54 protein-coding genes, 1 tRNA gene and 1 riboswitch (1 of these 56 running past the window's edge) are annotated in these 57,671 nt (G+C 42.3%); of the genes, 24 read left to right on the top strand and 31 right to left on the bottom strand.

Annotated elements, in window-relative coordinates; translation table 11 throughout:
* On the bottom strand, position 1 holds a 1-nt sliver of the coding sequence (gene udk / locus QQK21_RS07025) for a uridine kinase (RefSeq protein WP_284191491.1). 641 nt of this gene lie to the left of the window's left edge; a 1-nt sliver of its 642-nt coding sequence is all that appears in the window; the start codon is cut by the window's left edge — 1 of its three bases falls inside, at position 1; its stop codon lies beyond the left edge, outside the window.
* 277 nt (positions 2–278) lie between these two features.
* Positions 279–1,352, bottom strand: a complete 1,074-nt coding sequence (gene apbC / locus QQK21_RS07020) for an iron-sulfur cluster carrier protein ApbC (protein ID WP_284191490.1) — start codon at positions 1,350–1,352, stop codon at positions 279–281.
* Between the two features lie 158 nt (positions 1,353–1,510).
* Here apbC and metG point away from each other — a divergent pair, with 158 nt between their 5' ends.
* The 3 genes from metG (at position 1,511) to QQK21_RS07005 (ending at position 5,903) form a co-directional block, all read left to right on the top strand.
* Positions 1,511–3,586, top strand: a complete 2,076-nt coding sequence (gene metG, locus QQK21_RS07015) for a methionine--tRNA ligase (protein ID WP_284191662.1) — start codon at positions 1,511–1,513, stop codon at positions 3,584–3,586.
* A gap of 266 nt (positions 3,587–3,852) precedes the next feature.
* Positions 3,853–4,701 carry a 2OG-Fe(II) oxygenase family protein gene (locus QQK21_RS07010; protein ID WP_284191489.1) on the top strand — a complete coding sequence of 283 codons (849 nt, stop codon included), beginning with the start codon at positions 3,853–3,855 and terminating at the stop codon, positions 4,699–4,701.
* A gap of 5 nt (positions 4,702–4,706) precedes the next feature.
* On the top strand, positions 4,707–5,903 hold the full coding sequence (locus QQK21_RS07005) for an MFS transporter (RefSeq protein ID WP_284191488.1): 1,197 nt from the start codon (positions 4,707–4,709) through the stop codon (positions 5,901–5,903).
* Between the two features lie 135 nt (positions 5,904–6,038).
* Here the strand turns inward: QQK21_RS07005 and udp are convergent, their stop codons facing one another.
* Entirely contained in the window at positions 6,039–6,797 is a 759-nt protein-coding gene (gene udp, locus QQK21_RS07000) for a uridine phosphorylase (protein WP_284191487.1), read from the bottom strand.
* 515 nt (positions 6,798–7,312) lie between these two features.
* Between udp and QQK21_RS06995 the strand changes: the two genes are divergently transcribed.
* Positions 7,313–8,512 carry a type III PLP-dependent enzyme gene (locus QQK21_RS06995; protein ID WP_284191486.1) on the top strand — a complete coding sequence of 400 codons (1,200 nt, stop codon included), beginning with the start codon at positions 7,313–7,315 and terminating at the stop codon, positions 8,510–8,512.
* Positions 8,513–8,613: 101 nt separating this feature from the next.
* On the opposite strand, the gene QQK21_RS06990 is transcribed toward QQK21_RS06995, so the two are convergent.
* The 9 genes from QQK21_RS06990 to moaA all read right to left on the bottom strand — a co-directional run bounded on the left by QQK21_RS06990 (position 8,614) and on the right by moaA (position 19,389).
* Complete coding sequence (locus tag QQK21_RS06990) at positions 8,614–10,914, bottom strand: zinc/cadmium/mercury/lead-transporting ATPase (RefSeq protein WP_284191485.1); 2,301 nt, start codon at positions 10,912–10,914, stop codon at positions 8,614–8,616.
* A gap of 61 nt (positions 10,915–10,975) precedes the next feature.
* Positions 10,976–12,439: an MATE family efflux transporter gene (locus QQK21_RS06985; RefSeq protein ID WP_284191484.1), complete on the bottom strand. Its 1,464-nt coding sequence runs from the start codon at positions 12,437–12,439 to the stop codon at positions 10,976–10,978.
* Positions 12,440–12,517: 78 nt separating this feature from the next.
* Positions 12,518–12,934, bottom strand: coding sequence for a CBS domain-containing protein (locus QQK21_RS06980; RefSeq protein WP_284191483.1), 417 nt, complete (start codon positions 12,932–12,934; stop codon positions 12,518–12,520).
* Between the two features lie 152 nt (positions 12,935–13,086).
* Positions 13,087–15,798 carry a hypothetical protein gene (locus QQK21_RS06975; RefSeq protein ID WP_284191482.1) on the bottom strand — a complete coding sequence of 904 codons (2,712 nt, stop codon included), beginning with the start codon at positions 15,796–15,798 and terminating at the stop codon, positions 13,087–13,089.
* A gap of 804 nt (positions 15,799–16,602) precedes the next feature.
* Positions 16,603–17,052, bottom strand: coding sequence for a molybdopterin synthase catalytic subunit MoaE (gene moaE / locus QQK21_RS06970; RefSeq protein ID WP_284191481.1), 450 nt, complete (start codon positions 17,050–17,052; stop codon positions 16,603–16,605).
* 5 nt (positions 17,053–17,057) lie between these two features.
* Positions 17,058–17,303: a molybdopterin synthase sulfur carrier subunit gene (gene moaD, locus QQK21_RS06965; RefSeq protein ID WP_284191480.1), complete on the bottom strand. Its 246-nt coding sequence runs from the start codon at positions 17,301–17,303 to the stop codon at positions 17,058–17,060.
* Positions 17,300–17,779: a cyclic pyranopterin monophosphate synthase MoaC gene (gene moaC / locus QQK21_RS06960; RefSeq protein ID WP_284191479.1), complete on the bottom strand. Its 480-nt coding sequence runs from the start codon at positions 17,777–17,779 to the stop codon at positions 17,300–17,302. The genes moaD and moaC overlap by 4 nt, the downstream gene beginning before the upstream one ends.
* Entirely contained in the window at positions 17,776–18,297 is a 522-nt protein-coding gene (gene moaB, locus QQK21_RS06955; protein ID WP_284191478.1) for a molybdenum cofactor biosynthesis protein B, read from the bottom strand. Before moaB ends, moaC begins: the two co-directional genes overlap by 4 nt.
* 72 nt (positions 18,298–18,369) lie before the next feature.
* Positions 18,370–19,389, bottom strand: a complete 1,020-nt coding sequence (gene moaA, locus QQK21_RS06950) for a GTP 3',8-cyclase MoaA (RefSeq protein WP_284191477.1) — start codon at positions 19,387–19,389, stop codon at positions 18,370–18,372.
* A riboswitch (molybdenum cofactor riboswitch) is annotated at positions 19,363–19,496 on the bottom strand. (Overlaps the previous gene by 27 nt.)
* A 178-nt stretch (positions 19,497–19,674) precedes the next feature.
* On the opposite strand from moaA, the gene yvcK reads away from it, so the two are divergent.
* Positions 19,675–20,562 carry a uridine diphosphate-N-acetylglucosamine-binding protein YvcK gene (yvcK, locus tag QQK21_RS06945; RefSeq protein WP_284191476.1) on the top strand — a complete coding sequence of 296 codons (888 nt, stop codon included), beginning with the start codon at positions 19,675–19,677 and terminating at the stop codon, positions 20,560–20,562.
* Here the strand turns inward: yvcK and luxU are convergent.
* The 3 genes from luxU to uvrB all read right to left on the bottom strand — a co-directional run bounded on the left by luxU (position 20,548) and on the right by uvrB (position 24,619).
* The gene (luxU, locus tag QQK21_RS06940) at positions 20,548–20,886 is read right to left on the bottom strand and encodes a quorum-sensing phosphorelay protein LuxU (protein WP_284191475.1); all 339 of its coding nucleotides are present in this window, start codon (positions 20,884–20,886) and stop codon (positions 20,548–20,550) included. The genes yvcK and luxU overlap by 15 nt on opposite strands.
* A gap of 4 nt (positions 20,887–20,890) precedes the next feature.
* Positions 20,891–22,285: a quorum-sensing sigma-54 dependent transcriptional regulator LuxO gene (gene luxO / locus QQK21_RS06935; protein ID WP_284191474.1), complete on the bottom strand. Its 1,395-nt coding sequence runs from the start codon at positions 22,283–22,285 to the stop codon at positions 20,891–20,893.
* Between the two features lie 303 nt (positions 22,286–22,588).
* Positions 22,589–24,619, bottom strand: coding sequence for an excinuclease ABC subunit UvrB (gene uvrB / locus QQK21_RS06930; RefSeq protein WP_284191473.1), 2,031 nt, complete (start codon positions 24,617–24,619; stop codon positions 22,589–22,591).
* 558 nt (positions 24,620–25,177) lie between these two features.
* Between uvrB and QQK21_RS06925 the strand changes: the two genes are divergently transcribed.
* From QQK21_RS06925 to QQK21_RS06900, 6 genes are all read left to right on the top strand, one after another.
* A tRNA-Asn gene (locus tag QQK21_RS06925) sits at positions 25,178–25,253 on the top strand.
* A gap of 524 nt (positions 25,254–25,777) precedes the next feature.
* Entirely contained in the window at positions 25,778–26,356 is a 579-nt protein-coding gene (locus tag QQK21_RS06920; protein WP_284191472.1) for an outer membrane beta-barrel protein, read from the top strand.
* Between the two features lie 343 nt (positions 26,357–26,699).
* Positions 26,700–27,398 carry a substrate-binding periplasmic protein gene (locus tag QQK21_RS06915; RefSeq protein WP_284191471.1) on the top strand — a complete coding sequence of 233 codons (699 nt, stop codon included), beginning with the start codon at positions 26,700–26,702 and terminating at the stop codon, positions 27,396–27,398.
* A 386-nt stretch (positions 27,399–27,784) separates the two neighbouring features.
* Positions 27,785–28,405 carry an outer membrane beta-barrel protein gene (locus QQK21_RS06910; RefSeq protein WP_284191470.1) on the top strand — a complete coding sequence of 207 codons (621 nt, stop codon included), beginning with the start codon at positions 27,785–27,787 and terminating at the stop codon, positions 28,403–28,405.
* 98 nt (positions 28,406–28,503) lie between these two features.
* Positions 28,504–29,124 carry an outer membrane beta-barrel protein gene (locus tag QQK21_RS06905; protein WP_284191469.1) on the top strand — a complete coding sequence of 207 codons (621 nt, stop codon included), beginning with the start codon at positions 28,504–28,506 and terminating at the stop codon, positions 29,122–29,124.
* Between the two features lie 813 nt (positions 29,125–29,937).
* Positions 29,938–30,540: an outer membrane beta-barrel protein gene (locus QQK21_RS06900; protein WP_284191468.1), complete on the top strand. Its 603-nt coding sequence runs from the start codon at positions 29,938–29,940 to the stop codon at positions 30,538–30,540.
* Between the two features lie 53 nt (positions 30,541–30,593).
* Here the strand turns inward: QQK21_RS06900 and QQK21_RS06895 are convergent, their stop codons facing one another.
* The 12 genes from QQK21_RS06895 to QQK21_RS06840 all read right to left on the bottom strand — a co-directional run bounded on the left by QQK21_RS06895 (position 30,594) and on the right by QQK21_RS06840 (position 41,414).
* A complete protein-coding gene (locus QQK21_RS06895; protein WP_284191467.1) occupies positions 30,594–31,067 on the bottom strand; it encodes a hypothetical protein in 474 nt (157 codons plus the stop codon).
* Entirely contained in the window at positions 31,064–31,780 is a 717-nt protein-coding gene (locus tag QQK21_RS06890) for a winged helix-turn-helix domain-containing protein (RefSeq protein ID WP_284191466.1), read from the bottom strand. Before QQK21_RS06890 ends, QQK21_RS06895 begins: the two co-directional genes overlap by 4 nt.
* A gap of 255 nt (positions 31,781–32,035) precedes the next feature.
* On the bottom strand, positions 32,036–32,476 hold the full coding sequence (locus QQK21_RS06885; protein ID WP_284191465.1) for a bactofilin family protein: 441 nt from the start codon (positions 32,474–32,476) through the stop codon (positions 32,036–32,038).
* Entirely contained in the window at positions 32,362–33,330 is a 969-nt protein-coding gene (locus QQK21_RS06880; RefSeq protein WP_284191464.1) for a M23 family metallopeptidase, read from the bottom strand. The genes QQK21_RS06885 and QQK21_RS06880 overlap by 115 nt, the downstream gene beginning before the upstream one ends.
* A 190-nt stretch (positions 33,331–33,520) precedes the next feature.
* The gene (locus QQK21_RS06875; RefSeq protein WP_284191463.1) at positions 33,521–33,961 is read right to left on the bottom strand and encodes a flagellar export protein FliJ; all 441 of its coding nucleotides are present in this window, start codon (positions 33,959–33,961) and stop codon (positions 33,521–33,523) included.
* A 9-nt stretch (positions 33,962–33,970) separates the two neighbouring features.
* Positions 33,971–35,317: a FliI/YscN family ATPase gene (locus QQK21_RS06870; RefSeq protein ID WP_284191462.1), complete on the bottom strand. Its 1,347-nt coding sequence runs from the start codon at positions 35,315–35,317 to the stop codon at positions 33,971–33,973.
* Positions 35,310–36,059: a flagellar assembly protein FliH gene (gene fliH, locus QQK21_RS06865; RefSeq protein WP_284191461.1), complete on the bottom strand. Its 750-nt coding sequence runs from the start codon at positions 36,057–36,059 to the stop codon at positions 35,310–35,312. Before fliH ends, QQK21_RS06870 begins: the two co-directional genes overlap by 8 nt.
* 3 nt (positions 36,060–36,062) lie before the next feature.
* A complete protein-coding gene (locus QQK21_RS06860; RefSeq protein ID WP_284191460.1) occupies positions 36,063–37,082 on the bottom strand; it encodes a flagellar motor switch protein FliG in 1,020 nt (339 codons plus the stop codon).
* Positions 37,045–38,793, bottom strand: coding sequence for a flagellar basal-body MS-ring/collar protein FliF (fliF, locus tag QQK21_RS06855; protein WP_284191459.1), 1,749 nt, complete (start codon positions 38,791–38,793; stop codon positions 37,045–37,047). The genes QQK21_RS06860 and fliF overlap by 38 nt, the downstream gene beginning before the upstream one ends.
* A 3-nt stretch (positions 38,794–38,796) precedes the next feature.
* Positions 38,797–39,153 carry a flagellar hook-basal body complex protein FliE gene (gene fliE / locus QQK21_RS06850; RefSeq protein WP_284191458.1) on the bottom strand — a complete coding sequence of 119 codons (357 nt, stop codon included), beginning with the start codon at positions 39,151–39,153 and terminating at the stop codon, positions 38,797–38,799.
* Between the two features lie 13 nt (positions 39,154–39,166).
* A complete protein-coding gene (locus QQK21_RS06845) occupies positions 39,167–40,498 on the bottom strand; it encodes a sigma-54-dependent transcriptional regulator (RefSeq protein ID WP_284191457.1) in 1,332 nt (443 codons plus the stop codon).
* A gap of 1 nt (position 40,499) precedes the next feature.
* Positions 40,500–41,414 carry a MotY family protein gene (locus tag QQK21_RS06840; protein WP_284191456.1) on the bottom strand — a complete coding sequence of 305 codons (915 nt, stop codon included), beginning with the start codon at positions 41,412–41,414 and terminating at the stop codon, positions 40,500–40,502.
* A gap of 420 nt (positions 41,415–41,834) precedes the next feature.
* Here QQK21_RS06840 and QQK21_RS06835 point away from each other — a divergent pair, with 420 nt between their 5' ends.
* From QQK21_RS06835 to lafA, 8 genes are all read left to right on the top strand, one after another.
* Positions 41,835–42,653 (top strand): FliM/FliN family flagellar motor switch protein, encoded by an 819-nt coding sequence (locus QQK21_RS06835; protein WP_284191455.1) that lies wholly within the window; start codon positions 41,835–41,837, stop codon positions 42,651–42,653.
* Entirely contained in the window at positions 42,650–43,018 is a 369-nt protein-coding gene (gene fliN / locus QQK21_RS06830) for a flagellar motor switch protein FliN (RefSeq protein WP_284191454.1), read from the top strand. Before QQK21_RS06835 ends, fliN begins: the two co-directional genes overlap by 4 nt.
* A gap of 15 nt (positions 43,019–43,033) precedes the next feature.
* A complete protein-coding gene (gene fliP, locus QQK21_RS06825; RefSeq protein ID WP_284191453.1) occupies positions 43,034–43,792 on the top strand; it encodes a flagellar type III secretion system pore protein FliP in 759 nt (252 codons plus the stop codon).
* Positions 43,793–43,804: 12 nt separating this feature from the next.
* Positions 43,805–44,074, top strand: a complete 270-nt coding sequence (gene fliQ / locus QQK21_RS06820; RefSeq protein WP_284191452.1) for a flagellar biosynthesis protein FliQ — start codon at positions 43,805–43,807, stop codon at positions 44,072–44,074.
* Positions 44,074–44,850 (top strand): flagellar biosynthetic protein FliR, encoded by a 777-nt coding sequence (gene fliR, locus QQK21_RS06815; protein WP_284191451.1) that lies wholly within the window; start codon positions 44,074–44,076, stop codon positions 44,848–44,850. Before fliQ ends, fliR begins: the two co-directional genes overlap by 1 nt.
* On the top strand, positions 44,847–45,974 hold the full coding sequence (gene flhB / locus QQK21_RS06810; RefSeq protein WP_284191450.1) for a flagellar biosynthesis protein FlhB: 1,128 nt from the start codon (positions 44,847–44,849) through the stop codon (positions 45,972–45,974). The genes fliR and flhB overlap by 4 nt, the downstream gene beginning before the upstream one ends.
* 30 nt (positions 45,975–46,004) lie before the next feature.
* Positions 46,005–48,095, top strand: a complete 2,091-nt coding sequence (gene flhA / locus QQK21_RS06805; protein WP_284191449.1) for a flagellar biosynthesis protein FlhA — start codon at positions 46,005–46,007, stop codon at positions 48,093–48,095.
* A gap of 214 nt (positions 48,096–48,309) precedes the next feature.
* Positions 48,310–49,137 (top strand): lateral flagellin LafA, encoded by an 828-nt coding sequence (gene lafA / locus QQK21_RS06800; RefSeq protein WP_284191448.1) that lies wholly within the window; start codon positions 48,310–48,312, stop codon positions 49,135–49,137.
* A 152-nt stretch (positions 49,138–49,289) separates the two neighbouring features.
* Here lafA and QQK21_RS06795 read toward each other — a convergent pair whose 3' ends face one another.
* Entirely contained in the window at positions 49,290–50,162 is an 873-nt protein-coding gene (locus tag QQK21_RS06795; RefSeq protein WP_284191447.1) for a hypothetical protein, read from the bottom strand.
* A 457-nt stretch (positions 50,163–50,619) separates the two neighbouring features.
* Between QQK21_RS06795 and QQK21_RS06790 the strand changes: the two genes are divergently transcribed.
* Positions 50,620–51,252: an alternative oxidase gene (locus QQK21_RS06790; RefSeq protein WP_284191446.1), complete on the top strand. Its 633-nt coding sequence runs from the start codon at positions 50,620–50,622 to the stop codon at positions 51,250–51,252.
* Between the two features lie 19 nt (positions 51,253–51,271).
* Positions 51,272–51,448: a hypothetical protein gene (locus tag QQK21_RS06785; RefSeq protein ID WP_284191445.1), complete on the top strand. Its 177-nt coding sequence runs from the start codon at positions 51,272–51,274 to the stop codon at positions 51,446–51,448.
* Positions 51,449–51,557: 109 nt separating this feature from the next.
* Here the strand turns inward: QQK21_RS06785 and QQK21_RS06780 are convergent, their stop codons facing one another.
* Positions 51,558–51,809: a hypothetical protein gene (locus QQK21_RS06780; RefSeq protein ID WP_284191444.1), complete on the bottom strand. Its 252-nt coding sequence runs from the start codon at positions 51,807–51,809 to the stop codon at positions 51,558–51,560.
* Positions 51,810–52,170: 361 nt separating this feature from the next.
* On the opposite strand from QQK21_RS06780, the gene katE2 reads away from it, so the two are divergent.
* Complete coding sequence (gene katE2, locus QQK21_RS06775; RefSeq protein WP_488803717.1) at positions 52,171–53,607, top strand: catalase KatE2; 1,437 nt, start codon at positions 52,171–52,173, stop codon at positions 53,605–53,607.
* A gap of 103 nt (positions 53,608–53,710) precedes the next feature.
* Here katE2 and QQK21_RS06770 read toward each other — a convergent pair whose 3' ends face one another.
* Entirely contained in the window at positions 53,711–54,205 is a 495-nt protein-coding gene (locus QQK21_RS06770; protein WP_284191442.1) for a Spy/CpxP family protein refolding chaperone, read from the bottom strand.
* 434 nt (positions 54,206–54,639) lie between these two features.
* Here QQK21_RS06770 and QQK21_RS06765 point away from each other — a divergent pair, with 434 nt between their 5' ends.
* Complete coding sequence (locus QQK21_RS06765; RefSeq protein WP_284191441.1) at positions 54,640–55,665, top strand: bifunctional glycosyltransferase family 2/GtrA family protein; 1,026 nt, start codon at positions 54,640–54,642, stop codon at positions 55,663–55,665.
* 78 nt (positions 55,666–55,743) lie between these two features.
* On the opposite strand, the gene QQK21_RS06760 is transcribed toward QQK21_RS06765, so the two are convergent.
* Complete coding sequence (locus QQK21_RS06760) at positions 55,744–56,229, bottom strand: outer membrane beta-barrel protein (RefSeq protein WP_284191440.1); 486 nt, start codon at positions 56,227–56,229, stop codon at positions 55,744–55,746.
* A 540-nt stretch (positions 56,230–56,769) separates the two neighbouring features.
* On the opposite strand from QQK21_RS06760, the gene QQK21_RS06755 reads away from it, so the two are divergent.
* Positions 56,770–57,288: a hypothetical protein gene (locus tag QQK21_RS06755; RefSeq protein WP_284191439.1), complete on the top strand. Its 519-nt coding sequence runs from the start codon at positions 56,770–56,772 to the stop codon at positions 57,286–57,288.
* Positions 57,289–57,671: the final 383 nt, after the last annotated feature.

The following is a 57,671-nucleotide window of genomic DNA, read 5'->3' as shown; positions in this document are numbered from 1 at the left end:
TTATTCTTGCACCCGATGAATTGAATTGGTGTCATGTTCTAATACTCATGTCAGGCAGAATATGCCCGCGAAGTATTAGTGTGTAATATATAAACCGCATGATTATAAGGAGTTCGCCTTTGACATGCTAGTGAGGATTTGCCCCAAATAGCCAATAACGGTAACGCAAACGATTACCGCACAGACACCAAATTGAGTAATAGGATAAAAGTGATCGCGCTTTGTACGAGAGTGTTGTCAGAGACGACCACTCAGATGGATTTACCTAAGGCTAACCATTATTCAAGCATTTGAAATTGGATAGATTGAGGTTTTTCCTTTCCATGCCAATACAGCCGTGCACAAACGGATTCTGCTAGTTGAATGTAATCCGCCGCCTGTTCCGAATTGGGCCGAGCGACAACACTTGGGCAACCATTATCTATATCTTCTCGCAAGGATATGTGCAAAGGAATCTGAGCGAGCAAGTCAAGACCAAATTCACCGGACATTTTTTGCGCCCCGCCAATACCAAATATCGCTTCTTTTTCGCCACAATGGCTGCATATGTGGTAACTCATGTTTTCGACCAAACCGATGACTGGTACCTGTACTTTGTTAAACATCGCTGCCCCTTTTCTTGCATCAGCAAGCGCAAGATCTTGCGGCGTGGTGACAATAACAGCACCCGTTACCGGTATTTGCTGAGCTAAGGTTAATTGAATATCACCAGTACCTGGCGGCATATCAACAATAAGATAATCAAGTTGCGGCCAATCCGTCTCGTCAAGCAATTGAGTAAGCGCTTTCGATGCCATTGGCCCTCGCCAAATGGCTGCATCATCTTTTGACACCAGATAGCCAATGGAATGTGTGTGTATACCGTGAGCCAATATAGGCTGCATCCATTTGTTGTCTCTGACTTGAGGAGAAGCGCCCTGCTGACCAAGCATGATAGGAACGGAAGGACCATAAATGTCGGCATCCAATAACCCGACTTTTGCACCAGAGTTCGCGATCGCGAGCGCGAGATTCACCGCTGTCGTTGACTTACCCACTCCACCTTTGGCTGAAGTAATAGCAATAATATTTTTGACACCTTTTACCTCGCGAGTAATTTGCGTATGCATAGCTTTAGGCACGACATTGATTTGATACTCGATAGGTGCGATTTGCCCACTTTGCATTTGAGACTGAATCCAACTCGATAGCGTCTCAACCACAGACGTAGCGGCAAATGGTATTGAGATATTGAGTGTGTCAGGCTCAACAGCCACTATCCCCGTCACAAACGCCCACTGCGGTACAAGATTTGGGTGCTCAAATTGGTTGAGCCAATGACAACATTCTTCTTTACTAGACAATTGACGCATAAGTCCTCCTGATGCTTGTCATCTTAACACCGCTCCTTAATCGACTGAACCCTGAAAAAACTCAGGCAATCGAGCAGATGATACCTTGGAGTCGCAATGTGGATAAGGTAGTATTAGGGACAATTTTTTATCTCTATCAGAATAAGCGAATATTAAGTATGGCAAACGATCCAAGAAACCTTGATCCAAGGAAACTGCTGGTAACTTGTGCCCTTCCGTATGCTAACGGTTCGATCCACTTAGGTCACATGCTCGAACACATTCAAGCTGACATCTGGGTTCGCTACCAACGCTTGCGTGGCAACATGGTAAATTTCATCTGTGCTGACGATGCTCATGGCACGCCGATTATGCTAAAGGCACAGCAGATGGGCATGACACCAGAAGAAATGATTGCTGCCGTCAGTGAAGAGCACCAAAAAGACTTTGCTGGCTTCGATATTAGCTTTGACAACTATCACAGTACTCATTCAGAAGAAAATAAGCAGCTGGCATCGCATATCTATCTTGAGCTCAAGAAAAATGGTTTTATTTCCAGCCGCACAATTTCTCAGCTGTTTGATCCGGAGAAAGAAATGTTTCTTCCAGATCGTTTTGTTAAAGGTACTTGTCCTAAGTGTAAGTCTGACGATCAGTACGGTGACAACTGCGATAGCTGCGGCGCAACCTATAGCACGACAGAGCTGATTGATCCTAAATCGGCCGTCTCTGGCGCAACCCCTGTCATGAAAGACTCTGAGCATTTCTTCTTCGACCTACCTCAGTTTGAAAGCATGCTTAAAGAGTGGACGCGCTCTGGTTCTTTGCAGGCAGAAACGGCCAACAAAATGCAAGAATGGTTTGAGTCAGGACTGCAGCAGTGGGATATTTCTCGCGATGCGCCTTATTTTGGTTTTGAAATCCCAGGCGAAAAAGACAAGTTCTTTTATGTATGGCTCGATGCGCCTATCGGTTATATGGGATCATTTAAGAACCTGTGTGATAAGCGAAGCGATTTAGACTTTGATGAATATTGGAAGAAAGACAGTACCACTGAGCTGTATCATTTCATCGGCAAAGACATTGTGTACTTCCATTCTCTATTCTGGCCAGCCATGCTAGAAGGTAGTGGCTTCCGTAAACCGAACAATGTGTTTGTCCATGGCTACGTGACCGTTAACGGTGCCAAGATGTCTAAATCTAAAGGCACATTTGTTAAGGCAAGTACTTATCTCGATCATCTCGATCCTGAATGCCTACGTTACTACTACGCTGCCAAACTCAACAGCCGTATCGATGACCTAGATCTGAACCTTGAGGACTTTACTCAACGTGTCAATGCAGACGTTGTGAATAAAATAGTCAACTTAGCGTCACGCAATGCCGGTTTTATCACTAAACGTTTCGAAGGTAAGCTCTCAAATAGCTTCGCAGAGCCTGAACTCTACAAAGAGTTTGTTGTTGCAGCCGATCGCATCGCTGAGCTCTACGAAACACGTGAATTTGGCCGAGCGATACGTGAGATAACCGCATTGGCAGATAAAGCAAACCAATACGTTGATGAGAAAGCACCTTGGGTTGTGGCCAAAGAAGAAGGCAACGATCAACTGCTACAAGATATTTGTTCTGTTGGTATCAATCTGTTCCGCGTACTCATGACTTACCTCAAGCCTGTTATGCCCGCTTTAGCCGCACGCACAGAAGCTTTCCTCAACGAAGAATTGACTTGGGAAGGGATAGCTGAGCCTCTAACTGCCCATGAAATTACTCCATTCAAAGCACTTTTCAACCGTGTGGACCCCAAAAATGTTGAGGCGATGATCGAAGCATCAAAGCAAGATGCAGCAGAGGAAGTCGCAGCAAAAGAGAAAGCCGAAGCGTCTAAAAATCAGGCCAGTCAAACCGAATTGGATAAGGACCCAATTGCAGAAGAAATAGATTTTGATGCTTTTGCTGCCGTGGATATGCGTATCGCCCGTATCATTTCTTGTGAAGAAGTACCAAAAGCCAATAAATTGCTTAAGTTCCAGCTCGACATTGGTGGTGAGATTCGCCAAGTTTTCTCAGGTATTAAGTCAGCGTATAAACCTGAGGAACTTGAAGGCAAGTTGACCGTCATGGTCGCCAATCTTAAGCCTCGCAAGATGAAGTTTGGTATGTCAGAAGGCATGATTTTGGCCGCAGGACCTGGCGGAAGCGAGCTTTGGATTCTGGAACCTCATCAAGGTGCCCAACCTGGCATGCGTGTTATGTAAAGCTCTTAACATTATTGTATTAAAGCCCTGCTCTAAACTGCAGGGCTTTTTTATATCATGCTTGCAGATAACGATTGTGGAATATATACCACTCGTCTTGAATTATTATTTTGCAAAAAACTCAGGAACCTTTCTTCGTAGTTATATTTTTGTAAAAAAAACTAATCAAGATCACTAAAAACACAAATAAACAATATGAAACATAGATAATATATAAATTTATGATAGTCTTCTCATCCTAATATTCATCAAGTAAAGTGAATCACATGAAAGTCATAAGTATGATTAATGATAGCCAAGATACAGCTAAGGAATTCGCTCAAGCTCTTCACCAGTCTGGTTTTGTCGTATTAACAGAAACTGGTATTGAACAGTCAGATATAGAAGGCCTATACTCAAATTGGCTAAATTTTTTTTACCAAACTGACGAAAGTAAAAAATCCTTCTTATACAATAAAGATACCGTAGCGGGGTTTATTCCTCGAACCGTTTCTGAAACCGCCAAAGGTTTCACTAAAAAAGATCTCAAAGAGATATTTCACTATTATGATGGAAACATATGTCCTCCTGAACAAAAAAAAATAAGTGATAACATCAGACTGCGTCTACTTGATTTGTCTGCAAAACTCCTCGGTTGGTTGCATGAATATCTTCCCCAAGAAATCAAGACTGAACTAGAAGAGCCACTAGACAGTATGGCAAAAGACTCACCACAAACGTTATTTAGAATGAATTACTATCCACCATTAGATAGCTTTTCCGATGATGCAAAATCTGGTGCACAAAGAGCTGAATCACACGCGGATATTAATCTAATTACTCTACTACCTAATGTATCTAGTGCAGGCTTAGAAGCTAAAACTAGAGATGGTAAATGGACACCAGTTCCATATATGCCCAATAGTATCGTAATAAACTCTGGTGATATGCTCGCAATGCGTACCAAAGATTTCTACCCTTCTTTTTATCACAGAGTAATACAACCCTCTAATTCACATGAAGAGCGAATTTCTCTTGCATTTTGTGTTCACCCAAAAGAAGAGTGCAAACTTTCCGAACATCACACTGCACATAGTTTTTTACAGGAACGCTACAGAGAGATGAAGGTAAAGTAATTACTATGTCACGTATAACCCCTTTGTTAGTTGCTGTTTTAGTTGGTATTGCTTACCAAGTGTTTGTCGATATTTATTTAGTTGCTCTCCCTGAAATACAAGAAGCTTTGAATATGACTTATCTTGCAGCTAATTCATCACTTATCCTATATCTTGGGGCTAATGCGATATTTTTACTATTAGCAGGCGTGTTATCTGAACAACTAAGCCGAAGAAATATAATCATTACGGGCTTGTGCGTAAGCTTAATAGGCACTGCCCTGATAATTTTCATTCAAAGCCCAATAGCTTTTTTAATAGGGCGTACTCTACAAGGAGTTGGCTTAAGCACTTCAATCTTAGCAACACCTATATTAATGGATAATTATAAAGGAAAACAGCTTACTTATGGATTTCTATGTTTCGAGTTCTTCTACTCTATAACACCAATTATTGCTCCTTACATTGGAGCCACAATTTCTTCTTACTATTCATGGCAACATATTTTTGTCATTTTATTTTTCTATCAACTAATTATTCTGTTATTTACAATCAAACTAAAAAAACAAAAAATTCAGAATAATAAAATTGACAAAAAAAGGCGAATAGTCATTTTTAGGCGTATACTTACTAATACGAAATTTACTACACTAACAGTGCTAATGACCTTATTTTGGGGGGGGATGGTAATAGCACACCTTCTGTCTCCATATATCTTTCAAAATGACTTTAAATACTCCACATATGAATATGGGTTATTTGCTCTCACTATGGGGTGCTGTTATGCCTTTGCTGCAATTAGCAACCTATTATTACTAAAATTCTACTCTGAGGAAGGTATTATATCTTTTTCAATTTGGGCCAATACGGTACTGGCTGTAGTTTTTTTGGCTAAGCAATGGATACTACCTCAATCAGGGATAGATATCGTTATCTATTTATGTCTCATGGCTATTTTTTGTGGGCTATTTTTTATTAATGCCATGGCTAGCTCTTTGAGAATATTCGCTAATTATTACTCAGGTTATGCGGCTGCACTACAAGGTTGCATATGTATCGGTTTCTGGAGCTTAGTGAGTTTATTGTGTTCACAGATTCAGCCCAAAGAAGACACTTTAATTATCATTCTTTCATTAATGGCATTACTTACGGCAATCATACTAGTCAAAAAACGTACCATTGTATTCAACGCTGGACACGACCGCAAAGAGGCTCGCTGCTGAACTGTCAACCAATAAAATGTTTAGCTCCGCAGGAAGGTATAAATTGAGCAGGATTCTGCTATGAAAATAAATCTATAATAATAAGGATCTTCTCTAGGCCAGCTATAGAAGATCCTTATCGATATTAATCTTGTATCAAAGCATCTTACGCGCAGCCGCGACAACCACTTTAATTGAACGAGCTTCCGTCTCTTTCAGGGTCGAGTGATCGGGGATTTCTTTTTGAGTGCGGTTGATTATAACTCCCGCTACACAACCTGCTTTAAGACCGGAGCTCGCACACATTGTCAGTAACGTCGCAGATTCCATTTCAAAGTTCAAAACACCCATATCTTGCCATTCTTTCATTGAACCTTGAAAGCGTCTCACCACTCGGCCAGAAAACGTATCGTAGCGCTCTTGACCTGGGTAGAAAGTATCACTCGATGCTGTAATGCCCATGTGCACTTTAGCGCCAGATTCTTCAACCGCTGCTTTCATCGCTGTTGCTACCTCAAAGTCAGCCACAGCTGGGAATTCCATTGGCGCAAAATGCAAGCTAGCGCCATCCAATCGAACAGAACCTGTGGATACAATCATATCACCAACGTTAACATGTGGCTGAATAGCGCCCGTTGTACCAACACGTAAGAAGGTATTCACGCCAAGCTGGGCCAACTCTTCAACCGCTATCGAAGTTGACGGGCCACCGATACCAGTTGAACAAACAACCACAGGCTTGCCATCAAGTTCAGCACGGTACAGTGTATACTCACGATGGCTGGCTAAAAATATCGGATTTTCCATTTCTTCAGCAATTTTCTGCACACGAGCAGGATCACCGGGAATAATGGCAAGCTTGGCGCCAGCAAGATCATCTTGAGTCACTCCGAGGTGAAATACAGCTTGAGACATAAGGGGCTCCTTGTTTGACGAAATAGGGACTTTTGAGCCTATCTTTCCGCCTTATTTATTTAATTGGGTACAGATGTAATGTATCCAAGTCGCCAAATAAAAATACGGACACATGTCACAAATAAAAGGCAACGAATTATTTCAATTGCAAATAAAATCGTTTTGCATCACATTTTATTATGAATGGATAGGTGAATTACATAAAACTCGAGCACTAGACATGAGTAAGCCTTGTGTACCAGAAAGTCCTATAAGATTCTGTATATAAAATCTCCCTATCGTAACGACAAAAATTTTTCACGCCTTTAGCATGTCTGAATACTTGATTCAAAAAGATGATAATTCTAATATCAGGATGCTCCTTGATGATAGCCAATCCGAGTACATCACATGGTTTTGTGGCAAGGCGATAGAGCAACTATCCAAGAGTGACTTTGACTGCGCACTGCGCTTTTTTTGACGCTCCACATTTCACTGAACAATGGTAAATGTGCTTAACTTGTTGGAGGTTAGCGATGGCTATCGCTCATTCTGTACTCAACTTTCAGTCTTATTCTTCTAATGCGCTATCTGCGCAAGAATCGCAATTAATTCAAACTTATGTAGAGCAGTTTGGTGCACCACTATTGCTGCTTGACTGTGACATAATACGTCAGCAATACCGAGCATTAAGCCATGCGCTGCCTAATGTCACCCTTCACTTTGCACTCAAACCATTGCCACATCCGGTCGTGGTCCAGACCTTATTGGAGGAAGGCGCTAGCTTCGATTTAGCCACTAGTGGTGAAGTTGAACTTGTCGCATCACAAAACGTTCCTGCTGAACGTACAATCCATACGCACCCAATTAAGCGCGATCAAGATATTCGCGATGCACTTGAATATGGTTGTACGGTATTTGTTGTAGACAACATCAATGAACTGGAAAAATTTATTCCTTATCGGGAGCAGGTTGAGCTTCTCATTCGCTTAAGTTTTAGAAATTCAGAAGCATTTGCGGACCTGTCGAGAAAATTTGGCTGTTCAACCACGCAGGCACTCGAACTGATCGCAAAAGCAAAGCAGTGGAATATTCATATTAAGGGCTTGTCTTTCCACGTCGGTTCACAAACCGTGAATCCACAGAAGTACGTTGATGCAATCAACACATGTCGCGAAGTGATGGAGCAGGTCATCGAGCTCAATCTACCCGCTCTAAGCACCTTGGATATTGGCGGTGGCTTTCCTGTCAGTTACAACTCACAGGTCATGCCGATTGATTTATTCTGTCAACCCATCAATCAAGCATTGGCGCTTTTACCAGAAACGGTTCAAGTCATCGCAGAACCGGGGCGTTTTATTGTTGCCCAAGCGATGACAAGTGTTGCATCTGTTATGGGCCAAGCTGAGCGAGACGGACAGATATGGTATTACTTGGACGATGGAATCTACGGTTCGTTCAGTGGCTTGATGTTTGACGATGCCAAATATCCTTTGACGACATTGAAGAAAAATGACCAAGTACTACCAAGCGTTTTAGCAGGACCAACCTGTGACAGTATTGATGTCGTTGCTGAAAATATCCTTTTGCCTAAGCTGGATAATGGCGACTTAGTCATTGGACGTATGATGGGCGCGTATACTAGTGCAACGGCAACGGATTTTAACTTCTTCAAACGAGCTCAAACCATATTGCTCAACGAAAGTAGTCTTTGTGAAAACAAAATGTTGGGCTAAAAACCTAGACGCTTTAACACTCAAAACGGCTTCGTATTCGAAGCCGTTTTACTTTCTTTATTGCAACTATCTACCGACTCAACACTGTTCTGTTGGTCAAATTATTTTGCTTTAAATTTCAGTAGCCGAAGCGCATTGACAGTGACAATCGCCGTAGCGCCACTGTCAGCAAGTACCGCTACCCACAATCCGGTGATTCCAAGTAGGCTTGTCACCAAGAAAATGCCCTTAAGTCCCAAAGCGAGCACTATATTCTGGCGGATATTGCTCAGTGTGGCTCTAGACAGTTCAATCATGGTCGCCAGTTCGACCAAACGGTTATGAGTTAGGGCGGCATCAGCAGTCTCAAGCGCAACGTCTGTTCCTCCACCCATGGCAATACCAATACTAGAGGCTTTCATCGCTGGAGCATCGTTGATGCCATCCCCAACCATGGCAACGTTCGCCGAAGCCGACAATTGCTCTACATAGGTAACTTTATCTTGAGGCAATAACCCAGCTTTATAATCTATACCGATTAATGAACTTATTGCTTTAGCACTACGAGCATTATCTCCAGTAAGCATTATCGCATTCACGCCCAAGCTCTTAAGTGCTTTCACGGCATCAGCAGAGTCCTCACGTAAAGTGTCTTGCCATGCGATAAGCCCGATAACTCTGCTGTCACCTTGAACAGCAACCACCACAGTTTTACCCTGCTGCTCCAACTTACCCACTTCCTCATCCACATCATGAGATAAACCAAAGCCAAGTTTACTAGGTGCAATCGCCTGATACACGGTTCCATCAAGGACTCCACGAACACCAAGACCAATAAGTGCTTGTTTTTCAATTGCTTCAGGTATTTCAACGCCAGACAATTTAGCCTTGTTCACCAAAGAAACCGCCAGTGGGTGACTAGAGCCGACCTCAATCGCTGCAATATTGCTTAAAAGCTCCGTGCTATCAAAGCCCCCCACAGCAATAACATCGGTCACTTCAGGCTTGCCTTTAGTTAAGGTTCCCGTTTTATCAAATGCAACGGTATCTATCTTACCCAATTGCTCTAGAGCAGCCCCACCTTTGATCAGTGCACCACGTCTTGCGGCGGCAGCTAAACCCGATGTGATGGCGGCGGGTGTGGAGATCACCAGAGCACATGGGCAGGCGATAAGTAGCAAAGCCAGTCCGCGATACACCCAAGTTTCCCATGGCTGAGCAAACAATAGCGGCGGTACAAGAATGACAAACAATGACACTAGCATCATCAATGGTGTATACCAGCGGCTGAACTTATCAAGGAAACGCTCAAGAGGGGCTTTGCGTGATTCTGCTTCCTCAATAAGATGCAAAATTCGGTCAATCGCGTTTTCTCCTTGTTTGGAAGTGATGACAAAGCGTACTACTTTGTCCACTACCACAGCGCCCGCCATCACGGAATCATGCTCACTGCGTTCAATAGGCAGGGACTCACCTGTCAATGCACTTTCATCAAAACTGGCTGTTTGGCCCATAAGTCGCCCATCAGCCGGTAACCTAGCACCAGGTGAGACCTCAATAATATCACCGGGCTGAAGTTCACTCGCTGGCACTTCAACACGCTCATTATTAACAATTTTTGTTGCGGTTTCTGGTACGAGCTCCATCAGTGACTGAACACCGCTCCGTGCTCGAGAAGCCGCAAAAGACTCTAGGCGTTCCCCAACCATAAACAGTAGTAACACCATAGCAGCTTCGGCTGTTTCTCCGAGATACAGCGCACCAATCGCTGCGACACTCATTAACGTTTCGATAGCAAAGGGGGTTCCTGATTTCGCGAGCTGAAATGCTTTCTTGCTAATTGGATAAAGGCCCGCCAAGCAGGTGAAGATAAAAACCCAATCACTGAGCACAGGATAAACAGGCTTGATCAGTGCCGCGATAGCCATCGACAAAGCAATTGCAACGATAGCGAAATTCTGCCTGACGATTGTTTTCCAATCAGATTTGACCGGTGGTTTTGTAGAAGAAAGGTCGTTAGAGTAACGAAAACCGGCATCAAGAATGGCTTGCTCAACATTACGAGCATCGCTTGAGTGATTAATTTTTACCACCAATTTCTCAGTAGCAAACAAAACTTTGGCTTCTAGAACGCCCGTGACTTTATTGACCGCTGTTTCAATTTTTTTTGCGCATGATGGGCAGTCCATGCCTGCGATCTTCCAGCTATGACTTATCCCCTTTGTTGTATGGCTTCTGGGGTCACTTTCCTCATCTGCAGGATCACTCCCAGCAGAACAGCTGTCTGAACTGCAGCACCCAGAGTCTATCTCTTTAATACCTGCAATTTGAATTGAGGCCACTTTATGGTTCGCGCAAGATGCGTCATGGTTATGACTGAAAACAGTTTTGTCCGAGCGACACGCTTGATGTTTAGTGCACATAATATTATCTCCACCGAATGTACACTGTAATCATAAACCTTGGAGTATACTCCAAGGTCAACTATTTTTTCTCTTGTAACAGCAAACTGTCCTTTTGACTGGCAACTTCATCAATCAAAACCGCATCATGAGTGCAAAATGGTTGGGAGTTAATACTCGTAATGGAGACGTCTTCTCCTTCTAAAACTACTGGTTCCCCTTTCATCAAGTCATTGATATGTTTATGCAATACAATAATGGCTATCACACCAAAAACTATAGAACCCAATGCTTGCCCGTACAACACGCCAAGAGCGCCAAACCAATGTGCTCCAAGGTATACAAAAGGTAAGGTGCCTAATGTCGCCTTGCCCAAATTCAATGCCGTAGAGTAAAAAGGCTTTCCTAGGTTATTAAATGATGTGTTCGCCACAAACTGAGCACCATTAAAAACAAAGCTAAAAGCAACATAAGTACAAAAAGCAGAGACTATGATGGCAGCATCTCCCTGTAAGTTAAATCCTGTAACCACCAGTGACTGAGCAAAGTAAAGTAAAATACAAATTATTACGGTATAAACCGTGGTGACAATCATAGAATTTATTAGAGTATCTCGAACTCTATCGAACCTTTCTGCGCCAAAGTTCTGCCCAATAATCGGTCCTACAGCCCCAGATAACGCAAAGATCACCGCGAAACAAACCGGAATAAGACGCCCTATAACAGCATAGCCAGCAACAAAGTCTTCACCATATTTTGCAATTGATGTTGTAACAACCGCATTCCCAATTGGCGTAGCTATATTGGTGATAATCGCTGGAACCGCTATGGTTAATATCGCCTTTAGGCTATGTTGCCAAGCTGAAAATGATGGTGACACGACCAAATCATGTGTGCGAATGAGTGGATAGAGGGAAAAGAAGAGGACAACAAATCGAGCAAATACTGTCGCCACCGCAGCCCCTTCAACATTCCAACCTAGAGCAAAAATAAAAATTGGATCTAATATCGCATTGGTGACCCCTCCTGCTAGCGTTGCCCACATTGAGCGTTTAGCATCACCTGCGGCCCTCAAGCCCGCCCCCGCTGACATAGCAATGGCAATCACAGGACCACTTGGCAACAATATTTGTAAATACGCCTGCGCGCGTTCTGCTACGTATCCTTTCGCACCAATGGCATCAAGCAGTTCGGGAATAAAAGCAAACATCAAAGCACTTACAACACAGCTGATTAAAAAAGCAGTAAGCATAACACTGCTACTCAGTCTTCTTGCGTGATCACGTTGTTTTGCACCTATCGCCTTAGAAACTAACGCCCCCATAGCTATAGATGTACCAATTGAAATTGAGGTTGAAAAGAAAACTAATGTACCTGCAAATCCTACCGCAGCAGCTAGCTCTACTTGACCCAACATACTGATAAAAAGCATATCGAGCAGATCAACCACAAAGAGAGCCATCAGCCCTACCGAGCCGGCTCCAGACATCACCAATATGTGACGCATGGTCGAACCTTCAACAAATTTTGCGCTTTGATTCTCCATGCTTAAGCTAAACTCCCTTTTATCCAATAAAAAAGAGGCACTAAACAGCGCCTCTTTAGATGACTTGTTTCAAGAATACTATACCGGATGTTTGAAGCAATCGTCTAGATTCTTAGCAACCGCACGCAATACATCTCGGCGAGTAATGATACCCACGAGCTTGCCGTTGTCGATCACTGGATAAACCTTGGGTTTGCCTGACTTCATCATATCAGCCAACTCAATAATTGACGTATCTGAACGCACTGAAATTACCTCTGTATGCATGCAATCGGAAACAGAGTACGTCTCTTGGCAGTAATAACTGGCTTTAACCATTTTATCGAGCAAATCATGGCCTGAAAGAAAGCCAATCACTTCTTGTTTATCATTAATGACTGGACCACCCAGATAGTTCGACTTCAACATTTTCTCTAATGCAACACTCAATGACATTTCAGGGCTAAATTTTACGGCCTGTAATGTCATGTAATCCTTCACTTTCAAAGATTCCATTTGCGTCTCCTCAGCATGCAAATCTCATTTTCTATAAGGTATATTGTTGCCTAATTTCTTGATTTTACTAAATTGAAAGCAGCAATTTTTCCAATAGATATGGCCTATCACGCAAAAGAGACCAACAAATTTCATGAAAATGTAATCTCGGTTTAGTGTGGTTGGAATTTATTCGCTCTAAGATGCACTCCCAACCCTTTTAACAGTTTCGATTTCAAATCTAGGCCCGAGTTTGCACCGGACTTAAATTCCAAGTCCTTCCAACGACCAGTATGAGCTTCCCACCAAGGCACCGTTAATTTCTCTAAATAATCTTCGAGACAAACACGCGCTTCGTTGAACTTGATCTCATTGTCTTCATCCGCTCGAAAGTCTGCCATGGTAGCGAAGAAGGCTTGCGCCTGATTTTCCAGATTGTGTTTTTCAGCGTGTGGCGCTCTATCAATAAGCTCTTTATAAAAAAACTTCACTTCTTCTATCATGGGGTGCTGGCCTGAGCCAAGAAGAGCAAACATCTTCTTATAATCAGCCTTGTTGTCTGTGAAAAATTGCTCCCAAGCCGCGTTGTTGGTATTTAAGTTAGCATCACGGAAAAAACGATTAAAGCGCACCATAGTAAAGGTCAGGTCATCGTGTGCTATTTTTTCACTCATGACCGTCGTTTTCGTTTTATTGATCCCAATATTTGCCCCCGCATGAACGCCAGTGGCTACCGTACCTGAGACACCAAGGTTGACATTCGCCGATAGTGTTTTGGTATTACGAGACAGCTGCTTACGCCACCCTTTCTCACCCTGATAGTCATCCGCTTTACTATACTCAGGCTTAAAAAAACGCGTTGTATGTGAGAACGAAATACCCCCGCCAATATCAGGAGCAATATCAAGCTCTCCCGGCAGTTCAACGCCTTGCTGAGCTAACGCCTCTTTAATAGTTGCGCCATTAACTAAACCTTGAACAGAACTGGCTAGTGCCCCCGTTAAGACAACATCTATATAGCGACCCTCTCGTATTCTACTTGGATGGATACGTTGGCGTTCAACGATATCTAATTGCCCTTTAAATGGACCTACCGAAATTTCAAATCTTGACCGAGTATCAGCTACCTGCAAATAGATTTCTTGTTCAAAAGTAGCAATTTTATCTAGCCGTGATTTAGAGTAATCAATCGAAGGGTTTTGAACTAACACACCCGTTTGACCAATCAAATTTGATAACTCTTGCTCTCTTTTCGTGTTGATTCCTGAGACAAGATGTTTGTTTGGCATAATAGTACTGGCAAACAGTGCGTGGGACGCAGAAGCAAACTGTAGGAACTGATGCCGGCCAATGGCTCCCCAACGATTTTCAATCGCATGCTTTTGGCTTTTTAATGCTCTTAACTCTGATTTTTTGGCGCTGCCAGAAGACTTAAAGTAATCGTATTTTTGTACCACATCATAATACTCACTGACATCTCTTTTTAGCAGGTTCAATCCTCCAATAGCAGCCTTGGGGTCATTATCCTTATTACTCGTCAATATTTGTCTAGCATGATGCGTAAAGTTATCTGGTAACTCATTTAACTTCTCTTTATTTTTTAGTACCACATCCGCAAGTTGGTTTGGTACAAATTCATATATGTCGGTGGTACTTTTCGCACGATTCACACCAAAACCTCCACCAAAGTTGATGTCCATGGCACCAACATTAAATGAAGTTCCGGCATTAACCGATAGACCAACGTCACCCGCTTTTGTGGTATAAAATCCAGTCAGTGGTTTGGTTCTTTCTGGAGCTGGCGCATTCACACTCGCATTTATCTTTAGCGCAGATTTTAATAAATCGTTAAGTCTATGCTGGCTATTGGCCGCAAGCTGTTTCTGTTTTTTCAGCGCCTTAGTCTTTTTAGCCTCTGGCCCATTTTGCGCGACATAGTCCTTTGAGTTATTCCACTCTTTAAAGTAGGTCAAATACCCCTGCCCCGACGCATTTGCTTGCGCATTCAATCCAACCTTTTGCGAGAGGTTAGCTTGGATTCCACCTTTAAGACCCGCACTAAGGCCGTGGCTAATTTCCTCGAATACCAGCCCTTCATCATCGGCGTTGAATCGAGTTTCCGTTGAAAGTCCTAACGACAAATCAGCGAATGGTCCCACCTTGGCTTCAGTACCGGGTACGGCCAATAGGCTTGCTCCACCATTAATGCCCATATTGTAGGTCGTCGCTTTTCCAGCGCCAGGTTTACCCAACGCTAGATACTCTTCTAGCTGTTTAGCTTGTAGCTTCTCATGCTTAATTTGCATCCAATCACATTTAGTGTGCTGAGCGAGAATTGTACATAGCTCTTTTAAATCCCCTTTGGGTAATTGCTTACTCAATTTTTTAAATGCGACGTGGGCTTGCTTGGTATCCTGATAGGATAAATGTCCATTTCGGCCATCATACTTTTCTAACGCAGGCTCTAATTCCGTGTTGAGTACATCACTTGCTTTCTGATAGCGCTCAGGAGATTTAGCTAATTCACTGGCAAGAGCACGTTGAATAGTTCTGATATCATTGGCTATTACTCGGCGCTCTGGTGTACTGCTATCGTCTTTATCTAAACTGCTCAGTTTAACTTTAGGTGGTTCCACTTTGGTAGATGTAACCGCTGTATAAGCAGGTGCACTGTTTGAGCGAGTTAAACGAATTCGCGTAGTTGGTTTTTCCTTTTTTCGGGAAAAACTAGACGAGCGATGAGTATCGGCAACCTTAGTAGACTTGATATCTTGGGTAACATTCTTAATGGCCAGAAGTCCACGAGTTGCATTGGAGGAATCAGTAGCCTCAACTCTGGTTGAGTGAATACTCGGGGTAGAAAGTGCTTGTGATCTCATAGTCATACAACCCTCGCTTTTCAGGTTACAAAAGTTACAAAAAAACTAACTTAGCCAAATTTAAACACCCTATATCAATGAGATAGCCAGGTGAGATGAAATAACATGCTATTCATACAACCACATAATGAATAAAAATGCACTTCCATTTGTTAACGCATTGTTTCAAGTGTTAAGCCATGCTGCATTTCATAAATTTTCTATGATTTTCACAAACAAAAATAGTGACTTACCTGATGATTATGTATATAAAAAATGTATTTTTAGTTAATTAACACAGCGATACATAAATTCACTCTATTAATGAGGGCCATTTTTTTGTGAAAATTGAATGGAATTGATTAATTTTACTTGTAAAAAGAATAATCGACTGATTGTTAATGGTATGAGGGATTTAAAAAGTCTTAACATAATTTGCGGACTTGATATTCATTTTCCGCATAATGAAACAAAAAGAAGTGCTAAAGAAAGATCGCTCGCAAATGAACATTACATTCTATCGTTTCTTCTTAATATCAATTTTATGATTGGCGACAAGTTGAGGTTATATCGAGGTCGTTGACCGTTGAACCCACTGATATTTATCCAACATCATGTGCATACATTCAACGATCAAAGAGTAAAAAGGAGAGGATCAATAAGTCAGCGGGCTCGTCTTTCTAGCCCAATTAGCCAGTTTTATCGGGAGTTGCATATTGATTAATCATGTCTTGTTACTCCCAGATTAGGAGCAAACTTCATTGGCTATGTTTTCATAGGCTAGGGTTATCTTGATAGCACTGCTACAAAGTCGCTGAATCGACCAAAGCATTATTTCCAACGCTGCGCCGCACGCTTGTCAGATTGTCGTGATTCAATCCACCTAGTTTCATTTCCTGTACGCTCTTTTTTCCAAAATGGTGCTTTTGTTTTGAGCAAATCCATAATAAATTCACAGGCTTCAAATGCTTCTTTTCGGTGAACGCTAGTAACGCCAACAAACACTATTTGATCACCAACCTCAAGATCACCGACACGATGAATAACACGAATTTGAGAAAGGTCCCATCGTTGCTCAGCTTGGCGACAAATCTGCTCCAATATCTTTTCTGTCATACCTGGATAGTGCTCCAAAGATAACCCTGTGACACTCTCGTCAAGATTCATATCACGAACCTTTCCAACAAACGTCACCACAGCGCCGACCTTGCTGCTGCGGGCTAAAATTTGATACTCGGTCTCAACTGAAAAATCTTCGAATTGAACAGAAATACGATCCACTTCGTTTATCCCCCCGTCACTGGCGGGAAGAAAGCCACTTCATCGCCATCTCTAAGAGGATGCTCAAAGGGTACAATCGATTGATTAACGGCAGCAAGAAGCCTACTACAATCCAAAGCTAAGTCCCATTTACCTTCCCGTCTAGCAAGCATAGAGCGCAGTGCTTCGACTGTGTCAAAACAAGCCTCAACATCTAACTCTTCAGTACCCACTAACTCTCGAGTTTGAGCAAAAAACAGTACTTTAATCATATCCCTACCTTGTAATCACCTGACTTACCACCTGTTTTTTCCAGCAAACGAATCTGACCGATGACAATGTCTTTTTGTACCGCTTTACACATATCATAGATAGTCAAAGCAGCAACTGAAGTAGCGGTTAAGGCTTCCATTTCCACACCCGTTGTACCCTTCAATTTACATACAGACTCAATACGTATCATATTTTCTGCTTGTATTGCTTCAATTTGAACTTCAACTTTTGATAACAAAAGTGGGTGGCACAAAGGGATCAGTTCCCAAGTTCGTTTAGCCGCTTGGATACCTGCAATACGCGCTGTAGCAAACACATCGCCTTTACTATTTTGTCCAGACATAATCAGCTGAAGGGTTTCCGGCAACATATGAACCAAGGCTTCTGCCCTTGCTTCTCTTACTGTTGACGCTTTTTCTGACACGTCCACCATATTGGCTTCACCAGACGCATTGATGTGGGTTAGCTGAGTCATGATATTGCCTGACCTAAGTGTGGCATAAAGTTACACGGGCGATGCGTTGAGTCTAACTGTGGTTCAATGATCATTGACCACCCAGTGCGACAAGCCCCTGTTGAGCCTGGCATAGCGAAAATTACGGTGTGATTTGCAAACCCACCTACAGCTCGTGACTGAATCGTTGATGTACCAATCTCCTGATACGATACTTGGCGAAATAGCTCACCGAAACCTTCCACCTGCTTATCAAACAAGGGAATCAGGGCTTCAGGAGTACTGTCTCGGGAAGAAAAACCCGTTCCCCCTGTTACTAACACCACTTGCACCTTGGGATCGGCAATCCACTGTGAAACAATCGCTCGAATCTTGTACTTATCGTCGACGACGATCTGCTTATCAACCACATTATGCCCAGCGTGAGATGTACTCTCCACCAGATAAGATCCTGAAGCATCATTCTCATCTGTACGCGTATCCGATACGGTCAATATAGCAATATTAGCGGGTTGAAATTTACTCTCTGCGTGCCCCATTTATCCACCTATTTTATATGTTGTTATCCAAGCTAGTGTCCCTAATGGGTTAGCTTGACAAAATGATTGTCCTTAGCCTCCGATAGACGCAAGATTTGGCGTCATACCTGAATTCCCATCATGGAGGTAATGGCTGACTGCTTTGGTCTGTAATTGCTGGTGTATCCTATCAATTAAAAAGGGAAGTTGAGAGTCTTGTTGCAGTAAGTCACGAAGATCAACACCTTGTTCACCAAACAAACACAGATGAAGCTTCCCTTTCGCTGAAATCCTCAATCGGTTGCAACTTGCGCAAAAATCTTTTTCATAAGGCATAATCAAACCGACCTCTCCTAGGTAGTCAGGATGAGAGTAGACCTGAGCTGGACCATCACTAGGCAGCCTCTTCTTTTGCAGCCAACCATCAGCAATCAACTGATTGCGAATCGACACTCCAGAGACATGATGTTGATGGAACAATCGGTCCATTTCACCGGTTTGCATTAATTCGATAAAACGCAGCTGGATCGGCCTGTCTTTGATCCAGAATAAAAAGTCAGGTAATACATCTGAGTTCAAACCTTTAAGCAAGACGACATTGACTTTTACTTGCTCAAAGCCAACTTCAAAAGCACGTTCAATACCTGCCATTACCTCAAAAAATTTATTTTCACCGGTGATTTGATAAAACCTACGAGGATCTAGACTATCCATACTGACATTAATGTGCGTTAATCCAGCCTGCTTCCAGTCTTTCACCTGCTTCTTCATTCGATAACCATTGGTCGTCGTCGCAACTTTAACGATCCCCTTGGTTTGGGCGACAGTATGAATGATGTCACTAAAATCCTTACGCAAACTCGGTTCGCCACCAGTCAACCTTACCTTGGTTGTGCCACAATGGGCAAATGCACGAACAACTCGCTGAATTTCCTCAAGGGCCAAAAACGAGTGACTTTTACCAGAAGGCTGGTAGCCATCTGGAAGGCAGTATTGACATTTAAAGTTACAAACATCTGTCACCGAAAGGCGTAAATAATAAAACTTACGCTGAAAATTATCTTGAAGTTGAAATTTATTTTGAATTTTTTGTGCCACGGAACACCTTTCCAAATACGGGAGACATACCCATTTCTGGTTATGCCCTCGTGACAATAGTCACTGGCTTAACGCGCATATCCTGAATGGACTTAGCCCAATAAGCGAGGAGTTATGGCAACTGCTGTTAAACCAGAGACAACAGCAGCAGCTGACAATAAAATACTTAATATCTTTTCGTGTTGCTAGCACAAGAGAGAGAAAATCACAGTACGGCGCAAAAATAACGAATATTGAGTACTTTGGATGAATCCATTACTCTAGATTGTAACGAACAGTTTAAAAATAAGTGCACACTCAATGACTTTGTATCAAGAAAAACATGTGGTCGCGATCGGTGGCGGACATGGCTTAGGGCGTATACTCTCTGCACTGAAGGATTTTGGGCAAAATGCTACGGGTATCGTGGCAACAACGGACAATGGAGGCTCCACTGGGCGAATCCGAAACTGTCAAGGTGGCATTGCTTGGGGAGATACCCGCAATTGCATCAATCAGCTGATTACATCACCTTCTATCAGCTCTATGATGTTTGAATACCGCTTCAAGGGCTCTGGTGAATTGGATGGGCATAATTTGGGCAACCTAATGTTAACCGCTCTCGATAATCTCTCTGTTCGGCCTTTGGATGCGATTAATCTAATACGAAATATGCTCAAGGTGGATATTAATATTATTCCTATGACTGAGCATCCTTCTGATCTTAAGGCTCTTGATGAAAACGGACAATGGGTAACGGGGGAAACCAGTGTTGATGAAATGCCGGATAAACTCGTTCGCTTGGATCTTGCCCCTGAAGTCCCAGCCACCAAAGAAGGCGTTCTTGCTATCGAACAAGCCGATGCGATTATTCTCGGCCCAGGGAGCTTTCTGACCAGTATCATGCCACCTTTACTCTTACCCGAAATAGGCCGAGCAATAGAAATCAATAAAAAGGCGAAGCTTATCTTTATCGAAAACCTCTCTCCAGAGCATGGCCCCGCGGGTAAAATGAGTTTGCAAGAGAAACTCGAATGGTGTGAAAGAACGTGCCGAGGACGCAAAATCGACGTCGTTGTCGGGGAAGAGGAGCGTTTGGAACTTAAAAATTGGCGCTGCCTTAACACTTCCCTCGCATCGCCAAATCGAGTTTGGCGACACGACAGGGAAAAGCTCCAATCAGTGATTGAGACACTACTTGGAGAGTAACGCCTTATAACGCTGCTGTGTATCTGTCAGCAGCTTTAACATTGTTTCTCGCGTATCAACCACGTCGAGCATTTCATCAAGCTTAGCCTTTGCATCAATTTCTATCGCAAAAGCACATAGTGATTCAGCGCCAAAACTGGCAGCACTGCTTTTCAACGCATGGCATATTTCTTTCAAATAAGCTTCATGGTCTCTAGTGTCGTCATTGAGAGCCTCAATATACTGGGTCATTTCGTTGAGGAATATATCTAGCAATATAGGTACATTGCTGGCGCCAATTTCGCTCGACAATTGGTCGAGCTTGTGTCTGTTAAGTAATTCCATTCGCTTATTGTGTTTCCTTTGCATTCCAATTCTGAAGCTTACGATAAATCGTTGATGGACTGACATCCAAATAGCCAGCCGCTTTAGGAATATTCCCATCACAAGCGTCAATCGCTCGCTCTATGGCTTTTTTCTCTGTAAGCCAAAGTGGGAATATATCATTGACCGTAAAGCTTTCTTTGTCTTCCCAATCGATCCTAATCTGATTATCCGTAGGCACATTTAATGGTGGCGGTAACATATCTAACGAAATATGCTCACCATTATTAAGCACAACAACATTGCGTAACACGTTTTGTAACTGACGAACATTACCCGGCCATTCATACTGAGCAAAACGATTTACCACTTCTGGTGTTAGCCTAACAAAATCCTTACCTTCTTCTTTGGACATAAAGCCCAATAGTGAGTAAGCAATTTCTATGACATCATCACCACGATCTCTCAGTGGAGGCAAATGTAAAGGAATTACGTACAACCGATAGTATAGATCTTCTCTAAATCGCCCTTCTTGAACTTCTTTCCAAGGATCGCGGTTCGTCGCACAAACAAAGCGAACATCCACACTTTTCATTTTCGAAGAACCGACTTTCTGAAACGTTCCCGTTTGAATAAAGCGCAAAAGTTTCGTTTGTAAATCAAGATCCATCTCACATAACTCATCGAGGAACAATGTTCCTCCGTCTGCAAGCTCAGCAGCACCTTGCCTGTCTGTCGCCGCCCCCGTGAAAGCACCTTTGACATGACCAAATAGCTCACTTTCAATAAGATCTTTAGGGATAGCGGCGCAGTTGATGGCAATAAAAGGTTTATCACCGCGCTTACTCGCCGCATGAATGGCTTCAGCACACACTTCTTTACCCGTGCCACTTTCACCAGTAATAAAGATACTCGCCTTGCTTGACGCCGCAGAGTCGATAGTTCTGTATACCGCCTGCATCGTCTGGCTACTCCCAATAAAGCCCTGATAATTTTGGTTGCCGGGATTATTGGCTGCATTTCGTAGCTTACTTGCTTTGCGAATCGCATTATTGACCGTCACACGCAGCCGATCCGCTTCACATGGCTTGATGAGAAAGTCTTGAGCTCCGTGACGCATCGCTTCAACCGCGGTATCAATCGAGCCATGTGCGGTCATAAAAATAACGGGAATATCGGCATTTTTCTGCTTAACCGCATGCAATACTTTCATCCCCGTCATATCGGGAAGCCTCAGATCGAGCAAAATAAGATCCGGGGTACGATAGCTAAGACTCTCTATAGCATCACGGCCAGTGCCGACAATATTGATGTCAATACCAAGAGGGGTAAGATAGGAACGATATAGTGCTGCCACAGATGCCGTGTCTTCTACCATCAATAAATATTTGGACTTTTGAATATCTGTGTTTTGATGCATAGCTAAACCAAACTCGTCGTTGCAAATTGTATAAATGATTGCATTACGCTTTGCATTTTGCAAATTAAATGCATAAAAAACCCATTGAACCCCATAAAATCAGGGGGTAAAAAATTGGCATAGTTAATGCTTAAGTACTCTTGACCCTATGGGTCACCTAGCCAACTGACGTTGTTAGTGAACAAAGTATTCACAAAAATAGCCAATAGACATTTACTATTGGTTTTTTTTTGTCTGCACAGAATCTATCCTAGCGTTGTCGTAACCTAAGCATTGGTAAAACGACCATACCAACAATCTAACCTAGCTGTTGGCGATAAACTGCTGACGTAGTGCTTCAATCTCATCACGTTTTTGTGCTGCCAACTCAAACTCCAAATCTTGCGCATGTTGATACATTTGTGCTTCCAATTTAGCAATTTCTTTCTCAATGTCTTGAGGTGTCATCACTGCATAAGACGGTGACGACTCTGCTACCTTGGACAAAGGAATGAGTTTCGATGTCCTTTGCTTTTTGCTCTTGGCAATATCACCAAGTTCCATAATATCTTTAACGCTGCGCTTCAATGCCTGAGGTTCAATCCCCATTTCCTCATTGTAGGCTTGTTGTTTCTCTCTACGGCGACTCGTTTCATCCATAGCTTTGCGCATAGACTTGGTCACACTGTCGGCATAGAGGATTGCTTTACCATGGATATTCCGAGCCGCTCGTCCTATGGTCTGAATCAGTGAGCGTTCAGATCGTAAAAAACCCTCCTTGTCGGCATCGAGAATCGCAACTAAGGACACTTCAGGCATATCGAGTCCTTCTCGAAGTAAGTTGATACCGACCAACACATCAAACTCTCCTAAACGCAAATCCCTTATGATTTCAACTCTTTCCACTGTATCTATGTCCGAATGAAGATAACGAACTTTCACATCATGCTCTGTCAGATATTCCGTAAGATCCTCTGCCATACGCTTAGTCAAAGTGGTCACTAACACTCTTTCATCTTTTACCGAACGAATACGAATCTCAGAGAGTAAATCATCAACTTGGGTGGCCACTGGCCTCACTTCAAGCTCAGGATCTAGCAATCCAGTGGGTCGAACAACCTGATCCGCAATTTCACCATCCGATTTTTCTAGCTCATAATTGCCAGGTGTCGCCGAAACAAAAATGGTTTGGGGCGCAAGAGACTCAAACTCTTCAAACTTGAGCGGTCGATTATCCAGTGCGGAAGGTAATCGAAAACCAAACTCTACCAATGTCTCTTTACGCGATCTATCCCCTTTAAACATTGCGCCTATCTGCGGAACGGTTACATGAGATTCATCGATAACAAGTAAGCCATCATGTGGTAAATAATCAAATAGAGTGGGTGGTGGCTCACCCTCACTGCGCCCACTGAGATAGCGAGAATAGTTTTCAATCCCAGAGCAAAAGCCCAATTCCGTCATCATCTCAATATCAAACTGTGTCCGCTGAGAAATACGCTGCTCTTCAAGCAACTTATTATTCTCAAGCAAATATTTCTTTCTATGCTCTAGCTCAATTTTGATCTTCTCAATGGCATCCAGAATTTTCTCTCGCGGAGTGACATAATGCGTTTTGGGATAAATCGTAAAACGAGGCAAATCTCTTTGCTTTAACGCGCCAGTTAACGGATCAAAAATACTGATGCATTCTATTTCATCATCAAACATCTCGATCCGTACTGCATCTTGATCAGATTCGGCAGGAAACACATCAATGACCTCGCCACGTACCCGAAACTGACCACGCTCAAAAGCCACATCATTACGGTTATACTGCAATTCAGCTAAACGCCGTAATATATCGCGTTGATCCATGACATCACCACGGCGAACATGCAACATCATCTGTAAATAAGATTGAGGATCACCAAGGCCATAGATTGCGGAAACAGAGGCCACGATGATCGCATCTTTACGCTCCAGCAGAGCTTTAGTAGCTGACAGGCGCATTTGCTCAACATGAGCATTAATCGCTGCATCTTTCTCTATAAAAGTATCGGTTGTGGGTACATACGCTTCTGGTTGGTAATAATCGTAGTAAGAGACGAAATACTCAACAGCATTATTAGGAAAGAAAGATTTCATCTCACCGTACAATTGCGCTGCAAGTGTTTTATTGGGAGCAAGCAAAATCGCAGGCCGCTGAGCCTTGGCGATGACATTAGCCAAGGTAAAGGTTTTACCCGACCCAGTCACTCCTAAAAGAGTTTGATGAGCAAGCCCTGAATCTAAACCTTCATACAACTGCTGAATGGCTGTCGGTTGGTCGCCAGAAGGCTGGTAATCAGAGATCAACTCAAAAACTTTGCCCATATGTTCCTCAATCCAATTTATCGATGTCATTGCTCTATATTTTGACTGTATATATGTACAGAAACAAGAACTCTATTAAAATATAATGATTACCACTCTATATCTCATGCATAAACACGAGCCAATCTCGTACCAAACTCATTTTAGTCAGTATCCTGATTGGCGCTCTTGTATACGCTCGTAGTCTTTACCCAAATCAATCACACCTTATCCACAATATTTCTTCTGCTCATAAATCACCCACAAAGCTAAGTTTTTATTTTTGGGTCAGAAAAATACCACAAAACCTATTTAACTTGTCGTATTTCATAGGGTTGCAGTCTATAAAATTATATTTGTCGGTTGGTAACAGCGCATGTACAAGATGTGAGTATCTATTTTTTCATACTAATCAACATACTTATCCACAATTTTGGTGGATAAGTAAACCAAGCCGTTTCCCCCAAAGGGCTACTCAAAAGTAAAGCTCTTTTTTACAAAAAAAATCACTTAATAACCCCATTTTATAGTTGACAGTGTGCAAGCTCATCGCTAATATTCACGGCGCTTTCAAGCATTTCCCCCTTAGTTCAGTTGGTAGAACGGCGGACTGTTAATCCGTATGTCGCAGGTTCGAGTCCCGCAGGGGGAGCCAAATTCAAAAAAAGACGCCGAAAGGCGTCTTTTTTTCGTTTAAAGATCTGGCTAACCCAGCTTGCATTGTCTCGCTATCCTTTCATTACACAAATTGCGCCTGCATCAAAACACCCGCTCTAATATAGCCCTGCAAAAATCCGAATGATTGATTTTTTGGTTTGATAGCAAACAACGCATTCAGTCTATTTATAACCCTCAACTCAGCTGTTAAGCGCACAAAAGCAGCAGCATATGCGCAGAATTTAAACCACCACTCTTGCTCAAAAACTAAACCCAACCTTTACCAAAAACACAACAAGAAAATAATCTTTAAAAAACAATTAGTTATACATTAAAAACATAAAAAAAGGTAAAAATACCTACTTGATACTTTTTCTGCGTGATTCCGTGTAATTCCTTTCCGTTTTTAGAGCATAAACCCTAATCTGATTACCACTTCACCACAGCGTGAAATAAAAATCGATAACAACATAACAACAAAATTCGCTACTTATTAGCTTTAGATACATAGGAAAAACGATTATGCAAAACAAAACAGTAAAACTTTTCGCTTTAGGTGCATTGGCAGTAGCAACCACATTTGCTGCCAGTGCAGAAAACACTTATGACTACTTTGTCGGCTTTGATGCAGGAACGCACGTAGATGGAGAGTTCGAATATAAAGCGGAAGGCTATAGCGCTACTCTTGTTGAAAATAATTCTCCTATCATTGGCCTAAGTGGCGGTGCCATCATTAACGACCACCACAGAGTCAAATTTGGCCTAGCCTATGACGCTCTGACAATTGCCGATTCCACAGATGATGAAACATATTCTCGTATGGATATGACAGCAAGCTACGACTTTATGCTACCAATTGCCAACAGGTTAAACTGGACTGTCGGAGCACATATGGGTTACGAGTTTTTTGAAAGCGATGCTGACAATTTAAATGGCTTTACTTATGGCGTACAAACCGGTTTAGATTATAAACTCACACGAGACTGGAGCTTAGGTACCGAAGTGGCTTATACAGAACACGAAAAAGATGAATGGGGAACTTCATCTCTACAGATAGACAACGACGTAATCCTAACGGCTAACGTGCAATACCACTTCTAAACCTAGGCTTAACTGCCATCTAAACTCTCCCAGCTTTTGCTGGGAGTTTTTTGTTTGGATATCAATATTCCGCTTCAAATAAATATTGCCACACTCCCAACTGTTTTTCACTGCACAATTTAAACCCTGAAAAAGCTCACAGCATTTTTTGCCCCCCCCCAGAAAGCCATTATGATGCTCAGATCTTTGCCTAATACTCACCGCAGCCACTTTTAACGCTTAATAATAAGCTGGCGATAACACTCATTTAACGATTCACCACCATGTTAAAAAGAGCGTGTTGCGAAAATCCGGCAAAAAGCCACACTGTAAGTAACAAAGAAGTGATTAGCAGAAGGGTGAGATGAGAATACGACTTTCATTGGCTTTACTTTGTGGAGTCATGGGGCTTCAGCCAGCTTATGCTCAGGAAGAAATTGTTCACATTGTCATTGGGGAAAGTTACCGAGACCAAAATAAAAAAACGCACTATGGTATGACAGCAGAAGAGGTGATTAATGCGATTTATTCGGGGGCTGGAATAAACCATGAGATCACGTATATGCCCGACGAACGTGCAATACAATCGGTTTTAACAGGGCAATTTGATGCACTGGATTTAAGAATTAGCAAACTTGGAGAAGATCATAGTCAGGTACTTGTTAAAGTCGATGTCCCTCTAGAAGAGTTCGGTGTCTATGCGTTCTCTGTGGGTGAACAATCCTATTTAAGCTTAAACGAGCTTAAAGGTAATAGTGTGGTGTCTATGTTTGGCAATCGTTATGTGGAAAACATAAAACATTATCGTCACTTAAAATTGGTCTACCGTGAAGAACAAGCAGCCTTAATGCTAATGGCAGGGAGAGCGGATGTGTGGTTAGCCCCCATGCAGTCGTATAACATAATCAAGGACCATTTTCCGGCCATCAAAGTCGTAAGCCCGCCACTGACCAAAGGGTATTTATACCACTATCTTCACATTTCCAACGCTCATCTGCTCGATTCTCTCGAAGCTTCGGCAAGTCATTTTATCGTGAGCTTTGCGAGAAAACCGGATAGTTAAGTTTGTGCGTTTTAGCTGCGCCATTCATTTCGTCATTAAGCAAGACATTATGTCAGCACTTTTTACCCTCTATTGATAGCTCAGTACCAAAAGGGAACTGGCTCTGCGCAAAATTCAAATCATCAGCACACCAAAAAACTAAATTCAACCTATTCCAAAACACACGAAAAATATTAAATCCTATAAAATCAATAGAATATGATAACAAAACACCAAAAAAGGTAAAAAAATTTCTTGATATTTTTTCTGTGCGATTCCGTGTAATTCCTTTCTGTTTTTAGGCTCAAGACTCTAACTTAGTCACCACTTTCACCACAGAGTGAAGCAAAAATTCAATAACAACAAGACTTAGACACGTACCAACTTTAGATACTTAGGAAACCATTATGCATAACAAAACAGTAACACTTTTCGCTTTAGGTGCATTGGCAGTAGCCACCTTTGGTGCTAGCGCAGAAAACACAGAAAACACATATAACTACTTTGTCGGTTTTGATTTGGGGACACACATCAACGGAAAGGTGCAGTCCCATGGTTACTATACAGATTATCCATCATACGAATCCCATTCACTTGATGATTCTGTCGATACCGATCCTTCATTAATTAGTGGGGTTAGTGGCGGTGTCATTATCAATGACCGTCATAGAGTAAAGATGAGCCTTGCTTACGATGGACTGGATATTGATGGTTACAGTGAAACTATTGACCGCACAGACTTGACCGTTAGTTATGACTATATGCTACCTATGACCGACAAGCTTAGCTGGACTGTCGGTGCACATATGGGTTACGAGGCCTTCGAAAGCGATGCAGATTATTATGATGGATTTATCACGGGTGTTCAAACTGGTCTAGATTACAGACTGACTAAAAACTGGAGCCTAGGTACAGAGGTAGCTCACACTTCTCACGGTAAAGAAACATTTCATTATGTAGGCGGTCAGCGGTCTGTTCAATTAAAAGAAGACGTAACCTTTATGGCTAACGTTCAATACCACTTCTAATGCCAAGTCATTCGCACTGTTCTTATATCCCCCAGCTTTAAGGGGATATTTTTAGTGATTTAGATACTTGTTAGTTTTAGACACCTAGGAAATACATTATGAGAAACAACCCCTTAAAAACCCTCGTTTTGAGCGCATTAGCAGCAACTACCTTTGGCGCAAACGCAGAAAACACATATGACTACTTTGTTGGCTTTGATGCTGGTACTCATATTGGTGGTAAAGCAAAGTTAATGACTTCGAAATTTGAAGATGAAGGATTTTATAGTGGATCCACAGATACCGACCCTTCTTTAATTGCTGGGTTAAGTGGTGGTGCCATTATCAATGACCATCATAGAGTAAGGATAAGCTTAGCTTATGACGCGCTAGAAATTGAAGGATATGATAGAGCTGTAGATCGCACAGACCTATCAGCCAACTATGACTATATGATACCTTTAGCTAACAAACTTAACTGGACAGTAGGCGCGCATATGGGTTATGAGTTCTTCGTCGATAAACATGATTGGGACAACGCGGCCGGCTTTACTTTTGGTGTTCAAACAGGTCTAGACTACAGACTGACTAAACACTGGAGCCTAGGAGCTGAAATTGCCTTCACCGCTCACGACTACTTTAAAGATGGTTATATGGATAGTAGTGGTGAGTTGTGGAACTCTGATTTTAAAATCGAAGACGACGTAACCTTTATGGCTAACGTTCAGTACCACTTCTAAAGCTAAGCGTAACTACCATCTAAGCTCTCCCAGCTTCGGCTGGGAGTTTTTTTATTTGGATACCAATTCTCCGCTTCGAATAAGCATTGCCACACTCCCAAACTTTTTTACGCAGCACAATTTAAACTCTGAAACACTCACAGCATTTTTTGAACCGCCAAAAAACCATTGCAATGTACAACTCCATGCTTAATAGTAACCACAGCCTCTTTTGAAGCTTGATTGTAAGCTTACGATAAAGCCGGCAATCAAAGTCGTAAGCCCGCCACTGACCAAAGGGTATTTATACCACTATCTTCACATTTCCAACGCTCATCTGCTCGATTCTCTCGAAGCTTCGGCAAGTCATTTTATCGTGAGCTTTGCGAGAAAACCGGATGGTTAGGTTTGTGCGTTTTAGCTGCGCCATTCATTTCGTCATTAAGCAAGACATTATGTCAGCACTTTTTACCCTCTATTGATAGCTCAGTACCAAAAGGGAACTGACTCTGCGCAAAATTCAAATCATCAGCACACCCCAAAAACCAAATTCAACCTCTTTCAAAATACACGCCAAGAATTAAAGTCAAAAAAAAATCAATCACATGCAATAACAAAAAAAATAAAAAGGTAAATAAATGTGCTTGATGTTTTTTCTGCGCGATTCCGTGTAATTCCTTTCTGTTTTTAGGCTCAAGGCTCTAACTTAGTCACCACTTTCACCACAGCGTGAAACAAAAAATCGATAACAAGATCGATATCGATAACAGCATCGATAACGACATAACAACAGAGTTAGCGACTTGTTAGCTTTAGATACTTAGGAAAACCATTATGCAAAACAAAACAGTAACACTTTTCGCTTTAGGCGCATTGGCAGCAGCAACCACATTTGGTGCCAGTGCAGAAAACACTTATGACTACTTTGTCGGTTTTGATGCCGGTACTCATATTAGTGGTAAAATAAAGGAAACCGGAACGGACGAGGGACAACCGTATGAAGATTCTCTGGATACCGATCCTTCTGTAATTACTGGATTAAGTGGCGGTGCGATTATTAACGACCACCATAGAGTAAAGATGAGCCTTGCTTATGATGCTCTTGAGGTTGATGCAGAAGGTGCTGATACCATTGACCGTACAGACTTAACCGTTAGCTATGACTATATGTTACCTATCGCTAACAAGCTTAGCTGGACGGTTGGTGCACATATGGGCTATGAGTTTTTTGAAAGCGATGCAGATGACCTAGATGGCTTTACTTATGGTGTGCAAACTGGCCTAGACTACAGACTAACTCAAAAATGGAGCCTAGGTGCTGAAATCGCCTACACAGCTCACGACGGAGAAGAAACAGGTGGTGATGAATCATGGTCCTATGAAGATAAAATCGAAGACGACGTAACCTTTATGGCTAACGTTCAGTACCACTTCTAAATCTGAACTTAACCACTGTCCATATAATCTCCCAGCATCTGCTGGGAGATTTTTTATTTAAATACGGTGCCTTGGCTGCGAATTAACATCACGGCACTTCTTGGCCCCTCAACCATCATAATATCTTCATTCTGATACACTAGCGCATTTTCTGAATGGCCGGACAAAAAGAGTGATGTGTAGCTCACTGAGTGATAGCCATCCACCACTTTTGAAGTTTGAATTGGGGTTGTGGAATAAGACATGGAAAACACCCCCTTATCAGATTGGGTGACTTCACCATTGATGGCAAATAAGGCCACCCCCTCTAAACCATCCCCTTCAACTGAGATAGTCGATTCAATATTTTCTCGCTTGAGATTGAGCTCAAGCCTTTCTCGCCAAAAGCCATTGGTTTCCGAATAGCCAAAAATACGAGCAATATAACGACCTTCCATCAGCAATTGTTGACTGCTAAAGTACAAGGAGCTGACATAAATCAACAAAGACGCGACAAAGAGGCCAATCCAAAGTTTAAGACTTTTCATTTTGTCCACTCCTTAGCGACCTTGGACATCATTGCAGGTTCGACTAGGTAAGTTTTACTGTCACGCGCCGCTTTATCATGCACCGCAATATTGTAGCGCCCAGTGTCCTTATTTACGCTAAAGAAATATAGGCAATCGCATTTGGACGCTTTAATCGCCTCTAACACCTCAGATGGGATCTCAGACCCTTGGCGGTGCAACACTTGTTTCGCTCCGATATCAAGCAGCTCATAGTCAGGGTTTAAATAAGATATAAAGCGCGTATTGGTCACGCAGGCAAATTCAAGCGAGGCTGCGGTCAGTAACAGAGCACTGCTAATACCAAGCGCTATTCGTGCCCAGCCATTGGGTGATAAGGCTTTGCGTTTGCTTTGGCTAATGGGGGGACTCTTGGCGTCATAAAACTCACCAACACATTCACATGAGAGCATATAACCAACGCCGACCACGGTTTTGAGTTCAACGGAGTTAGAAATCGCAATCACTAAACGAATCTTCTGGATGGATTTTTGCAATGAAGAATCGGTCACTATGGTATCTGGCCAACCTGCCGACTTGAGCGCTTCTTTTCCCAATACCTGATTGGCGTTGTCTAATAATGTTTTCAGGAGCAGACATTCGTTGTAGTTAAGCGCGCGACTATGGTGCGTGGTACTCACCGTCATCTTCTCTACATCAAATATCAAATCATCACATGTGTACTGACTAGTCACGTCTATCCTTGTCTAAGTGCAAAAATGGTCTCAAACGATCATTGAATAACAAAACAACCCATAGCTCGTTGAGCTTTTGGCTCTAGGCCGCCTATCATAGAGAGACAAATAGGCTATCTAAACTCAAGACCTTGGTTTATGACAATAAAATAACACTACTTAAAGCTTAGCGCAGGTTAATATAAATAAACTTATCAAAAAAGAAAAACCGTGCAGGCAATACACGGTTTTTTATGATTTCAGCAACAGCCGTAGCTAAGCGTACTGCTCAGCCCCTTTTTTGTTTTGCTCGGGCAAGGTTTTATCACGTTTTTTCACGCTGGTTAACGGAACGACCTCCTCAACAGTGATATTTCTTGAACTGCCAAGAAATACTCCTCCTTTTTCTATGGTGAATTCGGTTGCAGAGACTTCACCTTCTAAGTGCCCGTTTTCGAGTATTTGTAAACTTTTCGAATAGGCTTGACCTAAAAAGCGACCGTTAACAATTAGGCAATCGCAACGAATCGAGCCTTCTACAGAGCCTGCAGCACTGATAGTGACACACCGGTCAGTTTCAATATTCCCTTTGACTTGACCGTCTATCTGGATGTGACAAGTAAGCTTGAGTTGTCCTTCGATAAAGGTCCCCTCTGCGATGACAGTTTGAGAGCTGTGACCATTTGATTCTCTATTCTGTTTACTAAGTAGTCCCATTGTACATCCTCATTCGATTTATAAATCGCATCAAAATTGTTCATATTCCATTGAGTGAAAGGTAAAGGATCGAGCGAGCGGCCAACCAAACGAATTTCATAATGAAGGTGATAACCTGTCGAAAGGCCAGAATTGCCCGTTAAGCCGATTAATTGGCCTTTTTTTACATAATCACCGCGCTTGACCTTAAATACGCTCAGGTGTGAATAAGAGGAAGTAAAGCCAAATGAGTGCGCCACTCGAATAAAGTTACCTGACCCTTTATTGCTTTTCCTCACCACTTCAATCACTCCATCTGCAGGGGCATAGATTGGCGTACCAATATTGGCTGCATAGTCCATTCCATGATGCATGGCTTTTGACTTTGTCACAGGGTGAATACGATACCCATAATGTGATGAAAGATGCCCCGTTTTAACCGGCCTTCCATTGGGTATCCGTTGCATCATTTGATGACGAACTGCGGAGCGCAAGGCGAGATTGTCGACTCTATCCTTGAGGCTAAAAGACTCTGTCGATAAAGCTAAAGCAGACTCTATGCTACTGACCTTATCCGTCACGTAGTCAAGTGCTTGCTCATTTTTTTCCAGACTCGTTTCAAGGGCATCTTTCGTCGCATGGGAAAGGCTCAATGCACTTTCGAGCGAACGAGTCTTAGTCATCCAGTTGATTTTCTCTTGGTTAGAATGAGCAACATCACCAACAAGCTTTGTTACCCCTACAATCAAAGCAGTGATGAGTACAACGACACACAACACGCCATATTTAACCGCTGTGACGGTCCTCCCCGAAAAAGAGAAAAAGCGTGTTCCCTTGTTACTCGGAATCATGATTGTAAAATGAGTAGGCCGCATAACATCCTCTACCACAACACTCTATTTCGGCTTGGTGAGCCCGACAAGCTCACTTAAATTTACTCAATCATATGAAGTGGGAAAAGTCGTTTATTCAATAACTTGAAAGCATATTCCATAGATTAAGGCTCAATTTAATCATGCTTCAACAACGGCCGCTTTACTCAATACACTTTCAATCGATACGTGTTTAGAGACCGGATAATTGCCGCGCAGAAAAATTGTTTATTGCTTCTTCCAACGCCAAATCTTCGTTTTTCTGCAACACGATTTTTTGCTCTCGTTGCCAACTCGCTAATTGATTCTCTAACCCTTTGACTTTGATATGTTTGGCCTTGAGTAACGTTTGCAATGAATGATATTGGGCATGCACAAGCTCAAGTTCGTGTTGCTGATGGTCAACCATCTTGCTCAACATTCCTTGTACTTGGCATTGGTTGAGTAGCATTTCTCGGTGAAGATGAGTCCGTCGATTGGCACGAGTTTGTTTTTTCAAGTCCAATAATTGCTCTATGCGTTTATTCGCTTGATCACTTTGCTGCTGCAAGGTCTCAAGTTCAGCGCACATGAGGTCACGCTGCTTCTGGGTTAATGTACGAAATTGGCTAATGGCTTTCTGCTTTGACTGCATATACTTCGCCTATGGTGACTGAAACAGCTGAGCCAGCTCTGCGATGCTCTGTGGAAAATCAACCGAACAATTTGCAGCTTGTTGAAGGTATTGGCTTAATCTAGGATACATAGCAACGTAGCTATCCAGTGTGAGATCCTGTCCTGGCTGATAGCCGCCAAGAGGGATAAGGTCTTTGACTTCAAGATAACTTGAATAAGCCTGCCTAAACTGATTTGCTAAAGTGATGTGCTCTACCGGCACACAAGACGCCATACAACGACTAATAGAAGCGCCAATATCAATAGCAGGATAGTGCCCTTGCTCAGCCAGTTTTCTCGACAGCACCACATGACCGTCTAAAATCGCTCTTGCCGAGTCAACGACTGGGTCTTGTTGGTCATCCCCTGCCGCAAGAATGGTATATATGGCAGTTAAGCTGCCAACGGGATTTTCTCCATTTCCTGAACGTTCAAGTAATTGAGGTAACACATTAAAAACGGATGGCGGATAACCTCGGGTTGCAGGAGGCTCGCCCAATGACAAGGCTATCTCACGCTGAGCCATGGCATAACGAGTCAAAGAGTCCATCATCAGTAAAACGTCTTTACCTTTGTCACGAAAATACTCAGCAACACGGTGGCACAGTAATGTGGCTCTAAGCCTCATCAGCGGAGATTCGTCTGCTGGCGCGGCAATCACAATCGCTTTTCTTCGAGCGTCGGCGCTTAAGTTAGTCTCAATAAATTCACGGACTTCACGCCCACGCTCACCAATTAAGCCCACAACAATGACATCGGCTTCGGTATTTTGAGCCATCATCCCGAGTAACACACTTTTGCCAACACCACTTCCTGCCATCAAACCGATGCGCTGACCTTTGCCAACAGTGAGCAGTCCATTAATAGCGCGAACACCTATATTCAGCGGTGAGTCAACAGGCCTTCGCTTGAGTGGGTTAATGGGTCTAGGTTCAAGTGACACTCGGTCACCACCGCGAAGTTTCGGCCCATCGTCAAGCACCTCACCCAAACCATTAACAACGCGCCCAAGCCAATGTTCACCAAGCTCAACGGTACTGTCCCCATCGAGTGGGATAACTTTGGCTCCCGCAAATAAACCACCAAGACGGCGTATCGGCATTAAAAAAGCGATAGCATGATCAAACCCAACAACCTGAGCCTCTATCATGTCGCCTTCAGATGTTTCCACCAAGCAGCGCTGTTCGAGCTTAAAACGACACCCCACAGCTTGAAGCATGGCACCTGAGACTTTAACCAACCTACCCGTAACACGAGCAATGGGGATAGAGTCAAGTGAAGCAAGCGCTTCATTGGTACGCTCTGAGAGCAATTCAAATGCTTGTGTCTTACTCATCGGCCTCATCACTGACTTGAGTCACCTCATCAAGCAAATGCTGCTTAACATTGTCCATGCATGCTTGTAGGCGTGAATCACAGCTCGCATCCGCTTCGGCTTCTTCGGTGACCAAATGACAACCACCCGGCAAAAGATCAGGATTTGCAACCAATTTCCACTCTTTCGCGATTTCAGCCTTGATGTCTTCGAGACGCGCTAGGTCTTGTGGATTTAGATGAACCGTCACCTTTTCTGTTTTACCCGGCATCGCTTCTAGTGTTTCATCGACTAAAGCCAAAATCTGTTGTGGCATAAGGGTGAGCTCAGCGCGAATGACCTGCTGAGCCACTTTCTGTACCAATTCACAAATAATATGCCTTTGCTGCTGCTCCCGTTCTGCTTGCCAATGCGACAATGACTGGTAGATTGCGTTAACTGGCTTGGTTGCTTCGACAAAGGCTTGTTTACCTGATTGTTCGCCGGAGACAAATCCTTGTTGGAACCCCTCTTTTTGTCCCTCAAGTAAACCTTGCTGCTGCCCTTGAGCTAACCCTTGACGCATACCTTCTTCATGCCCTTGGTCAAGCCCGGTTTGAAAACCTTCTTGGAGTCTTTGCTGAATTTCAGCTTGAGAGTCGTGCCAGTCGTCATCGATGGCAAAGCTTTCATCAACCTCTGCCGGTTTCGCTAACGGAGGAAAACGATGGATGCGGTAGCCCGATGTCGGTATTTCAAAACACTCAGATTTGGTTAAAGCCATGATTTACTCCACTCTGGGTTCGTCATAAAGAATTAACTCTATTTCATCGGCTTCATCGAGCTCTCTCACCATTTGCATAATGTCCAGTCTGGCTCGTTCAACTCGGCTGAGTGGTACCGCTCCGCGCACTTCCATATCATCTTCCAACGCTTTTATCATACGCTGGGGCATCGCACTCTTAATCGCTAACTGAAGCTGTATTTCAGCACCTTTTAATGCTAACGACCACAACTCCAACGGAACTTGCTGAACCAAACGATCCATTGTTTCTTCGGGCTGACGCCCTAATACCATAAAATCAAACATGTTCTGCTCAATTTCATTGACAACATCTTCATCATGCAATTTGAGCAGTTCCATTAAAGAGCCCCTGTCTCCCTCAAACCTGTTGATGATGTCAGCCACTTGTTTGACTCCAGATAGGCGAGCACTTTGGTTGATAGAGGCTTGCTCGATACAGCGCTCTATCAAATCATTAAGATCGCCGGCAACTTGGTGGTCGATATCTTGCATTTGGGCAATGCGGAATAACAACTCATCATGTTGATCTTCTGGCATACACTTTAGAACCGCTGAAGAGCTTTCCGCTGGCAAATAAGCCAGAAAAATCGCTTGCATTTGTGGGTGTTCTTTGGCGATAAATCTCGCCAATACGTCAGAATCAACCCATTGTAGCTTTTGCATATTATTGCTAATTTCATCACCATATAGAGAGTTAAGTAACCCTTTGGCTAAGTCGTTCCCCAAAGCCTTACGTAGGGTCTTAGACAGATACTCTTTAGATGCACCTCTGATACCACTGTGTTGACGAAAGTCTTCAAAGAAAGTCTGGATAACCCCATTGGCACTGTCGCTTTTTATACCACTCAATTTGGACATAGCTTTCGTCACTCGTTGAGTTTCATCACGAGTGAAATGACGCAGCACTTTAGCAGCGGCATCTTCTCCCATACCCAAGAGTACAAGGGCCGTTTGCTCAACGTGACTAAGCATTGGCTTTTGCTTTAATTGCGCTGTGTTCATTTACATTCACCCACTGTTTTAATACTTCTGCAACTCGTTCTGGCTCTTCATTTGCGATCAGCTGCAAATGTTTAAGCTGGATTTCTAATGGTGAGCCCGCCGGAGGCAGCATGTCCTGTCCCATGTCAAACCCAGACGATACAGAAATTCCTCGTTCTGATAGTTTTTGGTTGAGCACTTCTTCTCTTTCTCTCTCTTCACGAGTTTGTATATCGTCGAATATGGTGTCTTGCGCCGAGTCAGCGAACTCTAACTCTTGTGAATGATGGTCTGCACCGGTCAGATGGAGGATCAAAGGACGCAAGACAAAGAAAATCATTGCCATACCTAACATACCACCAATCACATACCGCATTGGTTGCTGAACCGTCGGATCTTGCCACCATGGAATACTGGGTGGCGCTTCAATGGCTAAAGGCGTAAAACCAAAGCTCATCAGGCTCAATGTATCGCCACGATCAGCACGGATACCTATCGCATCTGTGACCATGGTTGATATCTGCGTTTTTTCCTCGTCAGTCCATGCCTGTCCATTAGGAGCTACAGCTTGATTGAGCAATACAGAGACACTTAACTTATTGATCTGCCCTTGCTGAAACTGCGTACGACGAACACTGCTACCAACTGCGTACTGACGGTTTATTTCAGAGCGCGCATTGGTGTTTTGACTATCATGAGTTGGCGCTTCACCGGTAACTGGCGGTTGATTGCTTAAGGTTCCTGGAACGCCTAACGCTATTTGATCGACAGAGTTATTGGTGATGGTATGTTCGTTACGCACGACCGGCGTGTTATCAAGAATCTCCTGAGTCTCCTCGACCTGACTAAAATCCATATCTGCCGCAACTTGAACACGAAAGTTACTCGGCCCAACAATAGGAGTCAGCATGTCGGAAGCACGTTGAATAATTTGTTTTTCCACATTACGTTGGTATTCTAGGTACTTGGCATTGACTTTCCCTGCTTCTGCAGAACCCACATCGGCACTGAGCAAACGGCCATATTGGTCAATGACGGACACTTGCTCTGGTTTCATTGCCGTGACACTGCCCACAACTAGGTTGATGATGGCTTCAACCTGTTCAGGTTTAAGATCTTCACCGGGTTTGAGTTCCAACATCACAGAGGCAGAAGGTGCTTCACTATTTTGTCTGACGAACAGTGTTTGGCGAGGTATTGCCAGATGAACCCTAGCATTGGATACCGAATTGAGTGACATTATCGTGCGGATCAACTCGCCTTCTAAACCATGACGATAGCGTGCCGTTTCCATAAACTGACTGGTACCGAGTGAACTATCTTCATTCAGTGAGTCCAAACCTGTGGGCAGCTTAGCCTTGACGCCCTTCGCCGCCAATAGCATCCTAATCCTTGCAACCTCACCTTCCGGCACCAGTACTTGACCATTCTGCTCCTGCAATCGGTAGTTGATTCCTTCAGATTCAAGTACCGAAACGATTTCACCAGTATCAAACCTTTCTTGTTGACTATACAAAGGTCGGTAGCTTTGCGTCGAGCTCCACAGCGCCACAACGATTATCGCCGCGACAATAGCAGCTAAAACCGCAGACAAAACTAAGTTTCTTTGACTATTTGACCATAGCCGTTTGATTTGTTCGGTTAAATCGTGAATCCCTCTTTGGGAAGAGGCTTCACGACTAGAGGCATGCAGAGGTGCACCACCAGCGACTTGTGTTGTTAATTCTGACATGGGCTACACCGGCATCTTCATGATGTCTTCAAATGAGGTCACAACCTTATTGCGTACTTGCATCAAGGCATCGAAGGATAAACTCGCTTTTTGACTCGCTATCATCGCACCAACGAGATCATCACTTTGACCTGTTTCCACAGCGGTCATTTTATTACTGGCTAGAGATTGATATTGATTGACAGAGTCAAGAACATTCATCATTGCATCAGAAAAAGACAGAGACGAAGTGATATTCTCCGTATCTAGAGGGTTCGCTGAGATCGCAGACTCAGGCTGAATAACCGATTGCATCGCATCCATTTTAGACAACATCAACTGCTCTGCGCTTATCGTATTGTGGATAGGGTGACTTGCCATGAATTTTCCTCCTTTAAGCAGCCGAGCCAAGAGCTGACTGCAGATCAATACCTTGTTCACGCATTGCCGCTAGTTTGTATCGCAATGCGCGCGTAGTCACACCAAGTGCATTAGCCGTCTTAGTGCGATTTCCGCCAAAATGACGGAGTTGTTCGAGAATATATTGATACTCTGCCTGCTTCTTAATTTCGACATGCCCCATAGTGTGCGTAGGTAAAGAATCTTGAATAGAGCAAGGAATATCAACAGGTAGCATAAGGTCTTGAGCGGTAATGTAATCGCCATGACGCATAACCAATGCACGCTGAATCACGTTTTCTAGTTCACGAATATTGCCGGGCCAGTGGTACTGACACAACGCGGCTCTGGCATCATGAGATAGTTGGCATTGGCTGCCGTCTTGATACTTGTTGATAAAGAATTGGCTGATGGGCAGGATATCTTCACTTCGATCTCGAAGTGGTGGCCAATGCAAAGGCAATACGTCCAAACGATAATAGAGATCTTCGCGAAATCGACCATGTTTCACTTCTTCACGCAGATCTTTATTCGTTGCTGCAATGACACGAATATCAAGCTGAACCGCTTTATGACTACCAACGCGTTCCACTTCTCGCTCTTGCAATACCCGCAGCAACTTAGCCTGTACGGAGGGTGACATTTCACCAATTTCATCAAGAAAAAGTGTGCCCTGTTCTGCCTCCTCAAATTTACCGCTTTGCGATTGAGTCGCTCCAGTAAAAGCCCCCTTAACATGGCCAAACAACACAGCCTCTAGCATTGATTCTGGAATAGCTGCGCAGTTTACAGCAACAAAAGGCCCGTCAGCTCGAGACGAATGCTGATGAACATAACGTGCTAGGACTTCCTTACCTGTGCCAGATTCTCCGGTAATCAACACGCTAGCTTTGGTACATGCGGCTCTGTGAGCAAGTTGAAGAACTTGTTTACTACGCCAAGATTCTGCAACAAGATTCGCTATTGGTTTGCCAACAACCTCAACACGACGAAGTAAGCTTACCAACTGGCTACTTTCAAATGGACGTAAAAGATAATCAGTCGCTCCCGCTTTCATTGTTTCTGCGGCAAGCATTCCTTGATTTTGCTCAACAATTGCTATGGCCACACCAATCCCAGACTTTTTATTGTGACAATGAACGAATTCACGCACGCACATATCAGGCAAATTGGAACTGACTAAGGTGATCGCTGCATTGGCTTCAAGTAGCGCACTGCGCCCTGTTCGAACATGGATGACTCGGTATCCAGACTGTTCGAGTACTTTTATGATCGGCTGTGCAAAGTCATCCTTGGGCTCGACCAACAAAATACGTACTTTAGTCATCTTAAGCCTCTTCCGTGTTTTTAATGGTTTTCGTTTTTTGTTGGGGCACTATTTGTTCGTTACTTCGCACTATCCTAATCGTCACACGACGATTTTTCGCCTGATCTTCTGGAGTATCATTGCTTGCGATAGGATAACGAACCCCATGTGAGCGAACTTGTATCTTATCCTCTGCAATTCCATAGCTTTGAAGCGCATGTGCAAGTTCGTTTGCTCTTTGTCTAGATAGGTTCAAATTGCTCAAATCCGAACCAGTGTTGTCACTATACCCATCAATGAGAACTTGGGTAACGCTTGTATCTGCCTTAAGATAAGTGGAAAAATCAGCTAAGATTTTCTTTTGTATACCGTCAATGGCGTAAGAACCCTGACCAAAGTAGATGGTGAGGTTTTGTGCGGTTTCATAAGACATCTTTGGCAGTTGAGTTAAACAACGTCGAAACTCTAAAAGTGGTTCTTGAATCCGGACTGTAGGCAATTGCAGCCATTGACGTTCGGAAACTTCTTTTCCGCTGAGATGAAATGCAATCCAGCTACCTTTGGTTAGTTTATCTAAAAGAACATCGATATTTTGGTGAAATGTAAAATAGCTATTTTTAATTGATGTATTCTGACCTACTGGCTTATTTTTATTATCGATACTCCAAGGTTCTGGGGTGCTATATACTTGTGCATATTTCCAGCGATTATTATTTCCAGCCAAAGATATTTTAAAAGTTAACTTGCCTATTTCCTCTGAGAGGAAGGAAAACTTCCCGTAGGAAGAGTTTTCAAAAATTAAACTGCACTCTAAGCGACTTCCTTTATAAATCCAATTAACTTCATCCATTGGAATTCCCCAGTCAAAATTTGCCATAGCAGACGAGCAGTAGAAAATAATAAGTAATAAATATTCTCTTTTAACATTGATATTCATAACTTTCTTTAAGGCCATTAAATTATTGAAATAGTTATTTATTGAAAATTATTTCGTACACGTGATGGTATAAACTATAAGATGCGACATCTAAACCAAATAAATTAAACATTTTTTAATCAAAACAACAACTGCGTAACAAATAAACAAAAACCCTTTAAAACCAATTGAATAAAGTGAATTAATATGCGGCGAATGCGACGGACTCGCACTCAATCCATTCACACCTTGCATGTATTGCAAACTAACCTTTTTTATTTTTAATGAGAAGATGTGAATAAGGAATTAAAATCAACATATGGAGTAAAGTCACAAATTTTATAAACAAGACTTATTTGCAACAAAAAAACCTATGTAATGATGAATGAATTGATGTAGAAATTTATATAAGTACTTTTGTCAGAAAATGGTAAAATATAAATGGATAGATTCAGCAAGATATCAATTCCAGATTTTCAAATGTTAAGTATTGAATCTCTAGGAAAGCCGATTCACATTATTCGAGACAAATTGGATAATTTAATATCAAACTCATGCAATATTTTAACCTATGAACTGCAAAATTGGCTAAAGTCACACCACGTAAAAACCAACATAAATACCGTTTCACTTCACACCTTTGCCAGTAGTGAAATGGAAAAATCATTAATAAGTACATTTAAACATCAATCAGGCGGAAGAATATTTGCGTACATTGATGGCCCTGTACTGATTAAACTCTCCGACAGTTTTTATGCGGCCAAAGTCGAACGAAACAGCAGTGAACTCTGTAGCAGCGACCTTCGGCTTCAAGAAAAAATAGGGACTATTATCGCTAGTTGGTTGGCACCAAGCGATATGTGGACTCGAGGCAAGTTTGAACCGACCCAAGGGACCGGACTTTATGCCACCATTAGTATCAACTTTGGCGGTCATCAAGGCCTTATTCACATCAAACTTGACCATGTACTTATCGATACCTTGACGGACGAATTAGCGCTTCAACCTAAACAGTCCATGTATCAACCCTTCTGCCAATCTCTGGAATCTACGCCTGTAAAACTCAATGTTTTACTTTGTCAAAAACGTATTCGACTGAGTGAACTTCTATCATTGCGACCCAAGGATATATTGCCCATCGAATTACTATCCTCCGCGCCGGCAAGTATCGGACAGCAGCATTTGTTTAATGGCACAGTCGCAGACAATGATGGACAACTTGTTTTAATTCTCAACCAAGATAAGGAATCTTTTAAATGAGCACGTCAACCGATATTCCCGCTTTTAACACAGACGAATTAGACTTCGATGATTTTCAATTTGATGAGTCAACAAACGAAAACTTAGATATGAGCCACTCCATTCCAGAGCGAGATTTAAGTTTCTTCAAAAATATTCCCGTTACCGTCACCTTGGAAGTGGCAAGTAAAGATATCGCCCTTGGTGACTTAATGAAAGCAGGGGAAGGGAGTGTTATAGAGTTGGACAAACTCAATGGCGAACCCCTTGATGTCAAGGTCAATGGTTCACTCATGGGTCATGCTGAAGTTGTGGTTGTTAATGAAAAATATGGCCTAAGACTGATTGATGTTGTCGATTCAGCCCTTGATTCTGCGATTCAATAGAGGCTTTGGACACGCATGACTAGATCTTCTTCCATAGTGAGGTGGATAACACATATTGGCTGGTTAAGCCTACTGATTGGTTTCCCTTGTGCAGCAAATGAGTCAGGCTTAACCATCCTATCGGTCACGGATGGCGCATCACAGCAAGAATACAGTGTTAAATTGCAAATTTTGCTCTTAATGACGGCATTGAGTTTTCTACCTGCGTTTATTCTCATGGCAACAAGCTTCACGCGGATCATAGTAGTATTGGCGATTCTTCGTCAGGCACTTGGCCTTCAACAAAGTCCACCTAATCGGGTATTGGTTGGTATTGCCTTAGCTCTTTCACTTTTAATCATGCGTCCAGTGTGGAGTGATATCTACCAAAATGCTTTCCAGCCCTATGACAGTGGCGAAATAACCTTAGTGCAAGCCTTTACAATCGCAGAAAAACCTGTGCGACATTTTATGCTATCTCAAACACAAAAGAGTGCGTTGGAACAAATGTTGCGGATTGCCAATGAGCCTCAAGACATCGCGGTTGAAGACGTTTCTCTAGCCGTTATTCTTCCTGCATTTGTGATAAGTGAGTTAAAAACTGCCTTTCAGATTGGTTTTATGCTGTTTATTCCTTTCTTAATTATTGATCTGGTAGTCGCGAGCGTATTAATGGCCATGGGCATGATGATGCTATCACCACTTATCATCTCTCTGCCCTTTAAATTGATGGTATTTGTCTTAGTCGATGGATGGGCCATGACCGTAGGCACCCTTTCAGCCAGCTTTGGCTAATAAGGAGGATCAATGACACCTGAAATGACCGTCACTCTGTTTTCCAATGCGGTATGGCTCATCATCTCAATGGTGGCTGTTTTAGTTATCCCAGGGCTGATCGTTGGGCTAGGTATCGCCATCTTTCAAGCCGCAACTCAAATAAATGAACAAACTTTAAGCTTCTTACCACGCCTGTTAGTGACCTTACTTATGGTGATATTTGCCGGACACTGGATGCTAAGAAAAATCATGGACCTATTTGATTACTTGTTTCACAACATTCCGGGAATGATCGGCTAATGGATATCACCTTTGCAGACATTTCCCGTCTTCTTGGTCAGCTTTGGTGGCCATTTTTTCGAGTCGGGGCAGTATTCATTTCTATGCCCTTTTTCGGCGATGCTTTGGTTCCCCTATGGGTTCGAAGCTTGTTGGCTCTGTCGATTGTTGTGATCTCAGCGCCGCTTATGCCCACAATGCCTGCTGTGGATCTTTTTTCGCTGACCTCACTATTTTTGGCCTTTGAACAAGCGATATGGGGATTGTTCTTTGGCCTGATACTTCACTTGCTGTTTAGTATTTTTACCACGCTCGGACAGACTATTTCGATGCAAATGGGCTTAGGTATGGCGATCATGAACGATCCTGTCAATGGCCTGTCTGTGGCCATTCTTGGGCGTTTATTTCTCATTTTTAGTACATTACTTTTTTTATCTCTCGAAGGGCATCTAGTCGTTATTGACGTTCTCGTTCAGAGCTTTTCTATTTGGCCCGTGGGATCGGGGCTAACGTCAGCATCACTGCAAGGTGTCGTCAACATTTTCGGTTGGATGTTTGCTTGCGCGCTCGCGCTCGCTCTTCCTGCGATTGTTTCTATGCTATTGGCAAATATTAGCTTTGGTGTAATGAATCGAGCTGCGCCCTCACTCAATGTCTATGCGCTGGGTTTCCCTATGACCATGCTTTTAGGTCTTTTTAGTGTCTTGATTTCCATCTCTGGCGTCCCCAGTCGATACACCATTTTGGTTAACGACACTTTACGTTATCTAAACCTATACATAACGGGGGCTGGATGAGCGATTCTTCTTCTCAAGATAAAACCGAAAAGGCGTCACCACAAAAGGTTAAAAAGGCACGCGAACAAGGCCAAATCCCAAGAGCGAAAGAGTTTACCACTGCAGCACTGTTTCTTGTTGTCACAGTGTATTTTCACAGTCAACTCAGTGTGGTTTGGAACAAGATTGCCGGTATATTTCGCTTCAACATGTCTCTGACAAAACAAGACTTAGAAAATCCAATGCAAATGATAGAGCAACTCGGGCACAGCCTTGGCGTTATCATTACTTTGCTGCTTCCACTATTTGTCGTCATTATTCTGATTACATTGGCTAGCACTATGATGGTAGGAGGTTGGATATTTCGGCTCTCTAATGCGCAACCTAAACTGAGCAAGCTCAATCCATTGAGTGGCATAAAGCGTATGTTTTCTAGTCGTTCAGTCGTTGAGCTGCTGAAATCGACCATCAAAGTCTTGGTGATTTTCTCCATTCTTTACGCTTATCTGAATAATCATCTTCAGCCCTTACTCGGTATGCAGAGATTACCTCTTACACAAGGTGTTGTGAGCGTAATGCAAATCTTGTTCGATGGTCTTTTGCTCATGGGGCTCGCCCTTCTGCTGTTTGGAGTACTCGATATTCCTTATCAGAAATGGGAACACGGAAAAGAGCTAAAAATGACCAAACAAGAACTCAAGGAAGAATTCAAAAATAACGAGGGTCGCCCCGAAGTCAAGCAGCGCATTCGGCAAATCCAGCAACAATTTGCTCGCAGAAAAATTAATAAAATGGTGCCAGATGCTGATGTCATCATCACCAATCCAACGCATTTCGCTGTCGCCATTAAGTATGACTTGAGCCGTTCGGATGCCCCATTTGTGGTCGCAAAAGGCGTCGATGAAATCGCAATGCACATACAAAGGGTCGCACGAGACAATCAAGTTGAAATTATCAATGCACCGCCATTGACTCGGGCGATATACCACACTACCGCCATCGAGCAAGCTATACCCAGTCAGCTCTACGTGGCTATCGCTCATATTCTCACTTACGTGATGCAACTTAAAGCATTCAAAAGCGGCCAAGGTGCGAAACCAATGCCTTTGCCCCACATAGCAATTCCAAAGCACTTGCAACATTGATCATCCGTTTTTAACCAAGGACACCTGCTCATGCTCAATCGGATAGCACAAATAAAAAATTCAACCAAAGGCTATGTAGGAATACCGCTGGTCTTACTAATGATATTGGCAATGGTTATTCTGCCTCTTCCACCATTGCTACTAGACGCCTTGTTTACGTTTAATATCGTTCTGGCTATTTTGGTTTTATTGGTGAGTACTACCGCCAAGCGTCCGCTGGACTTTTCGATTTTTCCCACCATATTGCTGGTTGCAACTCTTCTAAGATTAACCCTCAACGTGGCCTCCACACGCGTAGTGTTGCTCGAAGGTCACAACGGTGGTGATGCGGCAGGTAAAGTCATCCAAGCGTTTGGTGAAGTCGTCATTGGCGGCAACTATGTCGTTGGTATGGTTATTTTTGTCATATTGATGATCATTAACTTTGTGGTTATTACCAAAGGAGGAGAACGAATCTCAGAAGTATCTGCTCGTTTTACCCTTGATGCCCTGCCCGGCAAACAAATGGCCATTGACGCCGATCTCAACGCAGGTTTAATCGACCAGCAAGGGGCACGTCGCCGGCGGCAAGAAGTGGCTAATGAAGCTGACTTTCACGGTTCAATGGATGGCGCCTCTAAATTTGTGCGTGGCGATGCTATTGCCGGTTTACTGATTCTGTTCATCAACATTATCGGTGGGATAAGTATCGGTGTTTTTGAACATGGCTTACCGGCTTCTGAAGCGTTCAAAACTTATGCCCTACTGACTATAGGTGATGGACTAGTTGCGCAAATACCGTCCTTACTTCTTGCAACAGCCGCTGCGATCATAGTAACTCGCATTAATGATAGCGATAATGTGTTATCAGAAACAATGCACAAGCAATTATTGGCCTCTCCTATCACTCTTTTCACTGGCGCGGCCGTTATGTTCATTATCGGCATTGTACCTGGTATGCCGCACTTTGCTTTCTTTAGCTTCGCTGCCGCATTGGCCTTTGCGGGATGGCGACAAAATAAAGTCAGCTTGCATGATCCTGAACTTGAACAAGTCGACGTCATAACCCAAGCGATGCAGCAAGATGAAACGCCGCTTAGCTGGGAAGATATTCCCCATGTACAAACACTTTCTCTCGCTCTTGGTTATCGCTTAGTTCACTTGGTTAATAAAGAGCAAGGAGCCCCACTGACTCAAAGAATTCGTGGCGTTAGGCGAAATCTATCAGAGCAAGTCGGCTTTTTGCTCCCTGAGGTTCGTATTCGCGACAATTTAAGTCTCAAACCAAACCAATACACTATCGCCTTAAATGGTGAAGTCATTGAACAAGGCTTTATTGAACCACAGCGTCTAATGGCCATTGCCGTAGGTGAAACTTATGGTGAAGTGGATGGTATTCTCGGCAGCGATCCCGCCTACCAACTGCCAGCGGTTTGGATTGAGCATCAGGATAAAGCCAAAGCGTTAAACCTTGGCTACCAAGTTGTTGATGATTCAACCGTCATTGCAACCCACATTAGTAAAGTCATCAAAACCCATTTGTCTGAGCTGTTCAATCATGACGATGTCGATGCCATGATCCAAAGACTCACCCAACAAGCACCAAAGTTAGCGGAAGCATTAGGTGCAGCGCTTACCTCAGCCCAACAACTCAAAGTCTTTCGCCAATTACTGCTCGACCAAGTGCCTCTACAAGATATTCGAACGATTGCCAACACTATGTTGGAATCTTCAGAAAATACCAAAGATCCAATCCTACTCGCCGCCGATATTCGCTGTGCGTTAAGACGAACTCTGGTGAGTTTAATTGCAGGTACAGATAACGAGCTTAAAGTTTATGCGTTATCTGATGAACTAGAGCAAATGCTGATGACGTCATTGCAACAAGCACAATCTAACGGAAGTATTAGTCTAGATAGCTTTCCCGTTGAACCCAATATCCTTGCTCAATTCCAACAAAACTTGCCTTTGATTAAGCAACAACTAAAGCAGCAAGGGCTCGCGCCTATTTTACTCGTTATGCCACAACTTCGCCCATTACTTGCCAGATACGCGCGCACTTTTTCGGCGGGGCTAGCGGTATTGTCATACAACGAAATCCCTGAAAGCAAACAAATTAATATCGTTGGTAATCTAGGGTAATTGCTTTTATTTCTCTGATTATAATCCCCACCAATTGGCGTAATCCTGCCCAATTGGTGGAATAAAGATCACCAAAAATTCATAAAAATCATTAATTTCGCCTAGATTGCATTTTTTTTATTAATCTCAAGCAGATTGCGTCCGCCTCTTGTTAGTGACCAGGGGAAATCCTGAAGCCAACATCTGAGTATTGTGACCAACCAAGGAGACCAAGATGGCTTTATCAATGCACACTAACTACGCATCTCTAGTAACTCAAAACACGCTAAGCAGCACAAACGATCTATTGACGACTGCTATGGAACGCCTAAGTACTGGTATGCGTATTAACTCTGCGTCTGACGATGCAGCTGGCCTAACTATCGCGAATAAACTTGAAGCGCAAACTCGTGGCATGTCTGTCGCAATGCGTAACTCTCAAGATGCCATCTCTATGCTTCAAACCGCAGATGGTGCTCTAGAAGAGTTAACTAACATTGCATACCGCATGAAAGACCTTGCAACTCAAGGTGCGAACGGCACAAACGGCACAACTGAGCTTGCAGCTCTCAACGCCGAGTATCAAGAGCTTGAAAAAGAAGCTGTACGTATAATGGGTGAAACAACATACGGTGCAGGCCAGAAGCTACTTGCTGGTGGTAAGCTTGCCGGAGCCATTGATTTCCAAATTGGCGCATCGGGCAGTGAGAAGCTTACCGTTGATGTATCTACTGCACTAGGCGATATCGACTTCACTACAACTGGTGACCTAGCTTCTAATACTGATTCTAACGCACAAATCGCTGTTGTTGACGGCCTATTTGATAAAATCAACACTGTGCGCTCTTCACTAGGTGCAAATATCAACCGCCTAGAGCATACCATCAACAACCTAGCGAATATCTCTGAAAACACAGCTGCGGCGAAAGGTCGTATCACAGACGCAGACTTTGCCGTTGAGTCTTCTAACATGACGAAGAACCAGATGCTAATGCAAGCAGGTACAACGGTTCTTTCTCAAACCAACCAACTACCTGGTATGGCAATGTCTCTACTTCGTTAATAGACGGCCAACCCCTTCTAATAGCAACTCCGTAAACCCGTTACTCCGCATTCTTTTATACCCGTTGAATGCCTCAGGTAACTTTGCCCTCAAACTCAATGTTTGGGGGCTTTTTTATTCGATTAATCCCCAAAATAATATTAGGGAATAACTTATATTCGACCAGAAGTTAACATAGTAATATTCCCCTTAGTCCTTTCATCAGATACTTTTTGTTTTGCCATTCTACATATTTCGTCAATTCTCTCCGACGTAATCACGTTATTGTCGTCAGTAGAAGTATTATAGTTGTATTTATCAAGTACTTTTCCACTACCAACAATCCCATTTTCCTTGACATATTTATCGAGTATTTTATTCATCTCTATTGTTAATGACTGAAAGATTTTTTCGCCAATTTTATCTCTAACCGCTCGTTTTAATTCAGGAGGGTAGCTGAGCGAACTAGTCGTGTCTAACTGCGCCTTATCGACAATAACTCTGGCTCCGCTTTCTAAGGAACTTTTACCAGCATCTTTGGGTGAAACCCCAAGCCATTCAGAGATATCACTGAGTACCTGCTTTTTATCTTTGACTGTTATGCCATTATCTTGGACATAGCGATCTAATATTAAAGCCACATAACAGACCATATGTTGCTTGATACCTTTCACCTTAATCTCTGCTTCTGACTCTTCAGCTTTCGCTGTCCTCGTGGTTTCTGGCCCAGTATTTTTCAGAGTTTTTACATCACCCTGAGTGTTTCTGTGAAAATAATTGGCAAAGGGATTCCGACTTGATTTAGGTTTCAGCTTGTTCACTTCTTCATCTTGCTGCTTCTTTCCCAAAGACGAAAATACATCTTGGCAAGCCGATGTTACAACTGATTCACCATTACGACTAAGCCAATATTTCTGCGATATCCCATCCACATCCAAAGAATTCATACTGGTGAGTTTTACTGATTCACTCTCACTAGGCAAACTAGCCGACACTCTATCTTTATGAGTATTCGTAAGAGAATAAGATGATGTAAAAAAGTGCATATGCAACCCTATGAAATTTTAAGTGGCTGAGTAGTTATTTTATCTAGCGATAAAAAGAAATTTATTTTCTAGTAAAATCTACCATTTCAAAGATTGGGAATAACTAAGGTAAAAACCTGATATTATTATTAAGAGATGTAAGTGGTTGCAAAAAACCATTTAATATTATCATTTATCATATCCTTAATATTTCAAATAAATACCTTGATTTTTAACATCTACGCAACCTCTAAATAAACAATATCTCGCACAGCGAGTTCAACTTATGACCTCTCAAAAATTAATGAATGGCTACTTTACCAACAACCATAAAGAGTCAAAACGACAACATGAGTCAATAAGACCAAAATATATTAAGTCAAAATAACTCAATTTAATTCAAAAACCTACTATTTTACAGAAGCTTAGATCATGGCATGGAATATGTAAGTTAATTATTAGAATAGGAGACTTTGCTATGAAATTTGAACAAAAACACTATGTGCCTAAAAGTGGCTCGGAAAAGATGGCTTTGCTGGTAACTAAGCTACTTAAAAAGACATTAAACCTTTTTTACGGTGGCAAATATGCACGGCGGGCCATGTTGCTCGAAACGATTGCCGCTGTTCCCGGCATGGTTGCGGGCGTATTCAATCACCTCAAAGCACTGCGCAGAATGAAAGATGACGGTGGATGGATTAAAGAACTATTAGACGAGGCAGACAACGAACGTATGCACCTGATGATATTTTTGCGCATCACTCAGCCGTCTATTTTTGAGCGTGCTTTAGTAATGACGATTCAGTTTATTTTCGTGTTGGTATATAGCGTTATCTACCTTCTATCCTCAAAAACAGCACACCGTATTGTTGGTTATTTCGAAGAAGAAGCCTGCAATAGCTACAGCGAATTTATCGAAAAAGTACTGGACGGTACCGTTGAAAACTCCCCCGCCCCAGAGATCGCTGCTCGTTATTACCAGCTAGGTGAAGGCGCAATGTTGTTAGATGTATTGGAGTGCATTCGCCAAGACGAAGCCAAGCATCGCGATAAAAACCACGACATCGCCGATGCCTACAAATTTAAAGACCTTCCAGAACATCAAAGCTAGCTCCCTATTAGGAGGAATTATGTCAAGAAACAATCACCATATTGATGAGGCTGAATTTGGATTATCCGTTGGTATTTCTCACTTGATGGTCGAAAAAGGCGAGGTATTTTACTCGAGACAGGACACATACAAAAAATGCCTCGCGCTGTCCGAGCATTGGCGAAACCTTAAACGAAGTCTGCATATCACGTTATGATCCGCTAACAGTAAGGTTTTTATCGCCGCTGAAATGAGTTTTGTGCAAGCTTTCCAACGGTAGCTTGCACATTTTTCTTCAATGCAATAACTATCCAAATTTTCAGCATTTATACCGCTTGGCGCTCATCCTCAGTAGACCACCATCCCATCAAGCCCAATTTAACCAAAGCAACAAAAAAGACCGCAACCGTCATAATCAAAGTTCCCAAGGAAATTTGCTCTGAAATAGCAGGTACCATAAAGAAGATCATCTGAGGGACACAAATACATATGGTTAACATTAAACCGTCCATCATTAGATGAAACTTAGTCGATTCTTTTATCCCTCGACTGATCAAAGAAAATAAATAGATATTCATTGTTAATCACTCCTAACGACTTCCACATTATATAATCAGCATATAATATGCCAACTAGCAGAAAATCAGGATAGTATCTATAAGAATCAATCTATTACCATGAATTTGTCAGAAAGTAATTATAAAATGCCAAAAAACCGACATTGGTAAAAATCATAGAATCGCCGCTTTTTCTAAGCTCCATTTCTCATACTCAATATTATTCGAGCTAGATACAAGGCTATAAATATTTCTTATTTTGTTATTAATAAATTTATCTTTAAACATGCTTAAATCAGAGCTATACATGGTCTATTGCCATCTGGCACAAGCAATTTAAATACAGAGTATTGAACCTTATAACTTGGCTAATATGGAAGAGATGATGACTAAAAAACTAACAACGGCTGCAGGTTGTCCTGTTAGCGATAACCAGAATGTAATGACAGCTGGCCCTCGCGGCCCGCAGCTACTGCAAGATGTGTGGTTTCTTGAAAAAATGGCACACTTTGACCGTGAGGTGATCCCTGAGCGACGCATGCATGCTAAAGGGTCCGGAGCGTACGGTACCTTCACGGTAACCCATGATATTACAAAATACACACGCGCTAAGATCTTCTCTGAAATTGGCAAAAAGACCGAATTATTTGCCCGCTTCTCGACAGTGGCTGGTGAGCGCGGTGCCGCTGATGCCGAGCGCGATATTCGAGGCTTTGCACTCAAATTTTACACTGAAGAAGGTAACTGGGACTTGGTCGGTAACAATACGCCGATCTTTTTTATGCGTGACCCCCTTAAATTCCCAGATCTTAACCATGCCGTTAAGCGCGACCCTCGCACCAATATGCGCAGCGCAGTCAATAACTGGGATTTCTGGACATCCCTACCAGAGGCTTTCCATCAAGTCACCATTATCATGAGCGATCGAGGCATTCCTGCTTCCTACCGTCACATGCACGGCTTTGGTAGCCATACGTTTAGCTTTATCAACGCCAACCAAGAACGTTACTGGGTTAAGTTTCACTTTAAAACTCAGCAAGGTATCAAAAATCTAACCGATCAAGAAGCGGCCGAAATTATAGGCCACGATCGTGAAAGTCATCAAAGAGATCTGTATGACGCTATTGAGAAAAAAGAGTTTCCTCGATGGAAGATGTACGTACAGATCATGCCTGAACTTGAAGCAAATGACGTCAGCTTCAATCCATTTGACTTAACTAAAATATGGTCACAAAAAGATTATCCACTCATCCCTGTTGGTGAACTTGAGCTCAACCGAAATCCGGAAAACTACCACGCAGAAGTCGAGCAAGTGGCGTTAAATCCTGGCGCTGTCGTTCCTGGTATCAGTTTCTCACCTGATAAAATGCTACAAGGAAGATTATTTGCTTATGGAGATACTCAGCGCTATCGACTAGGCGTCAATCACCATCAAATTCCAGTCAACGCGCCTAGATGCCCAGTTCATAGCTACCATAGAGACGGAGCGATGCGTGTTGATGGTAACTATGGCTCGACAATTGGCTATGAGCCAAATTCACAACAGGAATGGGCAGAGCAACCCGACTTCTCTGAACCACCAATGCGTATCTGTGGTGATGCCGATCATTACGATCACAGAGTCGATGAGGATTACTTTAGCCAAGCTGGCAACTTGTTCCGCCTAATGAATGAAGAGCAGCGCCAAAGACTATTTGATAATACCGCTCGCGCCATGCAAGGTGTACCAAAGGCGATTCAAGAGCGCCATATTAATCACGCTTTCCAAGCCGATGAAGATTATGGTAAAGGCCTAAAGACGGCCCTTGGCCTTGATTAAAGCTAATATTTAGCAAATTATGGGTTAGCCACAGCCATATAAAAAATTCGCTTGCGGTTCCACTGGAAAGCAAGCGAATTTTGTAAAGACATTTAAATCAGCGCTATTTATTTTGCGCTTTTTCTTGTGCCTGTTGCATGATCTGCTTCATTTGCTCTTGCTGTTTCTTACGACGCTCCGCGAGAGTATTTTTTTGTTCTGGCGTCAAAACTTGATACATGTCATGCTCTGCTTTAATTTTCATTACTTGAAGTTCAAGTTGCTTTTCATTGTATTGGCGAAGGATGTTTTTCACTTTCTCTTCATCAAATTTTTCATCTTGAACAACCTTTGTCCATTGCTCCACTTCTTTCGCCACTTTGTCTTGACTCGGCGTCAAAGCTTGGCTTTTAGTTTGTAACTCAATTTGTATTTGTCTAATTTTGCTTTCTTGCTCTAAGGTGATAGTTTCTAGCCCGAAAGGCTTAGGTGGCGCTGCCTTTGTTGTTACTACTTGGCCTGCTTGCTGAGTTGGAACAGAAGTCGCGGATTGATTATTGTCAGCAAAAGTAGGTAAGCTTACAAAAACTAATAGCGCGGTCATTAAATATGGTTTCATACACCCTCACATATAAACATGGTTAATAATTTAATAAAATTGAATATATTTTTTGAATTTTAAATGGAAAATAAAAATCAGAACTTACTAGACACCTAAAAAAGGTTAAAAGTTCCTATTTAAACTTAGATTTTACTAAACGAACACATTTCTAATCCTATTTGATAAATTTCACCACAGAAATTTGACAAAGTTTCTATTCAATTCTGTATGTTTAGCTTAGATAAACCAAGTAAATAAATGTTAATTTAAATCATAGAATCATAATAAAAATATAATTATTAACACCAACAATAGATCTCATCATAGGTAAATTATCATTCATTGAATTTTAAAAGTTTTTTATAAAAAATACAGATAGAATGAGCCAGCCATAAATATCACTTATAAATAATAGAGAGGCTATTATTATAATTTCAAATGAAAAGGTAATATTGATACCGGCATATAACCCAAATGATGCTCTTATACACCTTATCTCAGATATAAGAATATTATGTCGTTGCCCAATCCTCGTAGTCAATGATGGTTCGGGGGCTAAGTGTAGCTATATCTTTAACCAGATAAGGTCTCTCGAACAAGTGACAGTCATCGAGCATGATGCAAATTCAGGTAAGGGCCAAGCTCTGAAAACAGGTTTTACCTATATCCTGAAATCTATGCCAAAAGTCAACGGTATCATTACTGCTGACGCAGATGGCCAACACTCACCCAACGACATTACTCGTATCGTAAGTAAGTCAATACATCCTACATACAACAGCAAGAGCCTATTGCTAGGTACTCGTACCTTCAATGGCAAAGTGCCTCTGAGAAGTAAAATAGGCAATATCATCACTGAAAAGATTTTCCAGCTTATCACGCGCACTCAAATCGCAGATACCCAAACAGGGCTTAGGTACTTGTCTGCTGATCTTGCCAAGAAGTGCTTGGATATTGAATCGAATGGCTATGAATTTGAAACAGAAATGCTACTTTTGGCCACTCGCAAACGCTGTACTATTAAAGAAATTGAGATTGAAACTATCTATATTGATGATAATCGTTCGTCCCATTTTAGTCCTTTAAAAGATTCAATAAAGATATATTGGACTTTCTTGCGATTTACAGGTGTTTCTATCTCCAGCGCAATTATAGATTACCTATTGTTTTATATAGTCTTGTTGCTTACTGATTCCACTTTAAAATCTTTTGTGATCGCAAGGCTTTTCTCTGCTTGTTACAATTATACAATGTCAAAGAGAATTGTTTTCAAATCGGATGAGGACAGTTATGACTCCATTGTTAAGTATATAGTTCTGGCCATTACACTGCTAATTTCATCTATATTATTAACTCAAATAATCATAAATCTAGGAATTTCAGCCATGTATGCAAAACTCATTGCAGAATGCTTACTGTTTATTTCTAGTTTCGCCATTCAAAAGCTTTTTGTTTTTAAAAAAACTCATCAAGCCTAGTCATTCATCTATAAATATTGATATAAATAATCCTGCCTTTTAAGGGGCAGGATTTTTTGAAGTCATTGCCTAATTAACTTATAGGAAGTTAAATGATACGGTCAATGATACTGTATCTATGTCGTTATTGCCGACCGTATAATTCATATAATTTGCTCCTAAAGACACTGGGCCAAATATAGCGTAATCTGCACCTATACCCCACATAAAGTCTAATTCATCTTCATCTTTATAGTTAATAGAACTAGAATCTTGTTCCCAATAGTGTGCACCTGCTTTAGCGTATACCTGTAAAGGACCAAAGTTAATGCTTGGCTTGAGCGCCGCATAATATGAAGAGGCCTCTACTTTACCATTGCCAAAATCAAACTCACCAAAATTGTTGTAGCCAGCTTCAACACCAATAAAAGGCAAAATCCCAGTCCCCACATGAACTGAATAAGTGGTGGTATCTTCCGAGTTAAGATCGGATTGACCAATTGATGCACCGCCATAGAGCCAAGAATCCGCAGAGGCTGAGGCTGATAGCCCGATTAACGCTAACGCCAAGATAGTATTTTTCATCGAAAACCTTCGGTTAAATATATAGGTTACTAAAAACAAAAATATCAAAATACTATAGATAAGTCACGGTGTACAGATGTCAAATGAAAGTAATATATTACAAACATAACATTATACTAACGAATAAAACAATTATTACACATTCTATTTATTTATGTGTTTGTTTATTTAAAAATGAATTGTATATAATAGAATAATTATAGAAAAATATATAATATAATATGATTTAATTGACAATGCCTTACCTATCTCTGAAATGAAACTATCGTACGTATCATCAAAATCTATCAAAGCATACTTTGATAACACTTCAATATCTTATTAGCCTTGAAGGGCATTAGAATAGTTGGTGCATTTGGAAGTAAACCCATTTATTTTCTTTAAGACAGATTAATTCTGTGATCTATTTTTTTAATATGTGAAATGTCAATTTTATCTATTACACGTTTTAAATTATACGCTCACAAACACTGACTATATCCGTTGTATTAATAATAAATATAAATAATTATTCCTTGTCTTATAAATAAGGTCTCTACTATGAAAATTATTAACTTATCTTTATTACTTGCAGCGTTTTCATTCTCAGCACAAGCCAGCTTTGCCCCAACTCATGTTTATCTTGACGGAAAAGCCTATCCCGTGGTTGAACTCGAATCAGATGTGGTCACCCAAAGCTCTGTCGAGATAGATCTCAACAAAGAAGAGCGTCAGAAAATGGATAGCAAGGGATTCGCTGAGCTTTCAAAATCTTTTAATTTCTCATGCCGACTTACCCTGTCCAACACGTTTTACTTCACTGAGCTTAAGCCTGGCGATTCAACCATGCTGTACTCATTTGATCAAACCTGCGCTTACAAACGTGCATCTGGCTCATTAACAAACTTATCCAATGCTTGGCTCAGTTTACAACTTGTTGATGGAAACGGCTCTGTGGTTGGTGGACCAAGTCGATCTGTCTATGCTAACCCCAATAAAGGCAAGTACTACTGGGTTGTGATTAACCGCTCGACTGGCAGTCGTGGAGATGGATACATCAAAACCACAGAAATTCACTAGTCCTATAATCGCTGAAGCGCAGTCCTTCACCGATTTTATTGGCCAGCCAAGACACTCCACATTAATTAAACAAAGCGGTGACACCTCACATCGCTTTTTGCGGTCAAAAGACTTTATACCACTAGATACAGGTTATACATGTGAATAAAAAATCCCCACTTATAGTAAGTGGGGAACGCAATCACGTGGTTGTCCAAATCCAGACAATACTATCAATTGGCTATATAACGGTTTCAGAAGTCTAAAACCGGAGTGATATAAGGATAAAGAGAAAGGCTTATATCTGATGCTTATCGAGATTTCCCAAATAGGGCTTCAGGTGTAGTGGCATAGTGAATTTGGCCACCTGATTAGAGGTGTTAAGATACACCTCGTACACAACA

This window comes from Vibrio zhanjiangensis (genome assembly GCF_030161235.1).
In the GTDB taxonomy this organism is placed as follows: Bacteria; Pseudomonadota; Gammaproteobacteria; order Enterobacterales; family Vibrionaceae; genus Vibrio; species Vibrio zhanjiangensis.
The sequence above is the reverse complement of the archived record's forward strand: the minus strand, read 5'-3'. Positions and strand labels throughout refer to the sequence as shown.

Bases quoted from the DNA above. Each gene is read 5' to 3' on its own strand.
- apbC (WP_284191490.1), bottom strand. From the start codon at position 1,352: ATGCGTCAATTGTCTAGTAAAGAAGAATGTTGTCATTGGCTCAACCAA.
- metG (WP_284191662.1), top strand. From the start codon at position 1,511: ATGGCAAACGATCCAAGAAACCTTGATCCAAGGAAACTGCTGGTAACT.
- QQK21_RS07010 (WP_284191489.1), top strand. From the start codon at position 3,853: ATGAAAGTCATAAGTATGATTAATGATAGCCAAGATACAGCTAAGGAA.
- QQK21_RS07005 (WP_284191488.1), top strand. From the start codon at position 4,707: ATGTCACGTATAACCCCTTTGTTAGTTGCTGTTTTAGTTGGTATTGCT.
- udp (WP_284191487.1), bottom strand. From the start codon at position 6,797: ATGTCTCAAGCTGTATTTCACCTCGGAGTGACTCAAGATGATCTTGCT.
- QQK21_RS06995 (WP_284191486.1), top strand. From the start codon at position 7,313: ATGGCTATCGCTCATTCTGTACTCAACTTTCAGTCTTATTCTTCTAAT.
- QQK21_RS06990 (WP_284191485.1), bottom strand. From the start codon at position 10,914: ATGTGCACTAAACATCAAGCGTGTCGCTCGGACAAAACTGTTTTCAGT.
- QQK21_RS06985 (WP_284191484.1), bottom strand. From the start codon at position 12,439: ATGGAGAATCAAAGCGCAAAATTTGTTGAAGGTTCGACCATGCGTCAC.
- QQK21_RS06980 (WP_284191483.1), bottom strand. From the start codon at position 12,934: ATGGAATCTTTGAAAGTGAAGGATTACATGACATTACAGGCCGTAAAA.
- QQK21_RS06975 (WP_284191482.1), bottom strand. From the start codon at position 15,798: ATGACTATGAGATCACAAGCACTTTCTACCCCGAGTATTCACTCAACC.
- moaD (WP_284191480.1), bottom strand. From the start codon at position 17,303: ATGATTAAAGTACTGTTTTTTGCTCAAACTCGAGAGTTAGTGGGTACT.
- moaC (WP_284191479.1), bottom strand. From the start codon at position 17,779: ATGACTCAGCTAACCCACATCAATGCGTCTGGTGAAGCCAATATGGTG.
- moaB (WP_284191478.1), bottom strand. From the start codon at position 18,297: ATGGGGCACGCAGAGAGTAAATTTCAACCCGCTAATATTGCTATATTG.
- yvcK (WP_284191476.1), top strand. From the start codon at position 19,675: ATGACTTTGTATCAAGAAAAACATGTGGTCGCGATCGGTGGCGGACAT.
- luxU (WP_284191475.1), bottom strand. From the start codon at position 20,886: ATGGAATTACTTAACAGACACAAGCTCGACCAATTGTCGAGCGAAATT.
- luxO (WP_284191474.1), bottom strand. From the start codon at position 22,285: ATGCATCAAAACACAGATATTCAAAAGTCCAAATATTTATTGATGGTA.
- uvrB (WP_284191473.1), bottom strand. From the start codon at position 24,619: ATGGGCAAAGTTTTTGAGTTGATCTCTGATTACCAGCCTTCTGGCGAC.
- QQK21_RS06920 (WP_284191472.1), top strand. From the start codon at position 25,778: ATGCAAAACAAAACAGTAAAACTTTTCGCTTTAGGTGCATTGGCAGTA.
- QQK21_RS06915 (WP_284191471.1), top strand. From the start codon at position 26,700: ATGAGAATACGACTTTCATTGGCTTTACTTTGTGGAGTCATGGGGCTT.
- QQK21_RS06910 (WP_284191470.1), top strand. From the start codon at position 27,785: ATGCATAACAAAACAGTAACACTTTTCGCTTTAGGTGCATTGGCAGTA.
- QQK21_RS06905 (WP_284191469.1), top strand. From the start codon at position 28,504: ATGAGAAACAACCCCTTAAAAACCCTCGTTTTGAGCGCATTAGCAGCA.
- QQK21_RS06900 (WP_284191468.1), top strand. From the start codon at position 29,938: ATGCAAAACAAAACAGTAACACTTTTCGCTTTAGGCGCATTGGCAGCA.
- QQK21_RS06895 (WP_284191467.1), bottom strand. From the start codon at position 31,067: ATGAAAAGTCTTAAACTTTGGATTGGCCTCTTTGTCGCGTCTTTGTTG.
- QQK21_RS06885 (WP_284191465.1), bottom strand. From the start codon at position 32,476: ATGGGACTACTTAGTAAACAGAATAGAGAATCAAATGGTCACAGCTCT.
- QQK21_RS06880 (WP_284191464.1), bottom strand. From the start codon at position 33,330: ATGCGGCCTACTCATTTTACAATCATGATTCCGAGTAACAAGGGAACA.
- QQK21_RS06875 (WP_284191463.1), bottom strand. From the start codon at position 33,961: ATGCAGTCAAAGCAGAAAGCCATTAGCCAATTTCGTACATTAACCCAG.
- QQK21_RS06870 (WP_284191462.1), bottom strand. From the start codon at position 35,317: ATGAGTAAGACACAAGCATTTGAATTGCTCTCAGAGCGTACCAATGAA.
- fliH (WP_284191461.1), bottom strand. From the start codon at position 36,059: ATGGCTTTAACCAAATCTGAGTGTTTTGAAATACCGACATCGGGCTAC.
- QQK21_RS06860 (WP_284191460.1), bottom strand. From the start codon at position 37,082: ATGAACACAGCGCAATTAAAGCAAAAGCCAATGCTTAGTCACGTTGAG.
- fliF (WP_284191459.1), bottom strand. From the start codon at position 38,793: ATGTCAGAATTAACAACACAAGTCGCTGGTGGTGCACCTCTGCATGCC.
- fliE (WP_284191458.1), bottom strand. From the start codon at position 39,153: ATGGCAAGTCACCCTATCCACAATACGATAAGCGCAGAGCAGTTGATG.
- QQK21_RS06845 (WP_284191457.1), bottom strand. From the start codon at position 40,498: ATGACTAAAGTACGTATTTTGTTGGTCGAGCCCAAGGATGACTTTGCA.
- QQK21_RS06840 (WP_284191456.1), bottom strand. From the start codon at position 41,414: ATGAATATCAATGTTAAAAGAGAATATTTATTACTTATTATTTTCTAC.
- QQK21_RS06835 (WP_284191455.1), top strand. From the start codon at position 41,835: ATGGATAGATTCAGCAAGATATCAATTCCAGATTTTCAAATGTTAAGT.
- fliN (WP_284191454.1), top strand. From the start codon at position 42,650: ATGAGCACGTCAACCGATATTCCCGCTTTTAACACAGACGAATTAGAC.
- fliP (WP_284191453.1), top strand. From the start codon at position 43,034: ATGACTAGATCTTCTTCCATAGTGAGGTGGATAACACATATTGGCTGG.
- fliQ (WP_284191452.1), top strand. From the start codon at position 43,805: ATGACACCTGAAATGACCGTCACTCTGTTTTCCAATGCGGTATGGCTC.
- fliR (WP_284191451.1), top strand. From the start codon at position 44,074: ATGGATATCACCTTTGCAGACATTTCCCGTCTTCTTGGTCAGCTTTGG.
- flhB (WP_284191450.1), top strand. From the start codon at position 44,847: ATGAGCGATTCTTCTTCTCAAGATAAAACCGAAAAGGCGTCACCACAA.
- flhA (WP_284191449.1), top strand. From the start codon at position 46,005: ATGCTCAATCGGATAGCACAAATAAAAAATTCAACCAAAGGCTATGTA.
- lafA (WP_284191448.1), top strand. From the start codon at position 48,310: ATGGCTTTATCAATGCACACTAACTACGCATCTCTAGTAACTCAAAAC.
- QQK21_RS06795 (WP_284191447.1), bottom strand. From the start codon at position 50,162: ATGCACTTTTTTACATCATCTTATTCTCTTACGAATACTCATAAAGAT.
- QQK21_RS06790 (WP_284191446.1), top strand. From the start codon at position 50,620: ATGAAATTTGAACAAAAACACTATGTGCCTAAAAGTGGCTCGGAAAAG.
- QQK21_RS06785 (WP_284191445.1), top strand. From the start codon at position 51,272: ATGTCAAGAAACAATCACCATATTGATGAGGCTGAATTTGGATTATCC.
- QQK21_RS06780 (WP_284191444.1), bottom strand. From the start codon at position 51,809: ATGAATATCTATTTATTTTCTTTGATCAGTCGAGGGATAAAAGAATCG.
- katE2 (WP_488803717.1), top strand. From the start codon at position 52,171: ATGATGACTAAAAAACTAACAACGGCTGCAGGTTGTCCTGTTAGCGAT.
- QQK21_RS06770 (WP_284191442.1), bottom strand. From the start codon at position 54,205: ATGAAACCATATTTAATGACCGCGCTATTAGTTTTTGTAAGCTTACCT.
- QQK21_RS06760 (WP_284191440.1), bottom strand. From the start codon at position 56,229: ATGAAAAATACTATCTTGGCGTTAGCGTTAATCGGGCTATCAGCCTCA.
- QQK21_RS06755 (WP_284191439.1), top strand. From the start codon at position 56,770: ATGAAAATTATTAACTTATCTTTATTACTTGCAGCGTTTTCATTCTCA.